The organism is Peribacillus sp. TE19612 (genome assembly GCF_056279465.1).
The window spans coordinates 230,686-287,944 of sequence record NZ_JBWCCL010000006.1 but is presented as its reverse complement, the minus strand read 5'-3'; the positions used below and the strand labels follow the sequence as shown (position 1 = coordinate 287,944).

At 41.3% G+C, this 57,259-nt stretch carries 62 protein-coding genes and 2 other annotated features (1 of these 64 cut by a window edge); of the genes, 49 read left to right on the top strand and 13 right to left on the bottom strand.

Going from position 1 to position 57,259, the window contains the following annotated elements; all coding sequences use genetic code 11:
• The first annotated feature begins 124 nt into the window (after nucleotides 1-124).
• The 9 genes from ACZ9AO_RS13350 (at nucleotide 125) to trpA (ending at nucleotide 8,580) form a co-directional block, all read left to right on the top strand.
• Nucleotides 125-1,084 (top strand): NAD(P)H-dependent flavin oxidoreductase, encoded by a 960-nt coding sequence (locus ACZ9AO_RS13350; protein ID WP_476109220.1) that lies wholly within the window; start codon nucleotides 125-127, stop codon nucleotides 1,082-1,084.
• 57 nt (nucleotides 1,085-1,141) lie between these two features.
• Nucleotides 1,142-1,417 carry a UPF0223 family protein gene (locus ACZ9AO_RS13345; RefSeq protein ID WP_048687073.1) on the top strand — a complete coding sequence of 92 codons (276 nt, stop codon included), beginning with the start codon at nucleotides 1,142-1,144 and terminating at the stop codon, nucleotides 1,415-1,417.
• Between the two features lie 69 nt (nucleotides 1,418-1,486).
• Nucleotides 1,487-1,717: a binding site (T-box leader), on the top strand.
• Nucleotides 1,718-1,752: 35 nt separating this feature from the next.
• Nucleotides 1,753-1,988: a binding site (T-box leader), on the top strand.
• 162 nt (nucleotides 1,989-2,150) lie between these two features.
• Complete coding sequence (gene trpE / locus ACZ9AO_RS13340; RefSeq protein ID WP_476109219.1) at nucleotides 2,151-3,545, top strand: anthranilate synthase component I; 1,395 nt, start codon at nucleotides 2,151-2,153, stop codon at nucleotides 3,543-3,545.
• Entirely contained in the window at nucleotides 3,542-4,147 is a 606-nt protein-coding gene (locus tag ACZ9AO_RS13335) for an anthranilate synthase component II (protein ID WP_048687070.1), read from the top strand. Before trpE ends, ACZ9AO_RS13335 begins: the two co-directional genes overlap by 4 nt.
• Before the next feature lie 27 nt (nucleotides 4,148-4,174).
• The gene (gene trpD, locus ACZ9AO_RS13330) at nucleotides 4,175-5,197 is read left to right on the top strand and encodes an anthranilate phosphoribosyltransferase (protein ID WP_476109218.1); all 1,023 of its coding nucleotides are present in this window, start codon (nucleotides 4,175-4,177) and stop codon (nucleotides 5,195-5,197) included.
• Nucleotides 5,197-5,973, top strand: coding sequence for an indole-3-glycerol phosphate synthase TrpC (trpC, locus tag ACZ9AO_RS13325; RefSeq protein ID WP_476109217.1), 777 nt, complete (start codon nucleotides 5,197-5,199; stop codon nucleotides 5,971-5,973). Before trpD ends, trpC begins: the two co-directional genes overlap by 1 nt.
• A 10-nt stretch (nucleotides 5,974-5,983) precedes the next feature.
• On the top strand, nucleotides 5,984-6,598 hold the full coding sequence (locus tag ACZ9AO_RS13320; protein WP_053534304.1) for a phosphoribosylanthranilate isomerase: 615 nt from the start codon (nucleotides 5,984-5,986) through the stop codon (nucleotides 6,596-6,598).
• Between the two features lie 4 nt (nucleotides 6,599-6,602).
• A complete protein-coding gene (gene trpB / locus ACZ9AO_RS13315; RefSeq protein WP_048687064.1) occupies nucleotides 6,603-7,808 on the top strand; it encodes a tryptophan synthase subunit beta in 1,206 nt (401 codons plus the stop codon).
• Nucleotides 7,801-8,580, top strand: coding sequence for a tryptophan synthase subunit alpha (gene trpA / locus ACZ9AO_RS13310; protein WP_095389971.1), 780 nt, complete (start codon nucleotides 7,801-7,803; stop codon nucleotides 8,578-8,580). Before trpB ends, trpA begins: the two co-directional genes overlap by 8 nt.
• Before the next feature lie 308 nt (nucleotides 8,581-8,888).
• Here trpA and ACZ9AO_RS13305 read toward each other — a convergent pair whose 3' ends face one another.
• On the bottom strand, nucleotides 8,889-9,509 hold the full coding sequence (locus ACZ9AO_RS13305) for a YktB family protein (protein ID WP_053534306.1): 621 nt from the start codon (nucleotides 9,507-9,509) through the stop codon (nucleotides 8,889-8,891).
• Between the two features lie 194 nt (nucleotides 9,510-9,703).
• Here ACZ9AO_RS13305 and ACZ9AO_RS13300 point away from each other — a divergent pair, with 194 nt between their 5' ends.
• Together ACZ9AO_RS13300 and ACZ9AO_RS13295 are read left to right on the top strand one after the other, a co-directional pair.
• The gene (locus ACZ9AO_RS13300; RefSeq protein WP_034314018.1) at nucleotides 9,704-9,901 is read left to right on the top strand and encodes a hypothetical protein; all 198 of its coding nucleotides are present in this window, start codon (nucleotides 9,704-9,706) and stop codon (nucleotides 9,899-9,901) included.
• A 394-nt stretch (nucleotides 9,902-10,295) separates the two neighbouring features.
• The gene (locus tag ACZ9AO_RS13295) at nucleotides 10,296-11,099 is read left to right on the top strand and encodes an inositol monophosphatase family protein (RefSeq protein WP_063596336.1); all 804 of its coding nucleotides are present in this window, start codon (nucleotides 10,296-10,298) and stop codon (nucleotides 11,097-11,099) included.
• An 88-nt stretch (nucleotides 11,100-11,187) separates the two neighbouring features.
• Here the strand turns inward: ACZ9AO_RS13295 and ACZ9AO_RS13290 are convergent, their stop codons facing one another.
• A complete protein-coding gene (locus ACZ9AO_RS13290; protein ID WP_034314013.1) occupies nucleotides 11,188-11,370 on the bottom strand; it encodes a YlaF family protein in 183 nt (60 codons plus the stop codon).
• Between the two features lie 124 nt (nucleotides 11,371-11,494).
• On the opposite strand from ACZ9AO_RS13290, the gene typA reads away from it, so the two are divergent.
• The 3 genes from typA to ACZ9AO_RS13275 are packed head-to-tail and all read left to right on the top strand — an operon-like array spanning nucleotide 11,495 to nucleotide 13,962.
• A complete protein-coding gene (gene typA, locus ACZ9AO_RS13285) occupies nucleotides 11,495-13,342 on the top strand; it encodes a translational GTPase TypA (protein ID WP_048684521.1) in 1,848 nt (615 codons plus the stop codon).
• A 22-nt stretch (nucleotides 13,343-13,364) separates the two neighbouring features.
• A complete protein-coding gene (locus tag ACZ9AO_RS13280) occupies nucleotides 13,365-13,673 on the top strand; it encodes a YlaH-like family protein (RefSeq protein WP_251538872.1) in 309 nt (102 codons plus the stop codon).
• A gap of 4 nt (nucleotides 13,674-13,677) precedes the next feature.
• Nucleotides 13,678-13,962, top strand: coding sequence for a hypothetical protein (locus ACZ9AO_RS13275; protein ID WP_251539074.1), 285 nt, complete (start codon nucleotides 13,678-13,680; stop codon nucleotides 13,960-13,962).
• Nucleotides 13,963-13,999: 37 nt separating this feature from the next.
• Here ACZ9AO_RS13275 and ACZ9AO_RS13270 read toward each other — a convergent pair whose 3' ends face one another.
• The 3 genes from ACZ9AO_RS13270 to ACZ9AO_RS13260 form a co-directional block, all read right to left on the bottom strand.
• Nucleotides 14,000-14,431 carry a hypothetical protein gene (locus ACZ9AO_RS13270; RefSeq protein ID WP_476109216.1) on the bottom strand — a complete coding sequence of 144 codons (432 nt, stop codon included), beginning with the start codon at nucleotides 14,429-14,431 and terminating at the stop codon, nucleotides 14,000-14,002.
• The gene (locus tag ACZ9AO_RS13265) at nucleotides 14,415-14,615 is read right to left on the bottom strand and encodes a YlaI family protein (protein WP_072272690.1); all 201 of its coding nucleotides are present in this window, start codon (nucleotides 14,613-14,615) and stop codon (nucleotides 14,415-14,417) included. Before ACZ9AO_RS13265 ends, ACZ9AO_RS13270 begins: the two co-directional genes overlap by 17 nt.
• 144 nt (nucleotides 14,616-14,759) lie before the next feature.
• On the bottom strand, nucleotides 14,760-15,359 hold the full coding sequence (locus ACZ9AO_RS13260; protein WP_072272691.1) for a YhcN/YlaJ family sporulation lipoprotein: 600 nt from the start codon (nucleotides 15,357-15,359) through the stop codon (nucleotides 14,760-14,762).
• Nucleotides 15,360-15,625: 266 nt separating this feature from the next.
• Between ACZ9AO_RS13260 and ACZ9AO_RS13255 the strand changes: the two genes are divergently transcribed.
• A complete protein-coding gene (locus ACZ9AO_RS13255; protein WP_048684523.1) occupies nucleotides 15,626-16,957 on the top strand; it encodes a PhoH family protein in 1,332 nt (443 codons plus the stop codon).
• Nucleotides 16,958-17,019: 62 nt separating this feature from the next.
• On the opposite strand, the gene ACZ9AO_RS13250 is transcribed toward ACZ9AO_RS13255, so the two are convergent.
• Entirely contained in the window at nucleotides 17,020-17,523 is a 504-nt protein-coding gene (locus tag ACZ9AO_RS13250; RefSeq protein ID WP_048684525.1) for a hypothetical protein, read from the bottom strand.
• Between the two features lie 221 nt (nucleotides 17,524-17,744).
• Here ACZ9AO_RS13250 and ACZ9AO_RS13245 point away from each other — a divergent pair, with 221 nt between their 5' ends.
• Complete coding sequence (locus tag ACZ9AO_RS13245; RefSeq protein ID WP_034313996.1) at nucleotides 17,745-18,026, top strand: Fpa/YlaN family protein; 282 nt, start codon at nucleotides 17,745-17,747, stop codon at nucleotides 18,024-18,026.
• A gap of 620 nt (nucleotides 18,027-18,646) precedes the next feature.
• Entirely contained in the window at nucleotides 18,647-22,084 is a 3,438-nt protein-coding gene (gene pyc, locus ACZ9AO_RS13240) for a pyruvate carboxylase (RefSeq protein WP_476109215.1), read from the top strand.
• Nucleotides 22,085-22,267: 183 nt separating this feature from the next.
• Here pyc and ACZ9AO_RS13235 read toward each other — a convergent pair whose 3' ends face one another.
• A complete protein-coding gene (locus ACZ9AO_RS13235) occupies nucleotides 22,268-23,254 on the bottom strand; it encodes a COX15/CtaA family protein (protein ID WP_034313992.1) in 987 nt (328 codons plus the stop codon).
• A gap of 601 nt (nucleotides 23,255-23,855) precedes the next feature.
• On the opposite strand from ACZ9AO_RS13235, the gene cyoE reads away from it, so the two are divergent.
• The 7 genes from cyoE to ACZ9AO_RS13200 all read left to right on the top strand — a co-directional run bounded on the left by cyoE (nucleotide 23,856) and on the right by ACZ9AO_RS13200 (nucleotide 30,712).
• Nucleotides 23,856-24,794 carry a heme o synthase gene (gene cyoE / locus ACZ9AO_RS13230; protein ID WP_034313989.1) on the top strand — a complete coding sequence of 313 codons (939 nt, stop codon included), beginning with the start codon at nucleotides 23,856-23,858 and terminating at the stop codon, nucleotides 24,792-24,794.
• A gap of 252 nt (nucleotides 24,795-25,046) precedes the next feature.
• Entirely contained in the window at nucleotides 25,047-26,129 is a 1,083-nt protein-coding gene (gene coxB / locus ACZ9AO_RS13225; protein ID WP_048684529.1) for a cytochrome c oxidase subunit II, read from the top strand.
• A 24-nt stretch (nucleotides 26,130-26,153) separates the two neighbouring features.
• A complete protein-coding gene (gene ctaD, locus ACZ9AO_RS13220) occupies nucleotides 26,154-28,025 on the top strand; it encodes a cytochrome c oxidase subunit I (protein WP_054396968.1) in 1,872 nt (623 codons plus the stop codon).
• Entirely contained in the window at nucleotides 28,025-28,654 is a 630-nt protein-coding gene (locus ACZ9AO_RS13215; RefSeq protein ID WP_251538878.1) for a cytochrome (ubi)quinol oxidase subunit III, read from the top strand. The genes ctaD and ACZ9AO_RS13215 overlap by 1 nt, the downstream gene beginning before the upstream one ends.
• A 3-nt stretch (nucleotides 28,655-28,657) precedes the next feature.
• Nucleotides 28,658-28,993 (top strand): cytochrome c oxidase subunit IVB, encoded by a 336-nt coding sequence (gene ctaF, locus ACZ9AO_RS13210; protein ID WP_048684534.1) that lies wholly within the window; start codon nucleotides 28,658-28,660, stop codon nucleotides 28,991-28,993.
• A gap of 138 nt (nucleotides 28,994-29,131) precedes the next feature.
• Nucleotides 29,132-30,043 carry a cytochrome c oxidase assembly factor CtaG gene (ctaG, locus tag ACZ9AO_RS13205; protein ID WP_309247788.1) on the top strand — a complete coding sequence of 304 codons (912 nt, stop codon included), beginning with the start codon at nucleotides 29,132-29,134 and terminating at the stop codon, nucleotides 30,041-30,043.
• Between the two features lie 207 nt (nucleotides 30,044-30,250).
• A complete protein-coding gene (locus ACZ9AO_RS13200) occupies nucleotides 30,251-30,712 on the top strand; it encodes a DUF420 domain-containing protein (protein ID WP_048684536.1) in 462 nt (153 codons plus the stop codon).
• Nucleotides 30,713-30,821: 109 nt separating this feature from the next.
• Here the strand turns inward: ACZ9AO_RS13200 and ACZ9AO_RS13195 are convergent, their stop codons facing one another.
• Complete coding sequence (locus tag ACZ9AO_RS13195; protein ID WP_034313973.1) at nucleotides 30,822-31,184, bottom strand: YugN family protein; 363 nt, start codon at nucleotides 31,182-31,184, stop codon at nucleotides 30,822-30,824.
• A gap of 345 nt (nucleotides 31,185-31,529) precedes the next feature.
• Here ACZ9AO_RS13195 and ACZ9AO_RS13190 point away from each other — a divergent pair, with 345 nt between their 5' ends.
• The 5 genes from ACZ9AO_RS13190 (at nucleotide 31,530) to ACZ9AO_RS13170 (ending at nucleotide 34,465) form a co-directional block, all read left to right on the top strand.
• Nucleotides 31,530-32,564 (top strand): CAP domain-containing protein, encoded by a 1,035-nt coding sequence (locus ACZ9AO_RS13190; RefSeq protein ID WP_476109214.1) that lies wholly within the window; start codon nucleotides 31,530-31,532, stop codon nucleotides 32,562-32,564.
• A 218-nt stretch (nucleotides 32,565-32,782) separates the two neighbouring features.
• Complete coding sequence (locus tag ACZ9AO_RS13185; protein WP_476109213.1) at nucleotides 32,783-33,214, top strand: YlbD family protein; 432 nt, start codon at nucleotides 32,783-32,785, stop codon at nucleotides 33,212-33,214.
• Nucleotides 33,215-33,226: 12 nt separating this feature from the next.
• Entirely contained in the window at nucleotides 33,227-33,469 is a 243-nt protein-coding gene (locus ACZ9AO_RS13180; RefSeq protein ID WP_034313959.1) for a YlbE-like family protein, read from the top strand.
• 60 nt (nucleotides 33,470-33,529) lie between these two features.
• On the top strand, nucleotides 33,530-33,955 hold the full coding sequence (locus tag ACZ9AO_RS13175; RefSeq protein WP_052137469.1) for a hypothetical protein: 426 nt from the start codon (nucleotides 33,530-33,532) through the stop codon (nucleotides 33,953-33,955).
• Nucleotides 33,956-34,015: 60 nt separating this feature from the next.
• Entirely contained in the window at nucleotides 34,016-34,465 is a 450-nt protein-coding gene (locus ACZ9AO_RS13170) for a YlbF/YmcA family competence regulator (protein WP_063596543.1), read from the top strand.
• Between the two features lie 173 nt (nucleotides 34,466-34,638).
• On the opposite strand, the gene ACZ9AO_RS13165 is transcribed toward ACZ9AO_RS13170, so the two are convergent.
• Nucleotides 34,639-34,962, bottom strand: a complete 324-nt coding sequence (locus ACZ9AO_RS13165) for a hypothetical protein (RefSeq protein WP_476109212.1) — start codon at nucleotides 34,960-34,962, stop codon at nucleotides 34,639-34,641.
• Between the two features lie 138 nt (nucleotides 34,963-35,100).
• Between ACZ9AO_RS13165 and ACZ9AO_RS13160 the strand changes: the two genes are divergently transcribed.
• Nucleotides 35,101-35,376, top strand: a complete 276-nt coding sequence (locus tag ACZ9AO_RS13160) for a YlbG family protein (RefSeq protein ID WP_048684554.1) — start codon at nucleotides 35,101-35,103, stop codon at nucleotides 35,374-35,376.
• Between the two features lie 54 nt (nucleotides 35,377-35,430).
• On the opposite strand, the gene ACZ9AO_RS13155 is transcribed toward ACZ9AO_RS13160, so the two are convergent.
• Nucleotides 35,431-35,820 (bottom strand): DUF7147 family protein, encoded by a 390-nt coding sequence (locus tag ACZ9AO_RS13155; protein ID WP_053534320.1) that lies wholly within the window; start codon nucleotides 35,818-35,820, stop codon nucleotides 35,431-35,433.
• Between the two features lie 471 nt (nucleotides 35,821-36,291).
• On the opposite strand from ACZ9AO_RS13155, the gene rsmD reads away from it, so the two are divergent.
• The gene (gene rsmD, locus ACZ9AO_RS13150) at nucleotides 36,292-36,867 is read left to right on the top strand and encodes a 16S rRNA (guanine(966)-N(2))-methyltransferase RsmD (protein ID WP_127778618.1); all 576 of its coding nucleotides are present in this window, start codon (nucleotides 36,292-36,294) and stop codon (nucleotides 36,865-36,867) included.
• Nucleotides 36,868-37,359, top strand: a complete 492-nt coding sequence (coaD, locus tag ACZ9AO_RS13145) for a pantetheine-phosphate adenylyltransferase (protein WP_034313942.1) — start codon at nucleotides 36,868-36,870, stop codon at nucleotides 37,357-37,359.
• 39 nt (nucleotides 37,360-37,398) lie between these two features.
• Here the strand turns inward: coaD and ylbJ are convergent, their stop codons facing one another.
• Nucleotides 37,399-38,616, bottom strand: coding sequence for a sporulation integral membrane protein YlbJ (gene ylbJ, locus ACZ9AO_RS13140; RefSeq protein ID WP_476109211.1), 1,218 nt, complete (start codon nucleotides 38,614-38,616; stop codon nucleotides 37,399-37,401).
• A 306-nt stretch (nucleotides 38,617-38,922) separates the two neighbouring features.
• Here ylbJ and ACZ9AO_RS13135 point away from each other — a divergent pair, with 306 nt between their 5' ends.
• Nucleotides 38,923-39,720, top strand: a complete 798-nt coding sequence (locus tag ACZ9AO_RS13135; protein WP_034313939.1) for a patatin-like phospholipase family protein — start codon at nucleotides 38,923-38,925, stop codon at nucleotides 39,718-39,720.
• Complete coding sequence (locus ACZ9AO_RS13130; RefSeq protein WP_048684565.1) at nucleotides 39,710-40,735, top strand: SepM family pheromone-processing serine protease; 1,026 nt, start codon at nucleotides 39,710-39,712, stop codon at nucleotides 40,733-40,735. Before ACZ9AO_RS13135 ends, ACZ9AO_RS13130 begins: the two co-directional genes overlap by 11 nt.
• 90 nt (nucleotides 40,736-40,825) lie before the next feature.
• Here the strand turns inward: ACZ9AO_RS13130 and ACZ9AO_RS13125 are convergent, their stop codons facing one another.
• Complete coding sequence (locus ACZ9AO_RS13125; protein WP_476109210.1) at nucleotides 40,826-42,031, bottom strand: nucleotidyltransferase; 1,206 nt, start codon at nucleotides 42,029-42,031, stop codon at nucleotides 40,826-40,828.
• Between the two features lie 219 nt (nucleotides 42,032-42,250).
• Between ACZ9AO_RS13125 and ACZ9AO_RS13120 the strand changes: the two genes are divergently transcribed.
• From ACZ9AO_RS13120 to ACZ9AO_RS13105, 4 genes are all read left to right on the top strand, one after another.
• On the top strand, nucleotides 42,251-42,772 hold the full coding sequence (locus ACZ9AO_RS13120; RefSeq protein ID WP_048684570.1) for a YceD family protein: 522 nt from the start codon (nucleotides 42,251-42,253) through the stop codon (nucleotides 42,770-42,772).
• Between the two features lie 65 nt (nucleotides 42,773-42,837).
• Entirely contained in the window at nucleotides 42,838-43,011 is a 174-nt protein-coding gene (gene rpmF / locus ACZ9AO_RS13115; RefSeq protein ID WP_034313929.1) for a 50S ribosomal protein L32, read from the top strand.
• Nucleotides 43,012-43,081: 70 nt separating this feature from the next.
• Complete coding sequence (locus ACZ9AO_RS13110; protein ID WP_311292665.1) at nucleotides 43,082-43,924, top strand: enoyl-CoA hydratase/isomerase family protein; 843 nt, start codon at nucleotides 43,082-43,084, stop codon at nucleotides 43,922-43,924.
• Between the two features lie 79 nt (nucleotides 43,925-44,003).
• Complete coding sequence (locus ACZ9AO_RS13105; protein ID WP_048684572.1) at nucleotides 44,004-44,624, top strand: RsfA family transcriptional regulator; 621 nt, start codon at nucleotides 44,004-44,006, stop codon at nucleotides 44,622-44,624.
• A 44-nt stretch (nucleotides 44,625-44,668) separates the two neighbouring features.
• Here the strand turns inward: ACZ9AO_RS13105 and ACZ9AO_RS13100 are convergent, their stop codons facing one another.
• Complete coding sequence (locus ACZ9AO_RS13100) at nucleotides 44,669-45,157, bottom strand: N-acetyltransferase (RefSeq protein WP_048684574.1); 489 nt, start codon at nucleotides 45,155-45,157, stop codon at nucleotides 44,669-44,671.
• A 469-nt stretch (nucleotides 45,158-45,626) separates the two neighbouring features.
• Between ACZ9AO_RS13100 and ACZ9AO_RS13095 the strand changes: the two genes are divergently transcribed.
• From ACZ9AO_RS13095 to mraY, 11 genes are all read left to right on the top strand, one after another.
• On the top strand, nucleotides 45,627-46,511 hold the full coding sequence (locus ACZ9AO_RS13095) for a 2-dehydropantoate 2-reductase (protein WP_476109209.1): 885 nt from the start codon (nucleotides 45,627-45,629) through the stop codon (nucleotides 46,509-46,511).
• A 4-nt stretch (nucleotides 46,512-46,515) separates the two neighbouring features.
• Nucleotides 46,516-46,908: a DUF3397 domain-containing protein gene (locus ACZ9AO_RS13090; protein ID WP_476109208.1), complete on the top strand. Its 393-nt coding sequence runs from the start codon at nucleotides 46,516-46,518 to the stop codon at nucleotides 46,906-46,908.
• A gap of 109 nt (nucleotides 46,909-47,017) precedes the next feature.
• Nucleotides 47,018-48,646, top strand: a complete 1,629-nt coding sequence (gene bshC, locus ACZ9AO_RS13085; RefSeq protein WP_476109207.1) for a bacillithiol biosynthesis cysteine-adding enzyme BshC — start codon at nucleotides 47,018-47,020, stop codon at nucleotides 48,644-48,646.
• 86 nt (nucleotides 48,647-48,732) lie between these two features.
• Entirely contained in the window at nucleotides 48,733-48,867 is a 135-nt protein-coding gene (locus ACZ9AO_RS13080) for a hypothetical protein (protein ID WP_286676029.1), read from the top strand.
• A gap of 121 nt (nucleotides 48,868-48,988) precedes the next feature.
• On the top strand, nucleotides 48,989-49,420 hold the full coding sequence (mraZ, locus tag ACZ9AO_RS13075) for a division/cell wall cluster transcriptional repressor MraZ (RefSeq protein WP_034313914.1): 432 nt from the start codon (nucleotides 48,989-48,991) through the stop codon (nucleotides 49,418-49,420).
• Between the two features lie 52 nt (nucleotides 49,421-49,472).
• Nucleotides 49,473-50,405, top strand: a complete 933-nt coding sequence (gene rsmH, locus ACZ9AO_RS13070) for a 16S rRNA (cytosine(1402)-N(4))-methyltransferase RsmH (RefSeq protein WP_034313911.1) — start codon at nucleotides 49,473-49,475, stop codon at nucleotides 50,403-50,405.
• A 32-nt stretch (nucleotides 50,406-50,437) separates the two neighbouring features.
• The gene (ftsL, locus tag ACZ9AO_RS13065) at nucleotides 50,438-50,794 is read left to right on the top strand and encodes a cell division protein FtsL (RefSeq protein ID WP_072272701.1); all 357 of its coding nucleotides are present in this window, start codon (nucleotides 50,438-50,440) and stop codon (nucleotides 50,792-50,794) included.
• Between the two features lie 2 nt (nucleotides 50,795-50,796).
• On the top strand, nucleotides 50,797-52,953 hold the full coding sequence (locus ACZ9AO_RS13060) for a penicillin-binding protein (protein WP_476109206.1): 2,157 nt from the start codon (nucleotides 50,797-50,799) through the stop codon (nucleotides 52,951-52,953).
• Nucleotides 52,954-53,065: 112 nt separating this feature from the next.
• Nucleotides 53,066-54,988, top strand: a complete 1,923-nt coding sequence (locus tag ACZ9AO_RS13055; protein WP_251538898.1) for a stage V sporulation protein D — start codon at nucleotides 53,066-53,068, stop codon at nucleotides 54,986-54,988.
• Between the two features lie 158 nt (nucleotides 54,989-55,146).
• Entirely contained in the window at nucleotides 55,147-56,619 is a 1,473-nt protein-coding gene (locus tag ACZ9AO_RS13050) for a UDP-N-acetylmuramoyl-L-alanyl-D-glutamate--2,6-diaminopimelate ligase (RefSeq protein WP_476109205.1), read from the top strand.
• 89 nt (nucleotides 56,620-56,708) lie between these two features.
• Nucleotides 56,709-57,259 carry the 5' portion of a phospho-N-acetylmuramoyl-pentapeptide-transferase gene (gene mraY / locus ACZ9AO_RS13045; protein WP_034313901.1) on the top strand. The gene runs 427 nt beyond the window's last position, so the window shows 551 of its 978 coding nt (coding positions 1-551); it begins with the start codon at nucleotides 56,709-56,711; the stop codon falls past the right edge of the window.

The window sequence follows — 57,259 nt, the reverse complement described above, 5'->3', positions numbered from 1 at the left end:
TCTTTTTTTATATTGTATGTGTGAGTTAAAAATTGAACGGGTAAACAATATTTGCCATAATGAAGCTAATGATTTGGATTCAGCTAAATAAACAAACCAGCAATTGAAAAGGGAGATGAGGAGTTTGAAGTGGGAAACGCGTGTGACCGATTTGTTAGGTATTCAATACCCAATTGTACAGGGGGGGTTGGCCCATTTAGCATATGCCGACCTGGCTGCGGCAGTGTCGAATGCAGGCGGGCTAGGGCAGGTGACGGCCATGTCCTTGGACACCCCGGAGCAGCTAATAGAAGAAATAAGAAAAACAAAATCATTGACGGATAAACCGTTTGGTGTGAACTTTGCGATCGGCCAGCATGGGAGGCCTTATGAACACATGCTTGAAGCAGCCTTGAAAGAGGGAATTGCTGCTGTTTCCGTAACCGGCGGCAACCCTGGCCCTTTTCTTGATTACGTTAAAGGCACTCAAGTGAAAAAACTGGTGCTTGTTGCTGCAAGAAGGCAAGCAATGAAGGCTGAACAGCTTGGTGCAGATGCAGTGATGGTAGTTGGTCAGGAGGGCGGAGGACATTTAGGGCGTGATGATATTGGAACCTCCGTGTTAATTCCTCAAGTTGTGGACTCCGTTAAAATTCCAGTCATCGCGTCTGGTGGTTTTGGAGATGGACGCGGTTTGATGGCAGCATTGGGGCTTGGTGCCGAAGGAATCGAGATGGGGACACGTTTCATAGCTGTCAAGGAGTGTGTTCATGCACATGAATTATATAAAAATGCCTTGGTTTCCGGCACGGAAAATGATACCGTTATCATCAAGCGGTCCATTGGTGCACCAGCCAGGGTAATTGCAAACAGCTGGACCGATAAGATTCTTGATATTGAAAAAGAAAACGGCGGATATGAACAATTGAAGGATTACATAAGTGGAAAAGCGAATCAGCGTTATATTCATGACGGTGTCGAAGGTGAAGGCTTTGCCTGGGCTGGACAAGTGATGGGGCTGATTCATGATGTGCCATCGACTGCTGAACTATTCAGTCGGATTATCGACCAGGCGGAAGCAATTCGTTCAAAATGGGCAGACTGATGATGCATGGTCCGCCGGACAACATGAAAAACTATCTAGAAGGAGCGTGTTTAGGATATGGATTATCAATATCCAATGGATCTTGATTGGTCTACTGACGAAATCGTAGATGTGATTAAATTCTTTGAAGCAGTAGAAAAGGCTTATGAAAATAAGATACAAAAGGAAGAATTCATGAAGGCTTACCGAAGATTCAAGGAAATAGTCCCCGGTAAGGCGGATGAAAAAAAGTATACGGATGAGTTCGAGTCAGTCAGCACCTATTCAGCCTATCTTGTCATTAAGAAGGCAAAAGGAATCGATGACGGGGAATGGATAAAAATGAAACATTAAAAATATAATTTTTCGAAAACTCCATTGACTTACTGAAAAGATTGTTTTAACATAATAATCAAGAAAAAGATAAAGGCAGTGACGAAGAAGAGTACCTTAATGATGTTCTGCAGAGAGCCAGTGGTTGCTGAAAACTGGTGAACGAAATTAAGCGAATGGACTTCCGAGCCCCAAACCGAAACGGATGAACGGAGTAGGCTTTGGCGATTATCTCATCGTTAATGGAGATAGGCATGTTAATGCCGTAAAGTGAGCTAATTTAGCTAATTAAGGTGGTACCACGGGTTCCTCGTCCTTTGGATGAGGGCCCTTTTTGCGTTTTTTTGAAAATGATAATTAAATCTATGAATGAGAGTAGTAATCTTTTTAGATGCGTCACAGAGAGCCGGAATAGGTGGAAACCGGTACGATATAAGAAGATGAATGGACTTATGAGTGGTTTCTTGAAGATAAGTAGGGAAACTCGGCTGCCACCGTTAAAGGGTAATCGCAAGAATTCAATTCTTGCTTGAGAGGGAAAAATGATGCATTTTTCCAACTTGAGGTGGCACCGCGGTATACCGTCCTCTGCAGACACATATTTGTGTTTGCAGGGGATTTTTTTATTGGAATTTCAATATATATACCTTTTAAAGAAAATATCCAGAGGAAATGAAGACCTGGTCATTTGGCCAAAAGGGTTTTCCCTCCGGGGGATTATAAGAGCGCATAAGAATCGGGAGGGAATCAAGAGATGAATAATTTGGATGAAAAAAAAATACTCCGTTTCAAAATGGATACAATTGAAGGGGATATCCATACACCCATTGCCATATTTCAGAAATTAGATGGTGACCAGAAGTTTTTATTGGAAAGTTCGAACTCGCATCATGACAACGGCCGCTACTCATATCTAGGTTCAAAACCTTATTTGGAGGTGACATCACTTGCTGACCGAGTAAATGTGAAAGACACTGAAACAGGTGATCAAATCGTTAAGGACATCAATATCATCGAGTTTCTAAAAAAAGAATTATTAGTGGAAATAGAAGAGGTTCCCACACATCTTCCGCCATTTTACGGTGGTGCAATCGGATATATGGGCTATGATATCATTCGTCTTTATGAAAATATAGGTCCGGTTCCACCTGATTCTTTGCAAATGCCTGATGCTCATTTTCTTTTTTATAAAGAACTGTATATATTCGATCATGTTCTGCAGAAGATCCATCTATTGACTGCTGAAGAAGATAGTGGAAAAAGTTTATTGGGAATGAAGGACAAAATCAATCAGGCAAGCAAGCCGTCAAAGGAAATATCGTCGGAATATTTGGAATTCAACTCGAATTTCAGTCAGGATGAATTCGAGAAAATGGTCCTTGAAGCTAAATCGGCGATCATAGCTGGTGAAGTGTTCCAAGTTGTTTTATCACAAAGGTTTAAAGCGGACTTCGATGGGGAGCCTTTCGATGCATACCGTCGTTTGCGATTAGCCAACCCCTCTCCTTATATGTTTTATATAGAATTTGGTGACTATACAATCATTGGGTCTTCTCCAGAAAGTTTAATCAGTGTTTCATCAGGAATGGTTCATGTTAATCCCATTGCCGGCACACGGCCGAGAGGGAAAACGGATGAAGAAGATAAGGGCTTCGAAAAAAGCCTTCTGATGGATGAAAAGGAACTTGCCGAGCATAAGATGCTTGTTGATTTAGGTAGAAATGATCTTGGCAGGGTTTGCGAAATCGGTTCAATCCACCTTACCGAGGAAATGGAAATTCAAAGATATCAGCATGTCATGCATATTGCTTCGAAGGTTAGCGGAAAGCTTAGGGAAGGGTACACGAGTTTAGATGCACTGACGGTCTGCCTTCCTGCCGGAACAGTTTCAGGTGCTCCTAAAATCAGGGCAATGGAGCTGATCAATGAACTGGAAAATTGTAAACGCGGGATGTATTCAGGCTCGATAGGCTACATAGGTTTTGGAGGGGATCTTGATATGGCTTTAGCCATTCGGACGATGATCATCAAAGATGGCAAGGCCTATGTACAGGCAGGGGCTGGAATCGTATATGATTCAGATCCAAAAACGGAATATGAAGAAACACAAAATAAAGCACGCGCTTTAATGGAGGTTCACACTATATGATTTTATTAATTGATAACTATGACTCGTTCACTTACAACCTTTATCAATATTTAGGTGAAGTGGAAAAAGAAATCGTAGTAAAAAGGAATGACGAAATCACCCTTGCGGAAATTGAGGAACTGAATCCAATGGCAATCGTCATTTCCCCGGGACCCGGCAGGCCCGAAGATGCTGGAATCAGTATGGAGATCATCCGCAATTTTTATGAGAAGGTTCCGCTATTAGGCATTTGTTTGGGGCATCAGGCCATTGGGGCGGTTTTTGGAGCGAATGTTGTTGGGGCGAAACAAATTATGCATGGGAAAACATCGGTAATCGAACACGATGGAACAGGTGTTTTTGCCAAACAGGACTTACAATTCCCGGTAATGCGTTACCATTCCCTTGTGGTTGAAAGGGGGAGTTTGCCAGAAGAACTGACTGTGACGGCAGTGGCACTGGATGATGGGGAAATCATGGCCCTTAAACATCAGGAATTCCCTCTCTACGGTTTACAGTTCCACCCTGAATCAATAGGGACGAAAATCGGCAAGGAATTATTACATCAATTTTATGAGATTGCCGGTACCTTTCAATCAGAGAAGGAACAATCCATTCTATAAAACAAAAAACGACTGGGGGAGTTAGCGGTGAAGGAGTATTTAGCGAAGTTAGCAGAGCGTCAAACATTGACGGAAGAAGAGATGTGCAGAGCAGCCCAATCGTTATTTTCTAAAGATATCTCCGAAAGCGAGATGGCAGCATTCATCATTGCCTTAAAAGCCAAAGGGGAAACGGCAGGTGAAATAGCAAGCCTTGTCAGAGTCATGAGAAAAGAAGCAAGAAGTGTACAAACAAGCTCCCTTAATGTAATGGATAATTGCGGAACGGGAGGAGATGGGTCACAAAGCTTCAATATAAGCACAGCATCGGCCTTCGTGCTTGCTGGGGCCGGTGTCAAGGTTGCCAAACATGGAAATCGCAGCATTTCAAGCAAAACGGGAAGTGCGGATGTATTGGAAGCATTAGGCGTTAATTTGTACTTGGAGCCTGACATGTTAAAGGAACTGTTGGAGGAAAATGGGATCACATTCTTATTTGCCCCATCTGTTCATCCTAATATTGCAAGGATAATGAAAGTGAGAAAAGAACTGAAAATCCCGACGATATTTAATCTTATCGGTCCTCTGACAAATCCAGTCCAACTCGACACGCAATTAATGGGAATCAATCGACGCGATATGCTCGAGCTTTTTGCGGAAGTCCTGCATAAATTGGGCAGGAAACGCGCCGTCGTGATAAATGGTGCCGGGTTCATGGATGAAGCGAGCCTGCAGGGTGAAAACTCACTCGTCCTTTTGGAACAAGGAGATATTATCCCATTTACGCTTCATCCTGAAGAAGTGGATCTGCCTGTTTACGGAAATGATGCCATCCGTGGCGGTGACGCCAAACAAAATGCCGATATCATGCTTAGGCTTCTCAAAGGGGAAAAAGGTGCATATCGTGATACCGTTTTATTGAATGCCGGATTGGGATTATACGCACATGGTACGGCAGCGACGATCAAAAAAGGAATCTCCATGGCCAAAGAAAGCATTGATAGCGGATCGGCTCTTGCAAAGTTAGAAAATCTGATTGCTTATGGCAATAGAAATAAGGTGGTCATGTAATGGAAAATATCTTAACGAAAATCATCGAACAGAAAAAGGTGGAAGTCGCAAAATTAAAAGAAAGGGGCTTAGATGATTCGGTCATGATCAACATAGTCAGACCATCTTTGGTGGAAAATTTGAAAACGGCTAAATCGATGGCGGTCATCGCGGAAATAAAACGGGCTTCCCCTTCAAAAGGGGACATTAAAATCAATGTAAATCCGATCGAGCAGGCCCTTTCATATGAAAGTGGCGGAGCTGCAGCGATATCCGTATTGACGGATGAGGTTTTCTTTAAAGGATCAATTGCAGATTTGAGAAACGTAAGCGAGTCCATACGAATTCCCAGGTTGTGCAAAGATTTCATCATCGATGAAATCCAAATCGATCGGGCCCATCAAGCAGGTGCGACTATCATTCTATTGATTGTGGCAGCACTTTCTAAAGAACGCCTTCATGAATTATATCAATATGCAAAAAAGAAAGGACTTGAAGTATTGACGGAAATCCATGATGAAGCCGAACTGGAACGTGCTCTAGAGCTGAATGCAGAGCTCATAGGGATTAACAATCGGAATTTAAAGACCTTCAAAGTGGATTTGGCTGTAACGGAACGACTGGCGAAGTTAATTGATCCCAAACGACATATCATTATCAGTGAAAGTGGGATCAAAACAAAAGAAGACGTAATGCGTGTGAAGGATGCTGGTGCAAAAGCGGTTTTGGTCGGGGAGACACTCATGACTGCATCAAATCTTCCGCACAAGATGGCCGAACTGCAAATGAGTATATAAGGAGATTAATATGTTAGTGAAAATCTGTGGGATAAAGACTTTGGCAGCTGCTCAGACTGCTGTTAGTTCCGGAGCAGACTTCATTGGTTTCATTTTTGCCGAGAGCAGCAGGAAGGTTGAGCCGGAGATAGTAGGAGATTTCGGAGCGAATCTAGCTGGTCATGTTAAAAAGGTCGGAGTGTTTGCCAATCAAACTGAACAAGAAGTGATAAAAAGTGCTGAAATTGCGGGATTGGATTATATTCAGCTTCATGGTAACGAGTCTGCCAGCTTTGCCCGCAGAATGCCCCTGCCGGTGATCAAGGCCTTTGCCATCCATTCAGAGAAAGACCTTGAAAACCTGCATGAATACCCAGCGGATTATCTATTGGTCGATCTTCCTAAGAGCGCATCCGGCAAGGGATTGACTTTGGATTGGGATATGATTCGAAAAGCTGATCTGCCACTGGAGAAGGTAATTCTAGCCGGTGGGCTGACTCCGGAAAATGTCGGAAAAGCGATTAATGCCGTTTCACCATTCGCAGTTGACGTAGCAAGTGGTGTTGAAACAAACGGATTAAAAGATGCTGTAAAAATGAAAGCATTTATCAATGAGGCAAAAAATACAGCCGGAAAAGAGGAATGAATAGATGAATACTTATACACAGCCTGATAAAACTGGACATTTTGGAGCATATGGAGGCCGCTTCGTTCCAGAAACTTTAATGGCGGCGATTACGGAGCTTGAAGAAGTATATGAACAATCTAAAAATGATCCAGAATTCCAAAGGCAGCTAAGTTATTACCTGAAACAATATATCGGTCGGGAAACCCCTCTTTATTTTGCGGAGAATTTAACGAGACTGGCTGGCGGTGCAGACATTTATCTGAAGCGCGAAGACTTGAATCATACTGGAGCCCACAAAATAAATAATACGATCGGCCAGGCTTTGCTGACTCAGAAAATGGGCAAGAAAAAAGTGATTGCCGAAACGGGTGCAGGACAGCACGGGGTTGCAACGGCGACTGTGTGTGCTTTGCTGAAGTTGGAATGCATCATCTTTATGGGGGAAGAAGATATCAGGAGACAGAAATTGAATGTATTCAGGATGGAGCTTTTGGGAGCCAAAGTCATATCTGTATCACAAGGAAGCGGGACACTGAAGGATGCAGTAAATGAAGCGTTACGATATTGGGTGGCTAATGTGGATGACACCCATTATATAATGGGATCAGTTCTTGGTCCGCACCCATTCCCCGTTATTGTCCGTGATTTTCAAAGCGTGATAGGGAATGAAACAAAACGTCAATATTCTGAGGCGGTTCATTCCCTGCCGGATGCAGTAGTTGCATGCATAGGCGGAGGAAGTAATGCAATGGGGATGTTTTATCCCTTCATTGAGGACGAAACGGTAAAGTTATACGGAGTGGAAGCGGCAGGGCATGGGCTTAATACACCGTTACATGCTTCAAGTTTGACGAAAGGGAAACCTGGGGTGCTCCACGGGGCATTCATGTATGTTTTGCAGAACGAGGACGGTCAGATCCAGGAGGCGCATTCTATTTCGGCAGGGCTGGATTATCCAGGGGTAGGGCCTGAACATAGTTACTTAAAAGATACGAATCGGGTGGAATATACTTCAGTAACCGATGATGAAGCCTTGGAAGCCCTAGCGATGCTTTCAAGGGAGGAGGGGATCATCCCTGCTTTAGAAAGTTCACATGCCATTTCCTATGGTTTAAAGCTTGCTAAAGAAATGGAGAAAGGAACAGGACTGGTGATTTGCCTGTCCGGCCGTGGTGATAAAGATGTTGAAACGGTCCAATCATTGATGGGGGGTAGTGAACATGAATAAATTAACAAATGCGCTTGAAGAATGTCAAACAAAGCAGGAAAAAGCATTCATACCATATATCATGGCAGGTGATGGAGGTCTTGATCGGTTAAAGAGTCAGCTTCTTTTCCTTGAAAACAGCGGGGCGACTGCCGTTGAACTAGGTATACCTTTCTCTGACCCTGTCGCTGATGGACCCGTTATTCAACAAGCTGGAATCCGTTCTTTGAAAAATGGAACAACTTTAAAAGATGTTCTGAAAAAAGTAATGGAAATCAAAAATGATGTGAACATCCCAATTATTTTAATGGGATATACGAATTCAATCCTGGCATATGGACTTAAAGAGTTTACGACTGACTGTCTTCAAGCAGGAATTTCCGGGTGCATCATCCCCGATTTACCGATTGAAGAAGAAGCCATCTTTTCATCAATCAAAACTGCAGGGATCGTTCTTATCCGACTTGTGACACTCACGTCTCCGCAAGAGCGCATCACTGAGATTACCGCAGGGGCGGAGGGCTTCATCTACGCAGTTACAGTCAAAGGCATCACAGGTGCCCGTGACGCCTTCGGAGAAGAACTTGGAGGCTATTTAAAGAAGGTAAAAGAGATAAGTCCGGTTCCCGTTCTTGCCGGGTTCGGCATATCGACTCCAGAACATGTCCGTGATGCCATACAATACTGCGATGGAGTCATTGTCGGCAGCAAGATCATCGAATGCTTCGAGACAGGCAAGGAAGACCGAATTAGAGACTTGATTCAAGCAAGCAAAGGCTTGGTGCAAAAATAGGGATGGAGAGACTCCCAGGCTGCCCTTAGTTTATAGGCAAAAAGGAGTTCTATCTTAAAACATAGTTGATTGGGGCGGGAGTACGAGACTCTGGCGGAAAAGCGTGTCCAGGAGACCCCGCAGGTGCAAAAGCGCTGGATCGCCCGTGGAAAGCGAGTGCCTGGAGGCAACGGTCAAATTTTAAAAAACCTAAAAAAACAGTAGACAAACCCAATGATTATCGAGTTTGTCTACAGTCTGAGGAGAGCTTTAAGGCTCTCCTTTTATATTATCCAGTTTTTGTTGGATCCGAATAGGAATCAATGTGTTTAATTTAATTGATATAAGGGTAAAAGATGTTCAAACGCATCTTGAATGGTTTCAATGAAATCATCATCTTTTAACTTAATAGCGTCATCACGGGAAATTTTTATACCGCATAGGATTTCGGCTTTCTTTACAGTTTGCAAACGGGTGAACATTGAATTCAAATCATCTACTCCAAGACCATCGTGAGGGATGACATCAGGTTTTGTATGGTCCATTGACCATACATAATGGGAGGGAATGCTATTCACCAATCGGTCTGCCTGCTGCTCCAGATGCTTTCCGATTTCCATTTTATTAGGGGCTTCGTAAATGACGGCATACCAGATGAACATATGCGTTTCCCATAACCCGATTTGGAAATGCGGCATCATTTTATAACCTCTGCTATTGGCAGCAAAAGCAACCCATGTATCATTAGGGGGATTCACTGTCCGTCTAGCATGCTTTGCAACGTGAGGGTGCATTTCATCGCCGGTCATAACTGAGAGTTTTTGAGAAAAGTGCTCTCCCAGGGCTTGTAATTTAGGCTGGATCCGTTCTTTTAAAGCATCCATGCGTGGTTCCAATCCATCAATTTTAAAAACATCGAAATCATCTGCTGTAAAACTTTCTATATTCATTTTCATCTCTCCTACCGTAATATCTGCACATATTGTAGCATAAGTAAAAGTAAAATTTAAAAAATACGATTCGGGTTGGCAATGAAAAATTCCTTATAGGTTTAAGCACAAATTAGTTGCTATTTGAGGTAGGAAGTCATATGATAATATAAATTCAGAAAATTACGTTAATTAACGAAGGGAGAATGTTAATTATGAAACAAGTCATGAACCAAGCATTAAAAGCTAAAGAAGTTGAAAGACATAGAGCTGCAGTGTTAAGAATGGAAATGGACTATGAATTAGCAACCCTTTTTGAAGCAATCGGTGAAGAGAATGACCAAAAGAGGTCACAATGCAAGCAAAGACTAGAACGCATCCGCTTGGAATTGTTGAAACTGAAAGCCTTGTAAATGATTGGCTTCAGAGACCTTGAAGGAGAATGAATTAAGGAAATGAATCAATTTCAATACAAGGAATTTTATTATAGATGAACGGACACTTTATTTTATTAAAAAATAATGTGTCCGTTTTTCATTAAATGTCCAATATATATAAGGTGGAATATCATTTTGTATCGAGTCCCTTTAATAAGGAAGGGGGACGTCAAGTAAGGGAGAATATTCTTGCTGGCTAAATCATGATTACGATTAATGGATGGGCAGTCAAGGAACCTTCTTTCCTCATCAGTTAAAAAAATGGAAAATTTAAGATGTTAAAAGCTTGAAGGCAAGCTATATTTGCTTTAATCTTTAAAAGAGGATCATTTTAATGTAGTTTCTGATCATAAAGGACGGGGATATTATAATGGCATCGGTCAAGGAAATGGATACATATGCGAAGTTATGGATGAAAGAAGCCGGTACTAGGCTAAGGGCGTCCTTCAAAACCAAATTGAATATTGAAATGAAAACGAATCCGAATGATTTGGTAACTAATATGGATAAGGGGATAGAAAAGTTTTTTTGCGAAAAAATTGGCGAAGTTTTTCCAGAACACCGCATTTTTGGTGAAGAGGGAATGGGCAATGATATTAAAGACCTAAAAGGTACGGTGTGGATCATCGATCCAATTGATGGAACTTTGAATTTCATTCATCAACAGAGGAATTTTGCGATTTCCCTTGGGGTATATGTGGATGGCATCGGAAAGATTGGCATGGTTTATGATGTCTTTAGTGATGAATTATATCATGCGATTAAGGGACAAGGAGCATTTCTGAATGATCAAAGGCTCCCATCTCTTGAAGAGGCATCGGTAAGCAAAGCGATCATTTCCATTAATGCAAGCTGGGTAACGGAAAACCGGAGGATCGACCCGAGTCTTTTGGCACCGCTGGTCCGGGATGCAAGAGGAACACGTTCTTATGGCTCGGCAGCGTTGGAGCTGGCATTCGTGGCCGCTGGAAGGATTGATGCATACATAACCATGAGACTCATGCCTTGGGACTTTGCTGGGGGAGTTTTACTGGTCGAGGAAGTGGGCGGGGAAGTTAGTAATATTAAAGGTGACAAATTGGATTTTTTAAAAGGCGACTCACTTTTCGTATCAAAACCAGGGCTACACAAAGAAGTATTTGACAAATACTTATCAGGAAACTCCAGCCGTTAGTATCAAGGACTGATTGCGGCCATGATAAATGTCTCGGATAGAAATAATTAACAAAAAAAACTCGCTGTCTGTCAGCGAGTTTTTTATATTATAACTTCCCGGCTTCACGTAATTTCTTCTTCTGGGTGAAACCGAACCCCATGATTCCGCAAAGAATAACGATTGCAGCTAATATTCCAATCAAGCTTTTTTCAGCAATGAAGATGCCAATGGAGCCAATGCTGGATGTTGCCAATACCGCTAATATTAAGAAATTCCATTTAATGTTCATTAATATCACCCCTAATATATCTATTGTACATAATTTCTGTATTTGTTTCTAGTATGTTTGTGATATAATATGTAAGTTAATACTAGTGATACGTTTTACACAAACTTTTTTAGGAGTGAATTTTTTGAAATTAAGAGAAAATATTCGTAATATAGCCATCATTGCTCACGTTGACCATGGTAAAACGACGTTAGTGGATCAGTTGCTAAAGCAATCTGGTACTTTCCGTGAAAATGAACATGTGGAAGAACGTGCGATGGATTCTAATGCGATTGAAAAAGAACGCGGAATTACGATTCTTGCGAAAAATACAGCAGTTCAATACCAAGATACAAGAATCAATATTTTGGATACACCTGGTCATGCCGACTTTGGTGGTGAAGTGGAACGGATCATGAAAATGGTTGATGGCGTTCTACTTGTTGTTGATGCATATGAAGGCTGTATGCCGCAAACTCGCTTCGTGTTGAAAAAAGCATTGGAACAAAAGATCACGCCAATCGTTGTCGTGAACAAAATCGATAAAGATTCTGCACGTCCAAATGAAGTGGTCGATGAAGTAATTGACTTATTCATCGAACTAGGAGCTGAAGAAGAACAATTAGACTTCCCAGTTGTCTTCACTTCAGGTATCGCTGGTACTGCTAGCTTGGATTCAGATCCTGCTAAACAAGAAGAAGACATGACCCCACTTTTCGAAACAATCGTCGAAACGATCCCTGCACCAATTGATAACTCAGATGAACCGCTTCAATTCCAAGTGGCTTTACTTGACTATAATGATTATGTAGGTCGTATTGGCGTTGGCCGTGTATTCCGCGGTAAAATGCATGTAGGTCAACAAGTTTCATTAATGAAACTTGATGGGAAGGTTAAACAATTCCGTGTAACGAAAATCTTTGGTTATATTGGCTTGAAGAAAGTTGAAATCCAAGAAGCCGTTGCCGGTGATTTAATTGCCGTTTCTGGTATGGAGGATATTAACGTAGGGGAAACGGTTTGTCCGACCGAGCATCCTGAAGCTCTACCTATCCTGCGTATTGACGAGCCAACATTACAAATGACTTTCCTTGTAAATAACAGCCCATTCGCAGGCCGTGAAGGTAAATTCGTTACAGCTCGTAAAATTGAAGAGCGTTTGAGAAACCAATTGCAGACTGATGTCAGCTTAAGAGTCGAAAATACTGATTCTCCGGATGTCTGGATTGTTTCAGGTCGTGGGGAGCTTCACCTTTCCATCCTGATCGAAAACATGAGACGTGAAGGTTATGAACTGCAAGTTTCTAAACCGGAAGTTATCGTTCGTTTGATTGATGGCGTCCGTTGTGAGCCGGTTGAACGTGTACAAATCGACGTACCTGAGGAGCACACTGGTTCGATCATGGAATCAATGGGAGCCCGTAAAGGTGAATTATTGGATATGATCAACAGCGGAAGCGGTCAAGTTCGTTTACTGTTCACGATCCCAGCTCGCGGACTTATTGGCTATTCAACTGAGTTCTTAACGATTACACGCGGATATGGTATCATGAACCATTCATTTGACAGCTATCAACCAATGGCACAAGGTCAAGTCGGCGGAAGACGCCAAGGTGTACTTGTATCCATGGAATCAGGAAAAACTACACAATACGGTATTATGCAAGTAGAAGACCGCGGTGTTATTTTCGTTGAGCCAGGTACGGATATTTATGAAGGCATGATCGTCGGGGAACATAACCGTGATAGCGATTTGACTGTTAATATCGTTAAAGCGAAACAAATGACAAATATGCGTTCAGCAAATAAAGACCAAACTTCTTCCATGAAAAAACCAAGAATCATGTCCCTTGAAGAAGCTCTGGAATATTTGAACGATGACGAGTACTGTGAAGTAACTCCGGATTCAATCCGCCTTCGTAAAAAAATTCTAGATAAAAACGAGCGTGAAAGAGCAGCTAAAAGAAAAAAAGTTGCTGTTGAAGAAAAATAAATAGCAAGAGGAGGAGAAAAGATTGGAAATCCAAGAGCGATTATCATTTTTTGCAGCATTGTACAGAGTGGATGAAAATCCTGAAGCAGGAATGTGGTATTTATATTTGACGGTCTTTGGATTATGCATCCTTGTCTATCAGTTAGGTTTTGCCAAAAAGTTACCATTGCTAAAAAATGTGGTCATTTATGTGGTAATGGCACTTGGATGTACCCTTCTTTCTTTCTTTGCGGTGTTTCTCCCTATGGGGGAGGCATTAGTCATCGCTTCGCTTGTTCTGGGGATCTATAGGATCCGTCTTCATAATTCGAGAAAAGAAGAACAGGCTTAAGATGATGAAATCATTACAGGATGCTTTATACAATTGGTTAACGATCAAAGTTGTCTGTGATGCAAGGCCTGATGATTCAGCTGCACGCGATACAGAAATGTTTTTCATGCAGATGCTGAAAGACGATCATCAGGTGATAGTCGATTCGGTTACAAAAACAGAACCTTTTTATTTCGTCGAGTACCTTTTGGGAGATGAAATGAAGAGGCAGCGTTATCCGATTGAATTGATTGATATCATGTTGGACCAAATTCAGTTAGAGCCAGAAAAGTATAAGAATATCGAGTAATGATAAAAAGAACCGTGCGATTTACGCACGGTTCTTTTTATATTGCTTTAGGGAGGGAAAGTCCGTAAAAAAGATGTAAGATTGTCCACAAAAAGAAAGCTGTCAAATCAGAAGGAAGGGCAACTTCTGTTTTTGACAGCGCCGATAGTGGGAAGTAAAGCATGATGGCGGGCATGATCGTGATAAAAGCAAGTGCGTATTTGTTCCATTTCCTGAAAGCTTTCAAAGGATGTAGAATATAAACGTAACTATACGTAATTGCCAGTGAGAAAAGGAGATGGAAAAAGAATAATGATTCCTCACTCCAGGAAACGGCTCCAATTAGGGGGAGGAAATCCACATTCAATAAAAGCTTATACACTTGTTTACCGGATAGCATTTCGACCCACTTCATTATCCATCCAAGCAGAAGTCCATTGATCAGGCCAATCAGAGTAACTTTGTGGAAAGTTCTACCATTCATCTTCATTTTTGATCGTCCGGTAAAGACGGAAGTTACCGGTGGCAATCCGTTCGTTCGTACGCTCTTCAATGCGTTGGTTGCATGTATTGCACATATAGGTATGTATAGGACGGTTGCGAAGTTTCTTTGCTTCCGGGCTATCGTCGGGAATAGATTCAATTTGATCGCATATTACACATTTAACCTTCATATTAGTTGAACCTCACTTCAATTTGAATATGCTTTTAAGTATACCAATAATTTTATGGTAAAACGAGGATAAAGTGAAACTAACAGTTGAAGTTGATTGTTGGGTATGAAAAAGACCCGAAGATTCATTTCGGGTCGGGTAAATTCATTCTTTAAAGTGATTGGATTGATCATTTTGCTCTTTATCGAGTTCTTTTCTTTCCGTATCATCATCAAGTTTATTTTTTTCCTTTTCGATGTTCTTAGATGGCGTTGGGGTTAAAATATCACCAGGAACCTCCGGGATGACTCGACTTGTGATGTCAGCGAGTTCATTTAGTATCCCGGTTACCGGTTTGCCGTCTTTAATATCTTTGGCCACCTCCCTGATCCGCTCATTTAAATCCGGGTCAGCGACGATGATGGCATTTGCACCGTCAGGATCATGTTTTAAAGTTTCTCCGACGGAGTACTTTATCGTTCCAACCTGTGAACGCTCAATATCTTGGTCGATATCTATTCCGACGATGGCGTATTTGCCAAGTACGACTGCGGTGGCATCGTTCACCTCTGGAATGGACTTAGCCAAACCGGTGAGTCTCTCCGCTGTTTGCTGACCTGTATTCCTGTCTGCTTCCTTAATGGTCGTATTATTGACTTTCGTTATATTGTTTTGCGCATTATTTTCAGACACTTCATTTTTATTATCCATTGTGCAACCTGACATCAATAGAACAGCAGCGAGCGACAATATGATTTTTTGCAATGTAAAACCTCCTTAATGTTTTCCTTTGGTTCCAGCCTGTCCATCGCTACCTAGTCTGATGCATCTGAGTATAAAATGCAGCCAAACATGGAGAAATCAATGGTGGGGATTGCATTCTTTGCTGGAAGTTTTCTTTATAGTCTGTAAATGTTCTTCTATCTTTATGCAAAGGAACATATATTTTATCAACAGTCTCGTCCGCTACATAACTGCTGAGTGTAGTAAATGGTAAGACATATCCTATAGAGCAGGCAGGAGGCGTCATATTGGGGAAAAAAATATATGTTTTAGATACGAATGTCCTGTTGCAGGATCCGTATTCGATTTATTCATTCGAAGATAATGAAGTTGTCATTCCAGCAGTCGTATTAGAAGAATTGGATTCAAAAAAAAGATATATGGATGAAATCGGAAGGAATGCCAGGCAAGTATCGAAATTGATCGATAGCTTTCGTGAAAAAGGAAAGCTGCATCAGAGCATTCCGCTTCATAATGGCGGCAGCATAAGGATTGAACTCAACCACCGTTCATTTCACAAACTTCAGGAAATATTTGTTGAGAAAACGAATGATAACAGGATATTGGCAGTCGCGAAAAATTTATCTTTGGAAGAAGAGACGAAGGAAGATGGAAAAACGGTCATTTTGGTTAGCAAAGATACTCTCGTCAGGGTTAAAGCTGACGCCATCGGTCTAGAGGCAGAGGACTTTTTAAATGATCGCGTTGTAGAACTGGATCATATATACGCTGGGCACAAAGAAGTGTATGTATCGATTGATAACCTGAATAAGTTTTATGAAAAAAGTTTTCTTTCACTGGAAGAACTGACAAAAGATGCATATTATCCAAATCAATTCCTGTTGATGAAGGACACGCTGGGCAGTTCAGCTTCGGCGATTGGGATAGTGGATGAGAACTGCAGGACCGTTAAGAAATTGATGTATGAAGGGGAGCATATTTGGGGAATTAAACCGAGAAATGTCCAGCAGACCATGGCCCTTGATTTGTTGCTTCGTTCGGATATCCAGCTTGTGACGCTCATTGGTAAGGCGGGGACAGGCAAGACTTTATTGGCATTGGCTACAGGGTTGATGCAAACTGAAGATTTGTCACAATATAAGAAACTTTTGGTTGCCAGGCCCATTGTTCCGGTCGGTAAAGATATTGGTTATCTGCCAGGGGAAAAAGAAGAAAAATTAAGACCATGGATGCAGCCTATTTTTGATAATCTCCAATTTCTGTTCAATACGAAAAAACCTGGGGAATTGGATGCGATTTTAGCAGGAATGAGTTCGATCGAAGTTGAAGCCCTCACCTATATCAGGGGAAGGAGCATACCGGATCAGTTCATCATCATCGATGAAGCGCAGAACTTAACGAAACATGAGGTCAAGACAATCTTGACGAGGGTAGGCGAACGGAGCAAAATTGTCTTAATGGGGGACCCAGAGCAAATAGATCATCCTTATTTAGATGAATATAATAATGGTTTGACCTATGTTGTGGAAAAATTCAAGACCGAGCGTATTGCCGGCCATGTTAAATTGATAAAAGGGGAAAGATCGGGATTGGCACAACTGGCAGCTACACTTTTATAATGCAATCGGCAAGGGATTTCCCTTGCCGATTGCCAAAGTTTTTGGCAAGAATGAACGAAGTCTTATTTAACGGTGAAAGACCGTACATTTTTTATCGGTTCATTGATGTTGGAAGCGTCTCCGAAATAAATTTCCAGAGGGCCGCCCTCGGATATTTTAAGTGGCTTTCCATCCTTGGAAAAGCCCAGGAAAAATTCAAGTGCCGTTTCCAACGGGAATGTAAGCTCCTCATCATCGGTTGTAACGATGACTTCGGTCACCCCATTTTCAGGTTCGGCGTTTTTTAAAAAAGGTTCAAAAGGGATGCCGAAAGTCCCTTCCAGCAGTCTTTGCTTCTCGAACTTTCGTTCCGTTTTTATAGTGGGTGGCATTATTGCGCCTTCCTGTATTTCTTTTTGCCAATGCTTGGAGGCGGCAATCGTATATTCTTCTAATTCATTGACTTGGACTCTTTCAGCGTGGAAATATGTATCGATTTCAACTTTACGGTCATCAAAAATCCATACTCCAGGATCTAGCGTAATTGGATATTTCACTTTTCCATTTATAAATACGATGGGTTCCAAATATCTCATTCCTTTCTGTTGCTCTTTAATGATTATAATCAATTATAATTGAAATGTCACATCTTCAAGATGGTGAACAAATTCCATGGCTGGGTATATTCATTTGAGAGGGGATCGTGATATCTCAATGGCAAATTGTTTGTCAATGTCCTTGCTTTTTCATAAAACTAAAGGTAGAATTTAGAGATAAGATTTAATCGCTCTGAGCGGGGGGATTTAACATGGCATCTGATATGCTTGTCAATCATCGAGAAAAAGCTTATGCTTTATTAAAAGCAGATGCTGACAAGATTCTAAAACTGATAAAAGTTCAAATGGAAAATCTCACTATGCCTCAATGTCCTTTATATGAAGAGGTACTTGATACGCAAATGTTCGGCCTATCACGAGAAATCGATTTTGCCGTACGCTTAGGTTTGGTAGAGGAGACCGAGGGTAAATCCCTTTTGGAAACCCTTGAACAGGAATTGTCAGTTTTGCATGAAGCATCGTTAAAAAAATAATAGATAAAACATACTAACTCAAACAAATCTCGATGATTGTTTGAGTTTTTTATTTATATACACAATTAATGAATAATGTTATACTATTTTTAATAGTGACATACTAATTAATTCACAGAAGCTCAATTTGAGTTTTCTTATTCTTTTGAATTTTCGATCTAAGTTCAATGGTCATCTTCCATTTTTAAAAATTCCCAATCATGCATTAAACATGTGGGATTTTCCGGTCATATGACTTTGATCAATAATGGATCGATAGTACGGGAGTCAGATCTAATTCCCTGTTTTTTTATACGAATATATGTAATTTTTTATTTTTTTATTGTATTCAGTTAATTTTAGTATTATTGTTATATTAATTGAATGTTAAATCAAATTGATAATATATTATTATAGCTAAATTTTAATTAGTTAATGGTATAGGGCTCTTTTTAGTCTTTATCGGATGTGAAAAACGAAAATATAAAATATATCGAAATAATTACATCAGCGATAAAATGAGCTTAAACAGATTGGACTCCTTATTTGGGAAATCAATTCATGAATAAAAAGTGGTGGAAATCTTTCACGCTTTTTTTCTATATATTCAATAAAAATACATATTGATTAGGGTGGTAGCAATGGGGAAACGTATAGAAAAAGTACTTGCGGCAAATCGCGGGGAAATAGCGATAAGGATTTTTCGGGCTTGTACGGAATTAGACATTCACACAGTTGCAATCTATTCAAAGGAAGATTATGGTTCTTATCACAGATATAAAGCGGATGAGGCATATTTGGTCGGGGAAGGCAAAAAGCCGATTGATGCATACCTGGATATTGAAGGCATAATCGCGATTGCCAAAATGAGTGGCGTCGATGCGATTCATCCCGGTTATGGTTTCCTTTCAGAAAATATTGAATTTGCGAAACGTTGTGAGGAAGAGGGCATAATCTTCATCGGACCAGAATCAAGGCACCTAGATATGTTTGGTGACAAAGTAAAAGCTAGAACACAAGCTGAACTGGCGGATATTCCGGTTATCCCTGGTAGCGATGGACCGGTGACCAGTGTTGAAGAAGTCAAGGAATTTGGTGAACAATACGGTTTTCCAATTATTATAAAAGCCTCATTAGGCGGCGGCGGACGCGGAATGCGCATTGTCGGAAAAATCGAAGAAGTTGAAGAGGCTTATGATCGCGCAAAATCAGAAGCTAAAGCAGCTTTTGGTAATGATGAAGTCTATGTAGAGAGATTCATACAAAATCCGAAGCATATCGAAGTTCAGATTTTGGCTGATACTCATGGGAATATCGTCCATTTATATGAGCGTGACTGTTCCGTTCAGAGACGGCATCAAAAAGTTGTGGAAGTGGCACCTTCCGTTTCCCTTTCCGAAGATTTAAGGCAAAGGATTTGTGAAGCAGCAGTCAAGTTGGCTAAAAATATTGATTATGTAAACGCTGGTACGGTCGAGTTCCTTGTCGCAAATGGCGAATTTTACTTTATTGAAGTCAATCCACGGGTGCAGGTTGAGCATACGATCACTGAAATGATTACGGGCATTGATATCGTTCAATCTCAAATCATGGTGGCTGAAGGGCATGAGCTCCATGGCAAGAAGATCGGGATTCCCGAACAAGCAGGCATTAAAACTCATGGATATGCGATTCAATCAAGGGTGACGACCGAGGATCCATTGAATAATTTCATGCCTGATACCGGGAAAATGATGGTGTATCGTTCCGGTGGGGGATTCGGTGTCCGTCTGGACGCAGGGAATGGGTTCCAAGGTGCGGTCATCACACCATATTATGATTCCCTTCTCGTTAAACTTTCTACTCATGCGCTTTCATTTGAGCAGGCAGCTTCCAAAATGGTTCGTAACCTTAAGGAATTCAGGATTCGTGGTATTAAAACAAATATCCCCTTCCTTGAAAATGTTGTAAAACATGAAAAATTCATAAATGGGGAATATGATACATCATTCATTGATTCAACACCGGAATTGTTTAGCTTCCCAATTAGAAAAGACCGTGGGACAAAAATGCTTTCATATATAGGAAATGTGACCGTGAATGGATTCCCGGGAGTCGAGAAAAAGAAAAAACCTGTTTTTGATCCAGCACCAATTCCGAATGTTGGTGGCCTGCCGCTTATCTCGGGTACAAAAAATATACTTGAGGAGCAAGGAGCAGAGGGACTGGTCAATTGGATCAAAGAACAGAAAGAGGTATTGATCACCGATACGACTTTCCGTGATGCACATCAATCTTTACTTGCGACGAGAATTAGGTCGAAAGATATCCTTGATATTGCAGAACCTACAGCAAAACTGCTTCCTGGTTTATTTTCAATGGAAATGTGGGGCGGGGCAACTTTCGATGTCGCATATCGTTTCTTGAAAGAAGATCCGTGGGACAGGCTGTTAAGTTTCAGGAAAAAAGCACCGAATGTCCTATTACAAATGCTTTTAAGGGCTTCAAATGCAGTTGGTTATAAAAATTATCCTGATAATGTCATTCGTGAATTCGTAGAGAAATCAGCGGATGCAGGCGTTGATGTTTTCCGTATCTTCGATAGTTTAAACTGGGTTAAAGGGATGGAATTGGCTATTGATGCAGTCCGTCAATCCGGCAAAATTGCAGAAGCTGCAATTTGTTATACAGGGGACTTGAACGATCCATCACGCAGCAAGTATAATATCGACTACTATAAAAATATGGCGGTGGAATTGGAACAAGCCGGTGCCCATATTTTAGCGATCAAGGATATGGCCGGCCTCTTGAAGCCTGATGCTGCTTACCGCCTTGTCTCGGAACTGAAAGAATCGACATCCCTTCCGATTCATCTGCATACCCATGATACAAGCGGAAATGGCATTTACATGTATTCTAAAGCGATTGAAGCCGGTGTGGATATCGTTGATACGGCGATTGGTTCTTTAGCTGGACTGACTTCGCAGCCAAGTGTACAAACACTTCATTATGCATTGGAGGGTTCAAGCAGACAGCCTAAGTTGGAAGTCGATTCACTAGAGCGTTTAGGAGAATACTGGGGTGAGGTCAGGAAATTCTATCATGACTTCGAAAGCGGAATGAATGCACCTCATACCGAGGTTTACAAACACGAAATGCCGGGCGGCCAATATAGTAATCTGCAGCAGCAAGCCAAAGCAGTTGGGCTGGGAGACCGCTGGCATGAAGTGAAAGAGATGTATCAGCGCGTCAATGTAATGTTCGGCGATATCGTTAAAGTGACTCCTTCATCCAAAGTTGTTGGGGACATGGCTTTATTCATGGTACAAAATAACCTGTCTGAAGAGGATGTTCTGACAAAAGGTAAATCCATCGATTTCCCTGATTCAGTCATAGAGTTATTCGAAGGCTATCTAGGTCAGCCAGTTGGGGGATTCCCTAAAGAGCTTCAGGAAGTTATCCTGAAAGGGAAGAAACCTATAACGGTAAGACCGGGTGAGTTATTGGAAGAAGTGGACTTTGCAGCACTTAAAGAAGAATTATTCAAGGAATTGGGACGGGCAGTCACTGATTTCGATGTGCTTGCATATGCCTTATATCCAAAAGTATTCCTGGACTACAATAAAACGATTGAGTTGTTTGGAGATGTTTCCAACCTCGATACCGCAACTTTCTTATATGGTATGAGGCTAGGGGAAGAAATCGAAGTTGAAATCGAAAAGGGTAAAACGCTTATCGTAAAATTGGTTTCAATCGGCCAGCCATTGGCTGATGGAACACGGGTTGTGTATTTTGAGTTGAATGGTCAATCACGTGAAGTGATCATCAAGGATGAAAACATTAAATCTTCCGTTGTATCAAAAGTAAAAGCTGATTCAAAAAATAAAGAACAAATCGGTGCGACAATGCCAGGTACGGTAATTCGTGTAGTGGTCGAGAAAGGAGATCAGGTCAAGCAGGGTGATCACCTGATCATTACGGAAGCGATGAAAATGGAAACCACCGTGCAAGCACCATTCTCCGGGACCATCAAAGATATTTATGTAAAAGATGGGGAAGCGATCAGTACTGGAGACTTATTGATAGAAATAACTAAGTAATATCGCTGACTGTGACCTTCTGAATGATTTAGGGTATATGGGGTATGCTTGAGGTTTCAAGCTGCCCTACACCCTCTTTCAAGGCAATCCACGGTCATCTTAAGACAAAACAAAAACCACCATTCCCTGGGGAATGGTGGTTTTTGTTTTGTCCTATTATATTATTGATTGAACAATCAGAAATTAACGGGCGGGAACTGTTGGTGTTATATCCTTTTCATCCTGTCCTTTGACTGTGTGCGTGGAGTTTCTTTTTTGCTTGGCCAGTGCATTTTTTTTGCTTCTTGATGTCAATAGCATCAAATAGCTCATTACACCAAAAAAGCAGGCAATGAATAATGCGTGTGTCAATGCGATATATAAGTTTTGCCTTGAGAAAATGATGAAGGCTCCAGCGGTAACCTGTAAAAATACGAGAATGAATGCAGCCATCCAACCGCCATATAACACTTTTTGATTTTTGTAATGTTTTTTTGCGATATAAGCCACATATGATACCCAAATGAAAATGGCGCCTGCGATTGCACGGTGTCCCATCTGAATCCATTCATATAGGTTAGAGGGGAGTGCAAGACTGTCATTTACACATAAAGGCCAATCCTTACAGATAAGACTTGATTCTGTATGCCTTACAAGAGCACCTGTATATACGACTACGAGACAAAAAATCAATACTCCAATGATATGGAATTTCATTCGTTTGTCAACTATAAGTTTTTCCGCTTCGAACTTCTTGTCTACTTCAAAAATCAACAATGTCAGTAAAAAGACGGCAGCAAAGGAAATAAGCGATATGCCGAAATGAAGGGCAAGGACAAAATCGGATTGTGACCAAATGACGGCAGCGGCCCCGATTAACCCTTGTAGTAACAGAAAACCAAAAGAAAGGACGGATAAGAAACGTGCTTCACGGATATGGCCGATTTTTTTCCAAGACATATACGATAAAATTAAAACCAAGAATCCTCCAGCACCTGAAACGAGACGATGGGAAAGTTCAATGACCAATTCAATTGTGATTTTGTCCGGGATCAATTGGCCATTGCACAATGGCCAGGACCTGCCGCATCCCATGCCGGAATCCGTCTTCGTGACTAAAGCTCCGCCAAGTAAGATGAAAAGCATTACAATCGTTGTTAAAACAGCAAACCATTTAAGAGACGATTTCACTAGTAGTCCCACCTTTTTCTCTGTAGCAAATTAGGATTGTTCCATAAAATTAATAATAGCATAAGATTTTTCATAATATTTGTCGAACTTCCTCGATATTACACAAAATAGAATGATTTTACAAGTTCAGTTAATATTATAACTATTAATTAAAATGCCTGAAATAGTTGAAAGTTACAAAAGACTTTGATAGAAATAAAGGGAGTGTAAACCTTCAAGTAGGAGCAAAATAGGGATAGAGCCTAGGGGATGATGAAAATAGCATACTATTCATGTTCTTGATGAACATCTTACAGGAGCAGTAAATTATTGAGACACAAATTGGTCAAAAAATATCCGAAAAATTTTCACAAAAGCTTCCAAAAATGTGTTTTAATATATTGAAGAAATGATTTTACTAAATTTTACTGTTATTAAGCATGATATTAAGAATGATAGCTCTCGATGGATTCCATTGACGACAGTCATTGGTAAATAATTTACTTTTTGTTTACGCTTCCTTGGTTACAAATATCAAAAAGTATGAAATAATGTTCTATAGCATATGTAAGTATTTTTTTGCATTTGCGTCTGTGCTGAATGATTTAAAGGAGGAAAACAAATGTCAGAAACAAGGGGTTTGTCAGAAGCTGTCATGGAGGACAGTAAAGCCGCCCTTCAATCGGATATACCTGAAACAACAGCTTGGAAGGATTTTCTCGCACTTATAAAAGTGGGGATCGTCAATTCAAATATAATTACAGCTTTTACCGGCGTGTGGTTAGCTCTTCATTTTTCGGGGCTTAGCTTTTTAAGCAATCTAGATGTAGTGTTTTATACACTTGCAGGTTCGGCGCTCATAATGGCGGGATCTTGCAGTTTCAATAATTATTATGACCGTGATATCGATCATTTAATGGAAAGAACGAAAAACCGCCCAACGGTAACTGGGAAAGTACAGCCTTCAAAGGTATTGGCGTTAAGTTTCGGCTTAATTGCTGCAGGGCTGATTTTACTTGCATTGACTAATATGACAACTGCCATACTGGGTGCATTCGGCGTCTTCGCCTATGTTGTTTTATATACTATGGTTTTCAAACGTAGATTTGTCTCGAATACGATAATAGGCAGTATATCCGGAGCTGTGCCTCCGCTTATCGGGTGGGCTGCGGTCGACCCGGGCCTTGATAAGATCGCCTGGGTCCTGTTCGCGATCATGTTCTTGTGGCAGCCGCCTCATTTTTATGCACTTGCAATGAGGCGTGTCGAAGAATATCGAGCAGCTGGAGTACCTATGCTTCCGGTCGTAAAAGGATTCAAGGCTGCAAAAAGGTCGATTATGCTATGGATCATCTGTTTAATGTTCATTCCTTTCTTTTTAACTCCATTAGGAACACCGCTAGTTATTCTTGCTGCATTATTGAGCACAGGTTGGCTTATTTTGGGAATTAAGGGGTATAAAAAGAAAGACGATGTTAAATGGGCAACATCCATGTTTGTATATTCTTTAAATTATATGACCATTTTATTTGTAGCGATGGTTATTGTCACACTGATCTAGTTTTGGTTTAAATAAACTGGCGGCCTGTTCTTTTACAGGCTCCAGTTTACTGATAAATAAAGCACTGACCGCCATTCATACATATTAACGGAACCAACAGGGGCATACATAAGAGCGGTTACATGAATCAACTTATAATTCCTTAGATTAGGGATTCTTTCTTTTTAGAAATTGACATAGAGAGAATATTCGCAATTGCGCCCATTTTTATTTTTGTGAGAAAATTTTGACGAAAGAGGGGTTTCTGAAGCTATGAAAAAAAGGCTGCACAAATGGCGCCTAATTGCTCTGCTGGGTATTGTAGGACTTGTCCTTTCGGGCTGCGGCGAACCATTTCTATCCGCGCTGAAGCCAGCTGGCGATGTTGCGCAATCTCAGTATGACTTACTGATATTGAGTACACTAATCATGGTACTGGTTATTATTGTTGTGATTATTTTGTTCGTTGTAGTTTTACTACGCTTCCGTCGGAAGGAAGGCGACGAAACAATACCGAAACAAATTGAGGGAAGTCATAAACTCGAAATTATCTGGACTGTTATTCCTATCCTTCTTTTAATTGTTCTGGCTGTTCCAACCGTCGTCACGACTTTTGACTTAGCCGACACAAAGGCAATGGATAAGAAAGATAAGGATGGAAAAACGAAGGATGCGCTTGTCGTGAATGTTAGGGCAAACCTTTATTGGTGGGAGTTTGAATATCCAGACCTTGGCGTTGTAACAAGTCAGGATTTGGTTGTCCCGACAGATCGAAAAGTGTACTTCAATCTAACTGCTTCAGATGTTAAGCACTCATTCTGGGTACCGTCCGTCGGAGGAAAGATGGATACAAATACAGAAGGGGTCAATCAGTTTTTCTTAGAATTCGACGGTGAAAAGGCAGAAGATTCTAACAACTTATTCTACGGAAAATGTGCTGAACTTTGCGGTCCTTCACATGCTTTGATGGATTTTAAGGTCATAACGAAGTCTAAAAGCGATTTTGAAGCATGGACTAAAGATATGAAAGCCTCGAAGGAACCTGTCGTTGAAGGTGATCTAGCCAAACAGGGTGAAGATGTCTTTAATCAAAGTTGTATAGGCTGCCATGCGGTGACACCAAATGACAGCAGGCCTGAAGCTGCTCGTCAGGCCCCAAATCTGGCTACATTCGGTGAGCGTGAAAAAGTAGCTGGCGTATTGGATCATACGGAAGAGAATGTGAAGAAATGGATCAAGGATCCTGAGAAGTATAAACCGGGCAACACGATGACCGGTACTTACGGTGAACTTTCGGATTCAGATATTAATGCACTGGCGGCTTATCTATTAGAGCTTAAGGTGGAAGACAAATAGAACATTGATTAAGGAGGTTAAATCGTGAGTACGTACGCTAATAAAAAAGGATTTGGCGCTACGCTTTGGGATTATCTGACGACGGTAGACCATAAGAAAATCGCCATTTTATATCTTATCTCTGGCGGGTTATTCTTTGTAATCGGCGGTTTGGAAGCGATGTTTATCCGTATCCAGCTTGCAATCCCAAATAATGACTTCGTAAGTGCCGGATTTTATAATGAAATATTGACCATGCACGGTACGACTATGATATTTTTGGCAGCCATGCCGTTGGTGTTTGCTGTAATGAATGCGGTCGTACCCTTACAGATAGGGGCACGTGATGTTGCGTTCCCATTTTTGAATTCGTTAGGTTTTTGGCTGTTTTTCTTTGGAGGAGTCTTTCTGAATCTTTCATGGTTTTTAGGAGGGGCTCCTGATGCGGGCTGGACATCATATGCATCACTTTCCCTGCACTCCGAAGGCCATGGTATTGATTTTTACGTCCTGGGATTGCAGATATCGGGATTGGGAACATTAATTGCGGGGATCAATTTCCTTGTAACCATTATTAATATGCGTACGCCTGGTATGACATATATGCGTATGCCGCTGTTTACATGGTCAACTTTCGTTGTTTCCGCATTGATATTATTCGCTTTTCCTCCGCTTACGGTAGGATTGGTGTTAATGATGTTCGATAGGATGTTCGGATCGAATTTCTTTGATGTAGCAGCGGGCGGAAATACGATCATTTGGGAGCATTTATTCTGGATATTCGGTCACCCGGAGGTATATATCCTGATCCTTCCTGCTTTCGGTATTTTTTCCGAGATTTTCGCTACCTTCTCTAGAAAAAGATTATTCGGATATTCATCGATGGTATTTGCAACCGTTTTAATCGGTTTCTTAGGTTTCATGGTTTGGGCGCATCACATGTTTACCACTGGTTTAGGTCCTATCGCGAATGCAATCTTTGCCGTGGCCACCATGGCTATCGCAGTACCGACAGGTATTAAGATATTCAACTGGATCTTTACGATGTGGGGAGGAAGCGTCAAGTTCACGGTACCGATGCTTTATGCTGTTGCCTTTATCCCTACATTTACCATGGGTGGCGTGACAGGTATCATGCTCGCGTCAGCACCTGCTGATTATCAATACCATGATAGTTATTTCGTTGTTGCCCATTTCCACTATGTAATCGTCGGTGGGGTTGTATTGGGCTTACTGGCTGGAATCAATTTCTATTGGCCGAAAATGTTTGGAACGATGTTAAGCGAGAAATTGGGACAAATCACATTTTGGACGTTCTTGATCGGTTTCCATTTAACATTCTTCATCCAACATTTCTTAGGTCTAATGGGGATGCCTCGTCGCGTATTTACATTCTTGGACGATCAAGGCCTCAATACAGGTAATATGATCAGTACAGTCGGTGCCTTCCTAATGGCATTTGGGGTATTGGTTATGGTCATCAATATCATCATTACATCTGTTAAGAATGAGAAAGTCGGCAATGATCCATGGGGAGACGGCCGTACGCTTGAATGGGCCATTCCATCACCACCGCCGTTTTATAATTTCAAACAACTTCCGCTTGTCCGCGGATTGGATCCTTACTGGGTTGAAAAAATGGAAGGGAAAAAGGAAATGACTCCTGCAGAACCACTGGGGGATATCCATATGCCGAATTCATCTATACTTCCTTTAACGATTGCCTTGGGTTTATTTGTTGCCGCATTCGGAGCTTTATATAATATGGATGATAAGACATGGACCCTGCCTATAATGATTGTTGGACTTTTGATCACATTCGCTTCAATGTTTATCCGTTCCGTTAAAGACGATCATGGATACCACATTCATAAAGAAGAACTTATGGACGATAAAGACAAGGGAGGTAAGGCATAATGCAAACAGATGAAAGATTCACGGATGCCACTTGGCCTGCTTCTCCCGAGAAAGCGACTTTAGAAGGTAAAAATAAGTATTTGGGATTCTGGTTGTTTCTTGGTGGAGAGACGGTACTATTCGCCTCACTTTTTGCAACTTACCTTGCATTGAAGGATAAAGTTCCGAATGGTGAAGCAGCCTTAGCTAAAGACTTGTTCGAATTACCACTTACATTTGTAGCAACCATGCTGTTATTGACCAGCTCATTAACCAGTGTGTATGCGATGTACCATATGAAAAATAACCATTTTAAACAAATGCAAGCATGGCTTGTAATTACGGTTGCACTTGGTTTTGCTTTTCTAGGTCTTGAGATTTATGAATTTAATCACTATGTTCATGAATTCCATCATACCTTTACGAGCAGTGCATTCGGCTCCGCGTTCTATACGTTAGTTGGTTTTCATGGAGGACACGTTGCTTTCGGTTTGGTTTGGATCATATCTCTAATGATTCGGAATGCAAGAAGGGGCTTGAATTTATATAACGCTCCTAAATTTTATGTTGCGAGTCTATATTGGCATTTCATTGACGTAGTCTGGGTGTTTATCTTTACTGTCGTATACTTAATGGGAATGGTGGGATAACTGATGGCGAATGAACAATCAAATTCAGCGAACCCGAATGTCGATTTAAAATATCGCCGTAAGAAAAATGCTGAAGAGATGAAACACCAAGTGATATCATTTACACTTATGATTTTCTTTACATTACTTGCTTTTGCTGCTGTAGGAATTGAGGGTTTTTCACATTGGTTCATTAAACCAGTCATTTTGCTGCTGGCAGTTGTACAAGTGATTTTCCAATTGTATTATTTCATGCATATGAAGCATAAAGGTCATGGCACCATTGCATTGTTCTTATTTTCCGGGCTTGCAGTCGGCTTGATAACGGTCCTTGTGTTCACAACGATTGTTTGGTTATAGACCATAAAGAAAATCGGCTATTGAATGATAGCCGGTTTTCTTTATGTGATGAGCTAGAAAATGAATCCAAGTTTATCTATATTTGTTACCAGGTTTCATTTTAGATATAATGAAAGTAAGAAAAAGTTCATGAACGAGGTGATTTTTTTGTCTATTGATATTTTCGGATTTCGTGCTTTATGGAGTCCTTATTATTTTGCCGTCCTCGTACTTATAACCGTTGGCTATTTTTGGCTGGTGACAAAAAAAAGGGAAAAGTTTTCGGGCAGTTCATCGCTTTCCGTTAAACAGGCTACTTATTTTTTGATAGCCATGTTCCTTCTATATGTTGTAAAAGGATCGCCACTGGACTTATTGAGCCATATCATGTTCAGTGCCCATATGTTTCAAATGGCACTGCTTTATCTCGTGATTCCGCCTTTATTTATCATTGCGGTTCCAGATTGGCTTATAAGAACTTTCATAAATTCAAGGGGAGTGAAGACGTTATTTCAATTTTTCACGAAACCTCTTGTCGCCCTTTTACTATTTAATGTTCTTTTCTCTCTGTACCATATCCCGTTAGTATTCGACTTTATCAAAACTGGTATGTGGTTTCATGCCGGATACACGGTCCTTTTATTTACGACTGCCGTTTTGATGTGGTTCCCGCTTGTCAATCAACTGCCGGAACGTGAAAGTCTATCAGGTGTGAAAAAAGTAGCTTATATTTTCGGCAGTGGCATTCTAATGACCCCTGCTTGCGCTTTAATCATTTTTGCTAATGATCCGATGTATGATACATTTACGAATGCGGAATCTTGGGCGAGTGCCATGGAACTTTGCGTTCCTGCTTCAGCACTGTCGGGCTTAACGCTCAGTGGCCCGGAAATGTTCAATGGACTGCCGTTGCTTGAGGATCAACAGCTTGGTGGGGTTCTGATGAAGGTGATTCAAGAAATCGTTTTAGGCTATGTATTAGGTGTCATTTTCTTTGCTTGGTTCAAAAAGGAGAATGGCGGCCAAAGTGATATCGATCCGATACCTTCGGATTTTCAGACTGTAGAATAATTGTACGATAAAAGACTTGTCTTGGGGCGGACAAGTCTTTTATCTGCCTTTGCCTGATTTTCGAATTAAAGCAAATTGCCAGTGATTTGACTTGGCTATTCTGTAAAAGTGAGCATTCTGTTAATAATCCTTGATTTTATTGAATTTTACGATTGCCTCTTATAAAATAGTAGTTGATTAATAAATATAGAGAGGACTACACTTCATATGTCTTTACCAATCCTTCCAACGATAAGTACAGCCTTCATTGTATTAAGTGCCATCACTGTTGCAATAGGCTGGTATCAAATTAAACAACGCAAAATCGAGACCCATAAAAAAACCATGATGGCAGCTGCGATTTTTGCGGTGATCTTTTTCACTATATATCTTTCTCGGACGGTCTTCATTGGTAGTACGTCATTTGGCGGACCCGATGACATAAAAATTTATTATACGATTTTTTTGATTTTCCATATAACACTTGCAACAACTGGAGCTGTTTTGGGGATCATCATGCTTACCACTGGGTTTAAAGGTAAATTCGCGATTCATAAGAAAATCGGGCCGGCGACCAGCATCATTTGGTTTTTCACTGGGATTACTGGAGTAGCTGTTTACATCCTGCTTTATGTGATTTATCATGGCGGCGAAACAACATCTTTAATAAAGGCGATCCTAGGATTTTAAAATGACAAAAAGCCTGGTGCAAAAAAAGCATCAGGCTTTTGTATTGGATACAAAAAAGAGAGCATCACACATGATCCTCTCTCTTTGACCCACTTTTCGCTAACGGCTTTTACAGGCCGTTGAATTGTGTAAGTTCTTCTTTGATTTGAGCGAGGATTTTTTCACTTTGTTTAACTAGTGATGCAGGGAAATCCTCTCCTTCACCATATTCAACTCCGTGTGGATAATAGTGTTTTCCTAATAGAGGAACCATTAATTTGATGACGGCCCTGTGAGCGCCAACATCGCCCTCTGTAGCATAGCCAAGTATTCTCAGGTAAAACGTGCCTTCTTTTAATTCGAACTTACGATCGTAACTGACTCTTTCGTAATCCCATTGTTCTGCTCGTATTAAACCATATTGCGGCATTAGGTCATCTAGTCGGTTTAAGTCGGCTGTGATGTTTTCGATTCCAAAGCTTTCAAATTTCACGAGTAGTACCTCCTATGTTTACTATTGAGAATTAAAATGACATACCGGGAAAATATTATGTACATGAATATATTAAAAATCTCCAAGTATGTTTATAATATACCATTTTATCCTATATTTTATAATAGTACGAAATGGTTGAAGTTGCAATGAACTCAACCATGGTATTTCAATCATTCACAAAAGTTCCATTTTTTAAATAAATTTAATGAAGGGGCAGTCTATCGTAAATTAGAAAATTATGATTGAACAGTGATATAATCAGGAAAGAAAGGTTTTTGCATTGGATACATAAATTAGATAGAGAGAGGGAGTGTTCCTCTGCGCAGTTTAGGTAAGGTGTTGGTGTTAATCATTATTTTTTTCGTAATCGGTATTTATCTTAATATCGGCGATGAAGATGAAGGGAACCCTCTTATTGATGGTAACAAAGGTGTTAACCCCAATGGACATATAAATGAAAGAAGCACTTCCTCTGAAAAGGAAGGGGTTACTGAAGTGACAGAAGGTCTGGCAGTAACGATCGGGAAAAATGCAAAAGAGATAGAAAGGGAATACGGTAAGCCGGATCGAATTGATTTGTCTGCCTATGGATATGAATGGTGGGTTTATAAAAAGGACTATAATAATTATTTCCAATTAGCCGTTGAAAATGAAAAAGTGGTATCTGCTTACGGAATCGGTGATGAGGTCAATGTCGCTCCTTTTAAAATTGGACAATCGATTGATGCCATCTATTCCAGTTTATATGTGGAACCTACTGTTGATATTGAAGTTGGTCACAGTTCCTATCGTTTTGAATTGTCGGAGGAAGATATGAACATGAGGCCGTTAATTGATTTAGGGAATATTAATGTTCAGCTTTATTTGGATAAATTCACGGGGACTGTTTCAAGCATCCGATTTTTGAATGATTCCGCCCTATTGAAACAAAAGCCATATGAGTTGACCTATCATGGTGAACTTGTGACAGTTAAGGACCTTTCAGATGAGGACATGGCGAAAGTGGAAGATGGAAATGAGCAGCAAATATTCGATATTACGAATATCATGCGCAGCAGATTTGATTTGAAGCCTTTAGAATGGGATGCCGCTACTGCGGAGGTTGCTTACCTTCATAGCCAGGAAATGAAGGACACCCCTGAAGGAACCCATGTTTCTGAAACAAAGGGGGATTTGGAAAATCGTCTTGATGCAGGTCATGTGAAATACAGGGCGGCCGGTGAAAATATAGCAGCCAATTATGTGGATGCAGCTGCAGTCATGGAAGGTTGGCTAAATAGCAAAGGGCATCGGGATGCGATGCTGAGCGAGGAATTTACAGGTCTGGGCGTCGGGGTATATAAAAAGTATTACACCCAGAATTTCATAAAGAGATAAAAAAATGGACCCGGTTTGGGTCCGTTTTCTTGTTGTGGATCATATTTTTAAATTGAAAAAGGTCCCAACCATTTGGATCGTTTGCTAAAGGAGGTTTTTACATAACGAACTTGGATTCCGCTGTCACGCCCCATTGCATTTGAAAAGGAATTTATGCACTTTTTATCTACCTTTAGCATATGGTGAAATAGGCGATGTCTAAGTGTGAGGTGAGAGTAATGGCAAAAAGAAAGCGGCCCTCCGTGGATGGATTTCGGGAGTTTGTAAAGGAACATCCTCATTTAGTGAATGAAGTGAGAAGCAAACAAGCAACATGGCAGGAACTTTTTGAAGAGTGGTATTTACTCGGAGAAGATCATCCACGCTGGCAGGCTGACGGCAGTGTGGGTGAGCCCAAAGAGAATACAGGATCTCCATCACTGCCGGTTGAAAAGGGAGACCAAAGCACTGAGTTGATCGGTTCGTTAATGAGTGCCGTTAAAAACATGGATATGGGGCAGATTCAACAATATATTACGAATGCCAATCAGGCCATCGGTGCAATCCAAGGAGTGCTATCTGCTTTCCAAGGGAATAAATCAGGTGATACCAGTCCTCCCCCAAAAGAAAAAGAGCAGAGAGCTAACCCTTTTTTATTCACCAAAGATTAAGGAGGGTTTTTCATGCGCCAGAATATATATGAATTCATTCAAACAAACGAAGATATGCGAAATTATTTGAGGGTTCAGCCTGCATGGTACAAAAGATTAATGCGTAATCCACATGAAGTGGATGTGTTTGAAACCGAAGCTAAATATTATTTTGAGAAGTCGATTCCACATCGGGTCTCTAAATTTTCGGAAAGCGTTCAGGTTGCCTCAATGATGCTTCATATGTTTCAAGCGATGAATGCTCCAAGTGAATGAAGAAAATAAGAGTAAATTACTCCTTTTGGCGAACAATAAAGGCAAAAGGGGGACGATGGAATGAGAAAGTTGATATTGGCTCTAACAGTGTTGATGGCAGCGACGGGTTGTGGCAAGAAAATACCTGAACCTGAAAACTCAGGAGTAGCCATACAAGGTGTTTCTACACTAGAGGCTGCCACCACTGTATCGAGCATCCAAAACTCAGATGAGGACTTTCGGGTAAAAACATTTGTAAAAGGCAACTCCGTCTATGTTGAGTGCTACTTAAAAAACTATGGTTTTTCTGAATCAAATCCTGAACAATTGGCGACTGTGTCCGTATTTATTGATAATCAAAAGAAAGTCGATATGAAAACGGCAGCATTTATCGTAAAGGATGTCCCGAATGGCATGCATAAAATAAAGCTGGAGATTTTGAATGGTGCAGGTGAAAAAACAGGGCTGCAAAAAGAGATTGAGGTACATATCACTTCCTCGATTTAATCAAACCATTAGCATCTAAAAGGGAGAAATGGTAAAATGGTTGTGGAGGTGAGCTTGTTAATGCTTGCTACTATGGAAATCATCGACATTTTACATCAGGCTGATGGATTAGCTGAAATGATCCTTCATTCTGAAATAGGGGAAGAATACCTCCTTAGTTTATATAAATTACAAAACGACAAAGAGGCCCAGCGGATAATTTCAAAGTTTACTTCGCTTAAGGATCTATTTGAAGATGTTCAAAGGTTCGGTAAATATCATCCGGATTATAAACGCATCAATTTAGAAACGAGGCAAGCTAAACGAGACATGGATATGCATCCTGCCGTTGCAAGGTTTAAGCGGGCGGAGACCGAGTTGCAATCCGTTCTTGATGAAATAAGCGGAAGAATTGGCCGAGCTGTTTCTGAACAGGTCAAAACCCCGGCTGGGAATCCATTTTTTGTTTCATCCGGCGGATGTTCAACGGGAAGCTGCGGAACCGGGGGAAGTTGCGGGTGCTCTGCTTAAGGTAATGGCCAGATTGGGAACATTCAGGGCCGGTATATAACATGCAGCCATCGAAATTCGATATTAATACGGAGTTCGGTGGCTGTGTCATGTTTGGAACCTCGCCGAGACATGGTCATGAACCGATGCATGTTCTTTCATTGTACATATTCCGGATACGTGGCAAAAAGCGATTAACCGCGATATAAAATACAATCCGGACAAAGGTTGCCGCAGCAAAACATCTTTTTCTGCGGCACATAAAAACGATGCCGGAATACATATAAATGTTCTTCCTGCCGTACGAAAATGGTTTCACAATGAAGCTGCTTGCCACGCATTGAAAGGCTTGCGGCTGTTTTTATTAAGAGAGAAAGCTTACCATCATCATTTGGTGCCGGATGATAATGGATATATATAAAGGGGATTCCTGTGAACTTTTTTATCGAAGCTTGGGTAATTTCATCATTATCTAATAGATGATCAATAAATTGATGCCAAATTTGGTTTAAATCCATCGTTTGTTTGGCTCCCTTCACAGTGTATATATTCATAATAGTGAGAGAATTTTGTTTATAATCTTTTTTTCTTGGTTGAAAGTAAAGATTCTGCTATGCTACACTTAGTTAAAACCTTTATAAAAGGGAGTTATTGATATGCTTGGAGCGAGACAGGGAATCATCGTCTATTTACATACATTGAAACAAGCCAAAATGCTTAGGAAATTTGGAAATATCCATTATGTTTCAAAAAAGTTGAAATATGTCGTGCTTTATACGAATATGGATGAAGTGGAACCACTGGTGGAAAAACTGAATAATTATTCGTTCGTTAAAAAGGTGGACCTTTCTTACAAGCCTTTTTTGAAGGTGGAGTTCGAAAACTCCAAACCGGATAAAGCGAAAGAATATGATTATAAAATGGGAATTTGAAAAAAGCTGACTCATGCGGAGTCAGCTTTTTCATTTTCAGGGCAGCAACATCTTTCAACCTAATGGCGGCAGATATCTATTCATTCGCAAAATGCCGATTAAGTGCTGGTAGTACAACTCGATTTCTGCAAAGAGCACCGAAGGTTTCACGTCGATTTCAATAATTGGCCTATCCAGTTCCTCAGCCAAGTTCTCAAAAAGCTCATAGCGTTTGTTTTTGGTGGCATGTGGGTTAGGAATACCTTCACGGCAAATGTAAAGCGGCTGGAATTTCCCGGGATCTGTGGGCTCCATGACGATGACCAATGACGTTACCTTTTTATCATTTATAGTAGTATGCATGGCCAAGAGCCTTGCAACTCGATGTTTCTGATTGCGGCCTACTTCCAGCAACTCATATATATCGGAATATCCTTGTCCAATTTCAATAAAACGTTGAATCAATTAAACCTCTCCTAACTAACTTATTATTCATTACTTTATCATTATCCCTCATAAAAGAGAAGGACAACTTCATTGACGAATGATGATAAAGGAAATTAGAAATAAGTGGTTTATCAATAAAAAAAAGCCCTGCAAAAATATGCAGGGTCCTTCTATGTCTAACTAAGGACCAGAAGGCAAAGGGAGAGGAGAAACCGGAGGAAGAACTTATGGGGAAACGTAAGCCTTCTCCGCGGTTGGCAACAACACCTAAAAAGGAATGTTGTTATTCACATTATTGCCAAAAACCACTTTATTATTCAACATGTAAAAGATTTATAAAAAGAATGGATATCTACTATCCATGGTACGAAATGTTATGTTCTTTTCATCATGGAAATGAAGCCAAATGGGTTTAAATATTGGCTAGCTTTTTCTAATATGTTAGGATAGGAAAGTAACAGAAATTTGTCATAAAATGTGGTGAGAATGATGAGGGTCGTTTCCGGAATTTGCAAAGGAAGACCACTTAAGGCTGTACCGGGTACAGGAACCCGGCCGACTACTGATAAAGTCAAGGAATCCATTTTCAACATGATTGGTCCTTATTTCGAAGGAGGGCTGGTCCTCGACTTGTTTGCCGGAAGCGGTGGACTGGGAATTGAAGCGTTAAGCAGAGGCATGGAAAAAGCCATATTTGTCGACCGGGATTTTAAAGCAAATCAAACGGTTAAGGCTAATTTGGAACTATGCAAGTTTTCAGACCGTGCAGAAGTTTATAAAAATGATTCAGAACGTGCATTAAAGGCTTTGGTGAAAAGGGAAATGACTTTTGATTTGATTTTTCTTGATCCACCTTATAAGAAACAAAAGCTAGTTGAGATTCTTGAAGAAATACATAAATACCGATTGCTGAACGATATGGGATACATTGTTTGTGAGCATGGCCATGATGTTACTTTGCCAGAAAAAGTTGGTGACTTTACCGTTAAGAGAAAAGAAGTTTATGGCGTCATTGCTGTTACGATTTATCAATGGGGAAACGTACACGAACAGGGGGAACTATGAATGTCCAAAATAGCGATTTGTCCGGGGAGTTTTGATCCAATAACATTTGGTCATCTTGATATCATTCAAAGGGGAGCAAATGTTTTTGATGAGGTATATGTGGTCATCGTGAACAATTCAGCGAAAAACTCCCTTTTTACAGTGGAGGAGAGGCTGGAACTGATTACTGAAGCGACTGCCCATATGCCGAATGTAAAAGTGGATTTCTATCAGGGATTGACGGTCGACTATGCTGAAAGCGTTTCCGCGAATGCCATCATCAGGGGATTGAGGGCGACTTCCGACTTTGAATATGAAATGCAGGGAACTTCGATGAACCGATTCCTTAACAATAAAATAGAGTCATTCTTTATCATGACGAAAAATCAATATTCTTTCTTGAGTTCGAGTATCGTGAAAGAGGTAGCGAAGTATGGCGGGGATATTTCCGAACTAGTGCCAAGTGTCGTCCAGAAAGCTCTGGCCAAAAAATACGAGGAACTGAAAGGATAGAAAAAAGAGCATTGCCAACGCGCAATGCTCTTTTTTGGTTTACGAAAGGCCTTTGAATAACCTTTTGGTAAATATGATGATGTATAGGATCAAAAACACGAGTGTTAGAATGGGACCTATTTCAAGCATGCTTTGATATAGGGAATTCACGTGTTCACCGGATCCGCTGACCGGGAATGCGTTTATCGGGCTGCCGCTGTACATTTTGCCTTTATAGAATGGTTCCCAAAGCAGGACGGTGATAATGGATGCAAGAAGGCCATGTGCAATCCTAGCCAGAAAAAAGGGAGTGAAACGAATGTCCGTTGCGGCAATGATGCTGGCAACTTGCGCTTGAATGCTGAACCCGTTGAAAGCTAAGATGAAACTTGTCATCACGGTTTGCTGAAAGAGAGTCGCCTCTTCGACCGTGCTGGTTAATTTTGAACCAAGAGTCATTTCAAACATACCTGATATGAAGGGAAGGCTTAAGGAATCCGGGAAATTAAAAATATGTAGAATTCCTCCGACCCCAGATGCTAGCAATCCGGTGATGTTCATATGAAATAAAAGCTTGTTCACCACAGAAAAGAGAATGATGAACCCCCCGATCATCAATAGGGTTTGGATGGATGAGAGTACTGCATCTCCAAGTAAACTGCCAAATGGTCTTGTTTCTTTTATTCTGGTTTGATGCATTTGACTAAAGGCTTGTCTTATGGAGGGGAGCTTGGTCAGTACTTTTGCATGGGATTTTTCTTCTTTCCAACGGTAAAAACGCATGATGATGCCTACACAAATATTTCCTAGGTAGTGGGAAAGTGCAAGGATGATCCCTAAATGAGGGTTGTGGAAAAAACCAACGGCAACGGCAACGAATAGGAACAATGGATTGGATGAATTAGTAAAACAAACGAGTCTTTCAGCTTCAATGCGGGTCAATTGTTCTTCCTGACGAAGCCTTACAGTGAATTTCGCCCCGGCTGGAAACCCTGATGCAAGTCCCATCGCCCAAACGAAACCGCCCACTCCTGGTACACGGAATAAGGGACGCATAAATGGTTCGAGCAAGACACCAATGAACCTGACAACCCCAAAACTGATTAATAACTCCGAGAAAATCAAGAAAGGCAGAAGCGAAGGGAAAACAATTGTCCACCAAATATTCAGTCCGCCTTTGGAAGCTTCAAAGGATTCTTGGGGGAAGATGATCAAGCCAACTGCCATCATCGTGACGGAGGTAGCTAACAGTACTGTTTTAGATTTTGATTTTAGCAAAATTCAGCCTCCTCTTGAAGGTTACTAAATAAGGGCAGTTCGTTTCGTATATAATAAAATATGAACTTCTTTTTCTTGAAAGTAAGCGCATGATGGAATAAGGATTGTACCGACATGTAAAGAGGGATGATCCGCACAATGGAATTTCCGCGCAGCCCTTCACTTACATTGGCTGCATGGAATATATCTGCCATGCTTGTTTCACTGTCAATATAAATAATATGCTTCTATAAATCCGTTTAAGACCATAACTTTGAATGAGTGTTATTTCAATATTTTGAACTAGTTAAAGCGGGAGGGATATCTTTGTCGAAACCAAAGGTCGGGCTTGCACTTGGGTCAGGAGGAGCTAGGGGGTTTGCACATATTGGCGTGATAAAGGTATTGCAGCAAGAAGGCATTCCGATAGATATGATTGCTGGAAGCAGCATGGGAGCAATGGTTGCAGCCTTTTATGGAGCGGGGTCCGATATCGAGAGGCTGTATAAGTTGTCCCGTGCATTTAAGCGGAAGTATTATTTGGACTTCACCATACCTAAGATGGGCTTCATTTCGGGTAAGCGGACAAAGGATTTAATCAGGGTATTTACATATGGCAAGAAATTTGAAGAACTTGATATTCCTGTGGCGGTGGTAGCCACTGATATAAAAACGGGGGAAAAAGTCATTTTTCAGGAAGGTCCCATCGCACCGGCTGTAAGGGCAAGCATCTCCATTCCCGGGATTTTCATTCCCGAAAGAATCGGAAACAGACTGCTTGTTGATGGCGGCGTAGTTGACAGGGTTCCTGTTTCAGTTGTGAAGGATATGGGAGCAGACATCATAATTGGTGTGGATGTAGCCCACGTGAAACAGGATATGGAGATAAACTCCATATATGACGTCATCATGCAAAGCCTCGATATCTTGCAAATGGAGCTGGTTAAAAGCAGGGAGTTTGCTTCAGACGTCATGATACGCCCCAGGGTTGAGAAATACAGCTCGAAATCATTTACAAACGTACAGGAAATAATTAGTATTGGAGAAGAAGCAGCAAGAGGTAAGATAGATCAAATTAAGCAGAGCATTGTTACTTGGAAGGAGTCCTTTGAAGATGAGCCGTAAAACGTATGTACGCACTTTCCTGGTGGTGGCTATACTTCTCATAGCATCAGCCCTTTATTCCCTACCTTTTTATGTATCGAAACCAGGAATGGCTAAAGAATTGGAGCCAATCATTGAGGTATCCGGAGGAGATGAAGCAAAAGGAAGCTTTATGTTAACCACTGTAAGGATGGGCCGGGCGAATATATATTCCTACATGATGGCGAAGTGGAGCAAATATCAGGAGCTTTATCCGGAAACCTCCATCAGAAGCGAAGATGAAACAGATGAAGAATATAATATCAGGCAGCTCCATTTAATGGATGGTTCTAAAAATAATGCCATTAAGATCGCATATGAAAAAGCAGGGAAAGAAGTCGAATACGAGTACCTGGGTGTATATGTTTTGGACGTGCTAAAAGGAATGCCGGCAGCAAAAGAACTGAAAGCGGGCGATCAAATCATTCAAGTTGATGATGTTAAATTCAAGTCTGCACAGGAATTCATGGACTATATTAACGAAAAGAAGGCTGGAGATGAAGTTAAAATAGTTTATAAGCGGGAAGAGACGGAGAAAACGGCCGTTCTTTCGTTGCAGCCTTTTAAAAATGACCCAAATAGGGTAGGAATCGGCATTTCGCTTGATGACAATCGAAGAGTGACCACAAAACCGGCGATTGCCATAGATTCAGAACATATAGGCGGTCCTTCGGCTGGTTTAATGTTTTCGTTGGAAATTTATAATCAATTAACGAAAGGCGACCTTACAAATGGATATGACATAGCGGGTACAGGGACGATGTCTGATGATGGGACAGTCGGTCCAATTGGCGGAATTCAACAGAAAATTGTTGCAGCCGATAAGTCTGGAGCCGAAATATTCTTTGCCCCGAATGAAAACGGAGCAGCGGGTTCGAATTATGAAGATGCACTCATTGCAGCAAAGGATATTGACACTGACATGAAGATCGTGCCGGTTGACAACTTTGAAGATGCAGTAGCCTATTTAACGAAGCTAAATGGAAAAGAAAAATGAAAAAAAGCGCAGGCAGTCATCTACTGTTTGCGCTTTTTTCATTTTTCTTTTTACACTTAAGGATGAAACGGACCAAGCTTGAATCCTTCTTCATTTGAAAATGACGGGAGATTCATATTCACGTTTCATCAATGCAGCTTGATGCGGCTCGGGCAAGCCCAGTGCATACACCTGTGCCGCTCGCAAGTCCATATCGATGTCCTGCTTCCGATAGGACGAAAGTTTAGAGATGAGAGGGAGGGGCAAGCCTTTTTTTACAGAACGAAGATATTCTTGTCCCCGGCCATTCATGCCAAGAAGTCTGATATAGGCCGGTTGGTCATTATGAATCACCTGTTCCTTGAATGTATGCGTCAATATATGGACACACATCCGCTGCAGCCGTGTCCATGTGTAGCGTTTTGTCTTCAGCGCTGCCATGAATCCAGAAAAGCTCGAAGATTGGTTGGCCATCTCCTTCATTCGGTGCTCTATGCCTTCCTCAACTTCGTATATTCCTGCCAATTCGGTTAAAGAGGAGGAAAGGATACGGTATTTCAACATGGACCAATACATTTCCCAGTCATGCAAGGCATGGTAGTGCGTTAAATATTGCTCAAGGCCACTCATCGTCGCTTGAGGAATGTAACTGGAAACAGAATGTAATTCCTGGTGTTCATGGATGGCTTTACGTATCCCCGTTGCGCTGGCAATAGGGTCTTTGGACAACTTTGTTTCATGGTACCCGGCAGCGACCCTTTGAATCGTATAAGGGCGAATGGAATAGCCGTTTGAAAGGGCAGCACTTACATATTCCTTTCCAAGGATATTATTCGGCTTCGTCAAATCCAATGCCGCATCACCATGGATGATCGAACGATAAGCCTGGGCAGCACTTGCCGGATAACTATTACCGGCATCCATGGCCGATTTGATTGCGGCATCGAATGCAGCGGAATTTTCCGAAAGGATTCTGTGGGCGATGATGAATGGTTCAATTTTGCCATCCTCGCTTCCGAAGCAAAAGGAGTCACAGCCAAGGGATTCCAAAAGAGCAATAGATCCTTTTGCAAATATTTCAGCCTTCTGTGTCGCGAAAGCATATGGCAGCTCAATGACAAGATCAATACCGCCATTCAAGGCCATTTCAGCGCGTGTCCACTTGCTGACGATAGCGGGCTCGCCACGCTGTAAGAAGGGCCCGCTCATAACAGCGACAACAACATCTACACCTGTTTTTTCTCTACTTTCTCTTGCATGTAAAACATGTCCATTGTGAAAAGGGTTATATTCGACTACTAAACCGCAAGCTTTCATTCGTTCACCTCAGAGAAAAACTTTGTATTTTATCAACTTAGTGCTAAAATAGTATTTCAAGTAAAATTACTATAAGTAATCGTCTGGATTTTTTGTTAGAAATGATTCATAAAACTTAGACAATCAGTTAGGATGACTACATTATAGTGTAAAGAAAAAATATTGACAAACTTATAATTGAAAGCTATAATTATTTTTGTTGCCTTGAGGTGATTTCATTTGAAATGGACGATTAGTCAACTTCAAAAAATTCGGGACAAAGATTTACGGTTTGATGAACTGGTGGATGTCTTGGACATTAGAGAAAGAGACCCGCAAATTCGCGATGTTTCTCCGATCAGAGTAGCAGGAAGAGCTGATATCAGCTCGACCGAGATTACTTTTCACTTGCATCTTTCAGGTGAATTAACATTACCTTGCTCCCGTACACTGGTAGACGTTAAATATCCGATTGATATTGATACAAAGGAAACCTTTCTTTTAAAGGCAGATGGCACAGATTTCTACGGAGATGATGTCACTGTTGTGGAAGGCGACGTTGTAGACCTAATACCGGTAATTAAAGAAAATTTATTGCTAGAAATTCCGATGCAGGTTTTTTGTGAGGATGTCGATTCGAATGAAGCTGCTCCTCAATCTGGGAAAGACTGGGCTGTTATTTCCGAAGAGGAAAATGAGCATAAGGTTGATCCGAGATTTGCAAAGCTTGCCGACTTTTTTGACAACAATAAAGAATCTTGATTGGAACGAAAAATCGTTAATCCGATTTTTCCAGCTTTTTTATATTTTTTAAGGAGGTGGGAATAATGGCTGTACCTTTTAGAAGAACGTCGAAAACTGTAAAAAGAAAACGTCGTACGCACTTCAAGCTTCAAGTACCTGGTATGGTAGAATGCCCGAGCTGTGGTGGAATGACTCTTTCACATCACGTTTGTAAAGAATGTGGAACATATAAAGGAAAAGAAGTTGTCGCAAAATAATTTCTTGACCTACTTGAGAGCTTAGCTCTCTTGATGCAACACGCTAATCAAAGCGCAGGGATTTTTCTCTGTGCTTTTTTTACAAATATATTTGGCAGAATATTTCGAATCATTCGCGTTTGCCGATGATTTTGGAGAAGGTGTTTACATGGATCAGGTGATTGAAGTTGAAATGGATAAACGCGGTTTCATGAAGCTCCTATTTAATAGACCGGAGAAAAGGAATGCCGTGAATTATCAGCTGATGGACGAACTTGAGTCGATATTGTCGGAAGCTGCAAGCGATGATGAAGTTAAGTTGCTGGTCCTGACCGGCGCGGGCTCTGAGGCGTTCTGTTCAGGCGGGGATCTAAGGGAATTTCAGGATTTGCATACAGAAGAAGAGGCCTTTTCTATGTTATCGAAAATGGGTGAAATTCTGTATAAACTAGCAGTTTTCCCAAAACCGACAATAGCGCTAATCAATGGAAGTGCTTTCGGCGGCGGATGCGAAATAGCGACAGCTTGTGATTTCAGGTTAGCAAAGAGGGAAGCTAGGTTAGGGTTTGTACAAGGTACTCTAGGAATAACGACTGGCTGGGGCGGAGCTTCGCTTTTACTTGAAAAAATACCAGAGCAAAAAGCGCTAAAGCTATTATTGGATGCAAAAATACATAAAGCTGAGGAAGCGAAGGAACTTGGTTTCGTAGATGAGGTAGTCGGAGAAGGTACGGATGGATGGGAATGGTTTGCGGAAGATTTTCTTCGCCATGAGACAGGGGTATTGATGGCCTATAAACGATTGCTGGTCCATAAATGGCAGGATAGCGGGCTTAAAGGAAGAATGGATGCGGAAATCCGGGAATGTTCCAAACTGTGGGCGAGTGATGAGCACCATGCTGCAGTCGAGCGTTTTCTAAATAAGAAAAAATAAATATTACACGCTCTATATATCTTCTATCTTTCCTAGCATGTGCATATTATGAATTAAAACTTACTAAGGAGGTAGAGAGATGACGATTGCGAGACAAGATGCATGGACTCATGATGAGGATCTGTTGTTGGCTGAAGTGGTACTGAGGCATATACGGGAAGGCAGTACACAATTAAAGGCGTTTGAAGAAGTGGGGAAACAGTTATCAAGGACATCTGCTGCTTGTGGGTTCCGTTGGAATTCCTTTGTTAGGAAGCAATATAAATCAGGGATAGAGCTGGCGAAAAAACAAAGGAAAGAACAGGTAGTCAATAATCCTGAAGTGGAAAGGGATTCGATTGCAGCGGTCGAAAATGTCACGATTGAAGAAATAACGCCCGAGCATGAAGATAAAGAATCTATTACCCTTCAGGAAGTTATATTATATTTAACCAAAATGGATGAATTCTTTCAGCTTGATAATAAGGAAAAAGAACGGATTTCTGAGCGTTCCCTATTTCTTGAACGGGAAAATGTCCGATTACTGGAAGAGAATGTCCTGCTTAAGGAAAACCTGAAAGCTGTTGAGGAAGATTATCGTGCGTTAATGCAGATCATGGAGCGCGCAAGAAAACTTAGTGTCCAGGAGGACGAAAAGGCGAATCCGAAGGTGAGTTTTCAAATGGATAAGAATGGTAATTTGGAAAGGGTCAATAAATAAAAAATGCGGGTGGGAAAATCCGCCCGCATTTTCTTGATGCTTCCTTATTCTTGTGTATCTATTTCTTTCTTATCTTGTATGTCAAATGGGCTCCAAATCAGCGGGTTTTCTCCGAGGTCCCTGTCCAAGTCATAGGAAACAGCAGAAAAACCCATCTTTTTCCAAAAGTCTTGTGAATGGACTCTTGGGTTGGTTTTGATAGGCATGTTCAGGCTTTTGGCGAATTCGACCAAAGCTCTTCCATAACCTTTTTTCTGATAGTTAGGCAGGACTTCAAGTTTCCAAAGAACAAGGAAATCCCTGGAATTGTCAAAATACTGGTCGAATTTAGCGCTTCTTTTATACAGGCTCATGCGAGCTACAAGTTTATCGCCATAAAAGATTCCGTAAAAAGGTGATTGGCTGTCATTTTCGATGATGTTACCCTCTAAATCATCTAGCATGGACAGTTCCTGTATCCCATATTCTTTGAATTTTTTGAATTCCTCAAGCGTTTTAAAATTTACAAGTAATCGTTCAACCTTGTATTCCATAAAAAAGCTCCCCCTTAATTCTGATAAACCTCTTCCGATAGTACCCTTTGAAAGTCATCCCACTGATCTTTTCCATGTGGAATTTCAACTTAGGTTAAATCTAGTATGACATCATCGACTTATCCTAGCTGACTAAATGCTTATAGCCTTATATCCCCCGCCCTTTTCCCTTCAATTTCTCTTGGGGTGAGTTTGGAGTTATCTTTTGTTCCTGTAAAGTCTTCAAAATGGCTAAGCTTTTCGTATCTAATATACCATTAAATTAACACTTAAAGAAGAAAATATATCTTCAATTGCGTATTAATCATTCTTTCCATTGGTATTTTATGACGAGCCATCGTTAATGGCAGTTCCATTGTTTCATTCAATCAGATTGGCTGCGTTTTCCAACGATGGGAAAATTGGTGCAGGCTAAAAAAGATAATGTGATAAAATAGTAAATATATTTAAAAAAGTAAGGAAGGTTATTATGAGAATTGGAATCATTGGCGGAGGGGCCATAGGGCTGCTGTTTGCGTCCCATTTAAGTGAAAAACATAATGTGACTCTCTATACTCATACTGCGGATCAGGCGTCCATCATCCAACGTGATGGAATCCGTCTTATTGCGGATGGTGAAAGCCGACTGCTGACGGGCATCATTTCCAAAGGGCTGGATGAAGGGATATCGGATGTGGATCTTCTAATAGTGGCCGTCAAGCAATATCACCTGCCGCAAATAATGCCTAGGATCAAAGGTATTCAGGTTCCATTGCTATTCTTGCAGAATGGCTATGGGCATATTTCTTATTTAAAGCAGCTTCAATCCCCGACCATATATGTGGGGGTAGTGGAGCATGGAGCATTGAAACATGACGGGAATACCGTGGAGCATACTGGGCTTGGCATTACAAGGATCGCTTCCTTTAGAGGGGAACTTGGGCAACTATCGCTCGTGAATGAAAGGATCGATCATTTTCCTTTTACGACGAGTGAAGATTTTCACTCGATGCTGATGGATAAACTTGTCGTCAATGCGGTGATAAATCCATTAACGGCGATACTTGGTGTGGAAAATGGCGGTTTAATCACTAACTCTTTTCACTACCAATTATTTCAAGATCTTTTTGGGGAAATCTCCGGTATTTTGGAAGTTCAAAATAAGGATGAGTCATTTGAACATGTGAAATCCGTTTGTATGGCAACTGCTGAAAATCGATCGTCCATGCTAAAAGATTTAGAAAATGGCCGTAAAACGGAAATTGATGCCATTTTGGGTCATATCCTCTCGGAGGCAAAGAGTAAAGGGAAAAGTGATTGCCTGACGTCTTCTCTATATAAGATGGTCAAAGGAAAAGAGTCTCAGGGGGGATGAGGATGTGCCGTACGTAGTTTCAAGCCTTGCCGCGATATTTATTACCTTGCCTTTCGTAGGGTATATACTTTTTTTTATAGGTGCCAAACAATTCACTGGAAACCATCGGCGCTCCGTTCAATTTGCAATGGACATGAGTACGCTGCTGTTCGTATTATCCGTCCATTATTTGATCATTACGATTTGGAATATGCAAATTCTTTGGGTGATCATGCTCATCATGATCATCAACGCATTCGTGGTGGTTCTTGTCCATTACAAGGTAAAAGAAGAAATCATTTTCCATAAGGTATTAAAGGGTTTTTGGAGAGTGAACTTCGCCTTATTTTTCGTGGCTTACCTTCTATTGTTTTCCATTGGAATAATTACAAGTATTACGAAGATATTGACTACATAACATAGAACATCGCATCAATTTTCTGCTGCTGGGCAACTTCTTTTGTTTTCTTAAACCGGAATGTTATACTCTAAAAAGAATTGTAGTTGCAGAGAAAGGGAGAACAGAAATGGAGATGAAAGATCTCGCGTTACCATCTTTAAACCGTTTTGCATCGGACTATTTACAAAACCGTTTTGAAACGGAGGATTATTTTCACTATGACTTGTCTAAGCCTGACATTTATCTCAATAGATATGAAGAATTGATGAACCGCTCTTTTTCACGTGATGAATTGTCGGATTACATACAACAATACATGTCTCGTCTTTCATTCAGTGAGGCAGTTAAGGGTAATATTGAAAGGTTGCGCAGGAATGATTCCGTGGTTGTGATTGGAGGACAGCAGGCAGGGTTATTATCAGGGCCGCTATATACCATTCATAAAGTGATATCGATCATTAAGCTTGCGGAAGAACAGGAAAAAAAACTGGGGCAGCCAGTCATTCCGGTTTTTTGGATAGCTGGAGAAGATCATGATTTGGCTGAAGTCAATCATGTTTATGTTATGAAAAACGGAAAACCCGATAAAAAAACCTACCCTTCCTACCAGCCATATAAAACAATGGTTTCTGATGTGGAACTGGAAACGGAAAAGGCAGAGAAGTGGCTTGAGGAAATCATTGAAACATATGGAGAAACGGAATTTACGAACAAACTACTGATTGATATGAAGGAAACCATTAAGAAATCGAATACTTTCGTCGATTTCTTCGCCGAGCTGATTCATGAATGGTTCAAAGAATATGGCCTTTTACTAGTCGATGCCGGAGATCCGGATTTAAGGCGAATCGAGAAGGCATACTTTGAATCGATGGTCAATGAAAGTGGACGGATTGCTGAAGTGGTCGAGGAACAGCAATCATTCATGCATGCAAAAGGGTATGCAAAAATGATTGAAATGGATAAACAGGCCGCTAATTTATTTTATTATGATCCAGAAAAAAAAGATCGATGTTTACTCGAACGTGTAGAAGGCGGTTTCAGCGGAAAAAACGGTGAGGTATCATTTACCGGAGATGAACTCTTGCAGATAGCCAGAAATCATCCAGAACGATTAAGCAACAATGTCATTACACGCCCGCTCATGCAGGAAATGCTTTTCCCTGTATTGGCTTTCGTTTCTGGGCCAGGGGAAATAGCCTATTGGGCAGAATTAAAAAAGGTGTTTGAGTTGTTTTCCATGAAGATGCCGCCAATCATTCCTAGGTTAAACATCACGCTGGTGGAGCGGAGTATCCAAAGCGACCTTGAAGAAATGGAACTCAGTTTGGAAACTGTTCTGACTGAAGGGACCGCTAATGCTGTGGAAAGTTACCTTGATTACGTTAAAGATGAGACGATTGACACCCTGTTCGGGACGCTGAAATCACAGCTTGAAGAGAACCATGAAAAGCTATTTGTCCACGCTGTCTCTTTGGATAGAGGACTCGAGCCAATGTTGAACAAGAACATTGAATTCATTCAAAAGCAATTGAATTTCATGTATGGCAAAATCGGTGACCGTACAAAGGAACGACATTCGGTCATCTTGAAAAAATATGATCGGATAGCAAATTCGCTGTACCCTCTCGAATCACCCCAGGAGAGGATTTGGAATGTGTTTTATTACTTGAATCAATATGGGCCAGAGCTCGTAAGGGATATGATGAAACTGGACTATCGCTTCAATAATCAGCATAAATTGATTTTCATTTAGAAAAACCATCCGTTTTGGGGAAAAGTGGCGGATAGATCATTTTGAATACGGTTGCCACAAACCAATCCTGATGGAGGGATTGAAATGTGAAAAAAAGACAGGTGCTAAAGCCTGTCTTTTTTCTGTTTCCTGAGTACTTGTCAGGCGGGGCTTCGACAGTAATAGTGGGCCTGCGTCTTAGTTTGAGTGCATTCGAGGGAAATGCACGTTTCTTTGAATAATTTGGCTAAATAAACTTAATAAGAAAAGAAGGTAATTTTTACTTGGAAGGAGAAAGTAAAAACAAGTGGAGAAAGGTGGGGGAATGTGGTACATTGAGATTAGAATGTGGGGGTATTGGGTATGTTCATGGGAGAGTACCATCATAACATCGATATAAAGGGCCGTTTGATAGTCCCGGTGAAATTCAGGGAAAATCTCGGGGAGCAATTTGTCCTTACCCGCGGACTCGATCAATGTTTATTTGGTTACCCTATGGAAGAGTGGAAGCTGCTAGAAGAAAAGCTGAAAGCCCTGCCTTTAACAAAAAAAGATGCCCGAGCCTTTACCCGTTTTTTCTTTTCTGCAGCTACAGAATGCGAAATTGATAAACAAGGGCGAATTAATATCCCCACGCCGCTTACTTCATATGGCCAATTGGAAAAAGAATGTGTAATTCTTGGTGTTACCAATCGTATTGAGATTTGGAGCAAATCCCTTTGGGAAAACTATTTTTCAGCTTCGGAGGATTCTTTCGCTGAGATAGCAGAAAATATGATTGGCTTTGATATTTAAGGCTGCCCTCAGAAATAGAGTCACTCAATAACCGATTGGAAGGATGTCTAGCATGTTTCAACATACAACAGTGTTATTAAAAGAGACGGTTGATGGATTGAACATCAAACCTGATGGAATTTATGTGGATTGTACTTTAGGAGGAGCCGGTCACAGCGAATACTTACTTTCACAGCTCTCTGACAAGGGCAGGCTTTATGCTTTTGATCAGGACGAAACGGCGATTCGGAATGCTAAGGAAAAATTGGAAAGCTATGGCGAACGTATTGTTCTTGTTCCTAATAATTTTAAATACTTAAAAGAAGAGTTGAATGCCCGGGGAATCGAGAAAGTGGACGGGATCCTTTATGATTTAGGTGTGTCATCCCCACAATTGGATACACCGGAGCGTGGTTTCAGCTATAACCATGATGCACCTTTGGATATGAGGATGGACCAAAGTGCTGCCATTTCTGCCTATGATGTCGTGAATACCTGGTCATTCCATGATTTGCTGAGAATTTTCTTCCAATATGGAGAAGAAAAGTTTTCGAAACAAATTGCCAGGAAAATTGAAGCGGCACGTGAAATAAAACCGATTGAAACGACGTTCGAACTTGTGGAATTAATTAAGGATGGGATACCGGCCCCGGCAAGACGTAAAGGCGGGCACCCTGCGAAACGAGTGTTCCAAGCAATAAGGATCGCTGTGAATGACGAACTTGGTGTCTTTGAAGATTCCCTGGAGCAGGCCATTTCGCTTTTGGATAAAGAGGGAAGAATATCTGTTATTACATTCCATTCGCTCGAAGATAGAATTTGTAAAACGGTATTTAAAAAGGCCAGTAGCATGCCGGATCTTCCGCCTGGACTTCCAGTTATCCCGGATGAATTCAAGCCAACGATGAAAATAATTACGAGAAAACCGATTTTACCTTCAGAAGAAGAATTGGAAGGGAATAATCGTTCCCGGTCGGCTAAGCTAAGAATCGCCGAAAAGCAATGATTACAGAAAAAAATCAGTGAGGGGGAACATGAATGAGTTCCATAGCCAAAAAAGTACAAGAACAGCAATATGAAGACCAACAGCAGCAACAGACACAGCAAACAGTGGTCATCCGTAAAGCGAAGATATCCATTGGTGAAGTTTTCTTACTATGTGCCCTTGCTATCATGGTCACCTTCATGGGAGTGAAAATAGTCTCTAATCAAGCGGCCATCTATGAAACGAATAAAGAGATCCAGCTAGTGGAAACATCGATTGAAGAACAGGGTAAAGTGAATGATGATTTGAAAGTGCAGGTTGCTGAACTTAGTACATACGAGAGAATTTGGAAAAAAGCTGCAGCGCTAGGGTTCAAGTTAAATGAGAATAATGTGAAGGGTGTGCAGTGATAATGCAGAAACAAAAAAATATGAAGCATGGGGCAGCCGGATTATTCTTCTTATTCGGCCTGCTCTTTTTTGTTTTAGTCTGCCGCTTTTTGTATATTCAGGTGACGGGTACAGCTGGCGGGGAGGTACTGGCTTCGAAAATCGACAAGAAATATGAAAAAAAACAGGTCATAGAAGCAAAAAGGGGAAGCATACTCGATACAAAAGGTGAAGTCATCGCCGAAGATACTTCCTCCTATATCTTAAGGGCAGTACTTAGTGAAAAGGAGCCGGAGCATGTCAAGAATCCGGAGAAGACCGCGAATGAGCTTGCTAAATATATCGACATGGATGAACAGGACATCTATGAAAGACTTACGAAAAAAGGGGCATACCAAGTGGAGTTTGGCAGTGCCGGCAAGGATTTGACTCAGGTCGTCAAGCAGAAAATAGAAAAATTGGAACTGCCGGGAATTACATTCGGAAGGACGAATAAACGTTTTTATCCGAATGGGATTTTCGCCTCCCATCTGATTGGCTATGTAGAAAAGGATGAAGAAACGGGAGAAATGGCTGGTAAGTTCGGCATCGAAAGGTACCTCAATAAAGAATTGCAGGAAACGGATGGGAAGCTGACATATGACAGTGACTCGTGGGGTTTCCTCTTACCGGATAAGAAGGAAAAAGTCGTTGCTCCTGATAATGGCAATGATGTCATGCTTACGATCGACAAGAAAATACAAACGTTTCTGGAAGACTCGATGAGCAAAGTGCAGGAAAAATACGATCCCGAACAAATCATAGCGATTGTCTCCAATCCCAAAACGGGGGAGATTGTGGCGATGGGGCAAAGGCCCACCTTCCATCCGACAACGAAAGTCGGCCTAACGGATACATGGCGTAACCTGGCTATTGAAGAAACCTTCGAACCGGGTTCAACCATGAAAACCTTCACCCTTGCCGCGGCTGTTGAGGAAGGGGTCTTTAATCCGAATGAAAGCTTTGTTGCAGGAACCTATAAAGCCGGATCGGGGAAAATCGGGGATCATAGCGGAATCGAAAGAGGAAAGAGCATGACCTTTCTGGAAGGGGTACAACGTTCCTCGAACGTCGCTTTTGCCACACTTGCAATGGATAAAATAGGAGCCGATACGTTCCGTGAGTATTTGACTAAGTTCGGATTTGATAAAAAAACGGGAATTGACCTGCCAAACGAGATAACCGGAAAAATTCAATACAAGTATAAGCTTGAAAAAGTGACTACCTCCTTTGGACAGGGTTCGACCGTTACACCGATTCAACAAATCCAAGCTGCATCCGCAATAGCCAATGACGGAAAAATGATGCGGCCGTACGTGATAAAAAGCATTTCCGATCAGGATACCGGAAAAATTTTGAAAACGACTAAGCCGAAAGTGACAGGGCAACCGATTTCGGCAGAAACTGCAAAACAAGTACGTGATTATTTGGAAACGGTAATTACCGCGAAAAAAGGAACTGGGAAAAAATATGCCATTGATGGATATCAAGTAGCGGGGAAAACCGGTACTGCACAAATTGCGGGTCCGACAGGTAGATATTTAGAAGGGAAAAATAACTATGTGTTCTCCTTTTTAGGAATGGCTCCAAAAGATGATCCGCAGTTGGTCATGTATGTGGCGGTCAAGCAGCCCAAGTTAGGTGTATCTTATGTTGGGGCTGATCCATTGTCAGAGATATTTAATCCTGTCATGCAAAATAGCCTGCAATATCTAAACATAAAACCCTCTGAAGTTAAAAAACAAAAAGCAAATAAAATCAAAGACTATACGAATCAAACCGAGAGTTCAGCTGTTACAGAACTGAAGGAACTTGGTTATGATGTAAGTACGATCGGAAGTGGACGTAAAGTGCTCGACCAATCCCCGAAAGCGGGGAGTGTACTCTTACAGGGTGAAAAGATAATCCTCAGGACGGACGGCGAAATGAAAGTTCCTGACATGAAGGGATGGTCCTTGCGCGATGTCATGAAATTGGCTAAGGTTGCAAAACTGGATCTGAAAACCGAAGGTACGGGATACGTGAGTAAACAGAGTCTTGAGGCCGGGAAAAAGGTTAATGAAGGGGAAACCTTCAATATTGAATTATCCCAGCCAGATGGGGCTGGTGAAGATATACCGACAAAAGAGAAAACAGAGTGAAGACAAAGAGGGGATCCAATTGGATCCCCTCTTTATTTCTTTCAAATTTTCTAGTCTAGCATCGAGTAGACAAGCATATATTGAAGCATGTATGAAATGGAGGTGCCTGTTTTTGCGTGTTTCGAATGTTACTGTCCGAAAACGGCTGGCAATCGCATTGGCGATCGGAATCGTTGTTTTTTTTATCATTGATATCCGATTGGGAATTGTACAGTTTTATCTAGGGGATAAGTTGACGGGGCTGGCAAAAGATTCCTGGAGCAGGAATATTCCTTTTGAAGCCAAACGAGGAGAAATCCTTGATCGGAATGGTGTCGAGCTGGCAACGAATATATCTGCGCCAACAGTGTATGTCATCCCAAGACAGATTGAGAATCCTGGGGAGACGGCGGAACAGCTTGCTTCAATATTGGATATGACAAAGGAAAAGGCTTATCAATGGTTAACGAAACAGGCGATGAGCGTCAGAATTCCGGAAGGCAGAAAGATATCTCACGAAAAGGCGAAGGAAATTAAGGCATTAGGGATAAAGGGTGTATATATCGCTGAAGATTCAAAGCGCCATTACCCATTTGGTGAATACCTTTCACATGTTCTTGGCTTTACAGGCTCTGACAATCAAGGGTTGATGGGTATTGAATTGTCTTATGATAAGGAACTAAGCGGGGAAAAAGGATTCGTTAAATTTTACTCCGATGCGAAAGGGAAAAGGCTTGAGAATATGGCCGATGACTATAAGCCCCCTGTTGATGGTGATAACTTGAAGCTGACCATCGATAGCAAAATCCAAACAATTGTGGAGAGGGAGCTCGATAATGCGGAGGCGACATATGATCCCGATGGTATAATTGCCATTGCAATGGACCCGAACACAGGGGAAATATTGGCAATGTCCAGCAGGCCAACCTTCGACCCTGCCAATTTTCAAAATGTCCCCTCAGAAGTGTATAATCGTAATTTACCAGTTTGGAGTATATATGAACCAGGATCGACTTTTAAGATCATCACGCTTGCTGCGGCGCTTGAGGAAGGGAAGGTCGACTTACAAAAGGAACATTTTTATGATTCCGGACATGTGGAAGTGTCAGGATCAACGCTGCATTGCTGGAAAAGCGGAGGACATGGGGATCAAACTTTTCTTGAAGTGGTCGAGAACTCATGTAACCCGGGTTTTGTAGAATTAGGGAACCGGCTTGGTAAAGACAAGCTGTTTAAATATATAAATGATTTCGGTTTTGGGCAAAAGACGGGAATTGATTTAACCGGAGAAGGAAAAGGAATCATGTTCAACATGGATCGAGTGGGTCCGGTAGAGCAGGCAACTACTGCGTTTGGACAAGGTGTAGCCGTAACGCCCATTCAGCAGGTGACAGCGGTATCGGCGGCCGTGAATGGCGGGACTTTGTATACACCATATATCGCGAAGGAACTCGTGAATCCAAAAAATGGGGAAGTGCTGATGCGAAAGACCCCTCAGGCGAAGAAAAAGGTGATTTCTGAAGCAACCTCTAAGAAAGTCCGGGAAGCGCTTGAATCCGTTGTCGCCCAAGGAAGCGGTAAAGGAGCATTCGTGGAGTCGTACCGCGTCGGCGGGAAAACGGGTACAGCCCAAAAAGCTGAAAATGGCAGATACCTTGAAAATAATTATATTCTCTCATTCATTGGTGTCGCTCCAGCGGATGATCCGCAAATCGTCGTGTATATAGCTGTGGATAATCCGAAAGGAACGGTACAATTCGGCGGGGTCGTTGCCGCACCGATCGTTGGGAATATCATGGAGGATTCACTTAGGGCCATGGGCATCAAGCCAAGGAAGAACCAGATTGAGAAGGAAACGGTCTGGACGGATCCCGTCATGGTCGAGGTACCCGACGTCGTGGGTCTCAGCAAAAAAGAGTTGCAAACCCAGCTCATCGACCTTAAGCTTGATATTGCCGGAAATGGGGATAAAGTCATAAATCAAGCCCCAGATCCAGGTGTTAAAGTAAAACAAGGCTCTACAATAAGAATTTATCTTGGCGAAAATACAGAATAAGTATAATATAATATATGAATAGTTAAAGCGGCTGAAGAATCATCAGCCGCTTTGTTTACGGAGTCGGGATAACCCCGTATAATTGAAATTGGTTTCTCGACAAGCCAAGGCTAATCACATATAATGAATCCTCAAATTAAGTTGAGAGGGATGGAAAAATGAAGCTTCACAAATTACTATCTTATTTACACTCCTTATTTACGTATGAAGGAGAAAATCCTGAAATCACCTCCATTGAAAATGATAACCGAAAAGTCATAGACGGAAGTTTATTTGTTTGTATAAAAGGTTATACAGTCGATGGTCATGATTTTGCCGAACTTGCTGTAGAGCATGGAGCTGCAGCAGTCATTGCCGAAAGGCCGCTTGACCTCGATGTTCCCGTGATCGTAGTCAGGGATTCGAGCAGGGCGATGGCAGTTCTTGCCGATGCATTTTATGGCCATCCGACTCAAAAGATGCGCTTGATCGGAATTACAGGAACGAATGGAAAGACGACGACCAGTCACTTATTGGAAAAGATTTTCGAGGATCGACATGAAAAAACAGGCTTGATTGGCACGATGTATACAAAAATTGCCGATACGGTATATGAAACCAAGAATACGACGCCAGATAGCGTTACATTGCAGAAGGCTTTTCATGAAATGGCCGAAGCATCCGTCTCCACGGCCATTATGGAAGTTTCATCGCATGCACTTGAGCTTGGGCGCGTCCATGGCTGTGATTATGATATTGCCGTCTTTACGAATCTCACACAGGATCATTTGGATTTTCATAAAACCATGGACAGATACAGGCAGGCAAAATCCTTATTTTTCTCACAGCTTGGCAATGCTTACATAGAAAATCGCCCTAAATATGCTGTGCTTAATGCTGATGATGAGGCAACAGCCGATTTCATAAAAGCGACTGCTGCTACAGTCGTTACATACGGCATAGACAATGAAGCGGATATCAGGGCCAAGGATATAAAAATTGATGCAAATGGCACATCGTTCACCTTGACAGCAGGTAAAGAAGAGCGATACATTCAGCTGAAGCTAATTGGTAAATTCAGTGTTTATAATGTACTCTCTGCCATCTCTGCTGCTTTGTGCGCCGGTAACGATCTGGATGAGACCATTAGATCCATCCAGGATATAAAAGGTGTTGCAGGCCGTTTTGAGCTCATTTCAGCGAATCAGGACTTCCCGGTCATTGTTGACTATGCCCATACTCCGGACAGTTTGGAAAATGTTCTAAAGACTGTTGGTGAGTTTGCTAGAAAGAAAATTTACGTGATAGTGGGCTGCGGCGGGGACCGAGACAAGACAAAGCGTCCAATCATGGCGCAAATTGCATGCAGCTTGGCGACTGACCCGATCTTCACTTCGGATAATCCACGCAGTGAAGATGCTGCCCAGATCCTCCGCGATATGGAAGCTGGTGTAGCAGGCAAAGAATATACGGTTATTGAAGACCGCAGGCAGGCGATAGCTTACGCAGTTTCCAAGGCGGAAGAGGGCGACGTTATATTAATTGCTGGAAAAGGCCATGAAACCTATCAATTGGTCGGTGACGAAGTGCTTCACTTCGATGACCGTGAGGAAGCGGAAAAGGCGATTCAAAGTCGTTTGGGTTCAGTTTGAACCAAGGCTGAAATTGCCCTGCAACAAATAGGAAAAGACATCAAGCAGAATTTTATATTTGAATTGTGTTAGGAATGAGGGAATAAGGAATGTTGGAACAAGTGATTTTTTATACGATTTTGGTGGCGTTTTTAGTAACCGTTCTTCTTTCGCCGATTTTCATCCCGTTTTTAAGAAGATTGAAATTCGGGCAAAGTATTAGGGAAGAAGGCCCGCAATCGCATTTGAAGAAAACGGGAACACCCACCATGGGCGGTTTGGTCATATTATTATCTGTTACCATCGCTACACTGGTCATGACTTTGAAATTTTCGGCACCTTCAACCGAAACGTATTTATTATTATTCGTTACTTTAGGTTTTGGTTTATTAGGTTTCCTTGATGATTTCATCAAAGTGGTCATGAAGCGTAACCTGGGACTGACTTCAAAGCAAAAACTGCTTGGACAAATTGTGATTTCGGTCATCTTTTACTTCGTCTTCAAGCAGACAGACCGTTTTAATCCTGAATTGACGATTCCAGGCACTGACTTTGCTTTTGATTTTGGCTGGTTTTATCTGTTCATCGTTATATTCTGGCTGGTAGGCTTTTCAAATGCCGTCAATTTGACGGATGGGCTTGATGGACTTGTCTCAGGGAC

Excerpts from the sequence above, each read along its gene's own strand:
- ACZ9AO_RS13345 (WP_048687073.1), top strand. The coding sequence starts at position 1,142 with ATGGATTATCAATATCCAATGGATCTTGATTGGTCTACTGACGAAATC.
- trpE (WP_476109219.1), top strand. The coding sequence starts at position 2,151 with ATGAATAATTTGGATGAAAAAAAAATACTCCGTTTCAAAATGGATACA.
- ACZ9AO_RS13335 (WP_048687070.1), top strand. The coding sequence starts at position 3,542 with ATGATTTTATTAATTGATAACTATGACTCGTTCACTTACAACCTTTAT.
- trpC (WP_476109217.1), top strand. The coding sequence starts at position 5,197 with ATGGAAAATATCTTAACGAAAATCATCGAACAGAAAAAGGTGGAAGTC.
- ACZ9AO_RS13320 (WP_053534304.1), top strand. The coding sequence starts at position 5,984 with ATGTTAGTGAAAATCTGTGGGATAAAGACTTTGGCAGCTGCTCAGACT.
- trpB (WP_048687064.1), top strand. The coding sequence starts at position 6,603 with ATGAATACTTATACACAGCCTGATAAAACTGGACATTTTGGAGCATAT.
- trpA (WP_095389971.1), top strand. The coding sequence starts at position 7,801 with ATGAATAAATTAACAAATGCGCTTGAAGAATGTCAAACAAAGCAGGAA.
- ACZ9AO_RS13305 (WP_053534306.1), bottom strand. The coding sequence starts at position 9,509 with ATGAATATAGAAAGTTTTACAGCAGATGATTTCGATGTTTTTAAAATT.
- ACZ9AO_RS13300 (WP_034314018.1), top strand. The coding sequence starts at position 9,704 with ATGAAACAAGTCATGAACCAAGCATTAAAAGCTAAAGAAGTTGAAAGA.
- ACZ9AO_RS13295 (WP_063596336.1), top strand. The coding sequence starts at position 10,296 with ATGGCATCGGTCAAGGAAATGGATACATATGCGAAGTTATGGATGAAA.
- ACZ9AO_RS13290 (WP_034314013.1), bottom strand. The coding sequence starts at position 11,370 with ATGAACATTAAATGGAATTTCTTAATATTAGCGGTATTGGCAACATCC.
- ACZ9AO_RS13275 (WP_251539074.1), top strand. The coding sequence starts at position 13,678 with ATGAAATCATTACAGGATGCTTTATACAATTGGTTAACGATCAAAGTT.
- ACZ9AO_RS13270 (WP_476109216.1), bottom strand. The coding sequence starts at position 14,431 with ATGAAGATGAATGGTAGAACTTTCCACAAAGTTACTCTGATTGGCCTG.
- ACZ9AO_RS13265 (WP_072272690.1), bottom strand. The coding sequence starts at position 14,615 with ATGAAGGTTAAATGTGTAATATGCGATCAAATTGAATCTATTCCCGAC.
- ACZ9AO_RS13245 (WP_034313996.1), top strand. The coding sequence starts at position 17,745 with ATGGCATCTGATATGCTTGTCAATCATCGAGAAAAAGCTTATGCTTTA.
- pyc (WP_476109215.1), top strand. The coding sequence starts at position 18,647 with ATGGGGAAACGTATAGAAAAAGTACTTGCGGCAAATCGCGGGGAAATA.
- cyoE (WP_034313989.1), top strand. The coding sequence starts at position 23,856 with ATGTCAGAAACAAGGGGTTTGTCAGAAGCTGTCATGGAGGACAGTAAA.
- coxB (WP_048684529.1), top strand. The coding sequence starts at position 25,047 with ATGAAAAAAAGGCTGCACAAATGGCGCCTAATTGCTCTGCTGGGTATT.
- ACZ9AO_RS13215 (WP_251538878.1), top strand. The coding sequence starts at position 28,025 with ATGCAAACAGATGAAAGATTCACGGATGCCACTTGGCCTGCTTCTCCC.
- ctaF (WP_048684534.1), top strand. The coding sequence starts at position 28,658 with ATGGCGAATGAACAATCAAATTCAGCGAACCCGAATGTCGATTTAAAA.
- ACZ9AO_RS13200 (WP_048684536.1), top strand. The coding sequence starts at position 30,251 with ATGTCTTTACCAATCCTTCCAACGATAAGTACAGCCTTCATTGTATTA.
- ACZ9AO_RS13185 (WP_476109213.1), top strand. The coding sequence starts at position 32,783 with ATGGCAAAAAGAAAGCGGCCCTCCGTGGATGGATTTCGGGAGTTTGTA.
- ACZ9AO_RS13180 (WP_034313959.1), top strand. The coding sequence starts at position 33,227 with ATGCGCCAGAATATATATGAATTCATTCAAACAAACGAAGATATGCGA.
- ACZ9AO_RS13175 (WP_052137469.1), top strand. The coding sequence starts at position 33,530 with ATGAGAAAGTTGATATTGGCTCTAACAGTGTTGATGGCAGCGACGGGT.
- ACZ9AO_RS13170 (WP_063596543.1), top strand. The coding sequence starts at position 34,016 with ATGCTTGCTACTATGGAAATCATCGACATTTTACATCAGGCTGATGGA.
- ACZ9AO_RS13165 (WP_476109212.1), bottom strand. The coding sequence starts at position 34,962 with ATGGATTTAAACCAAATTTGGCATCAATTTATTGATCATCTATTAGAT.
- ACZ9AO_RS13160 (WP_048684554.1), top strand. The coding sequence starts at position 35,101 with ATGCTTGGAGCGAGACAGGGAATCATCGTCTATTTACATACATTGAAA.
- rsmD (WP_127778618.1), top strand. The coding sequence starts at position 36,292 with ATGAGGGTCGTTTCCGGAATTTGCAAAGGAAGACCACTTAAGGCTGTA.
- coaD (WP_034313942.1), top strand. The coding sequence starts at position 36,868 with ATGTCCAAAATAGCGATTTGTCCGGGGAGTTTTGATCCAATAACATTT.
- ACZ9AO_RS13130 (WP_048684565.1), top strand. The coding sequence starts at position 39,710 with ATGAGCCGTAAAACGTATGTACGCACTTTCCTGGTGGTGGCTATACTT.
- ACZ9AO_RS13125 (WP_476109210.1), bottom strand. The coding sequence starts at position 42,031 with ATGAAAGCTTGCGGTTTAGTAGTCGAATATAACCCTTTTCACAATGGA.
- rpmF (WP_034313929.1), top strand. The coding sequence starts at position 42,838 with ATGGCTGTACCTTTTAGAAGAACGTCGAAAACTGTAAAAAGAAAACGT.
- ACZ9AO_RS13105 (WP_048684572.1), top strand. The coding sequence starts at position 44,004 with ATGACGATTGCGAGACAAGATGCATGGACTCATGATGAGGATCTGTTG.
- ACZ9AO_RS13100 (WP_048684574.1), bottom strand. The coding sequence starts at position 45,157 with ATGGAATACAAGGTTGAACGATTACTTGTAAATTTTAAAACGCTTGAG.
- ACZ9AO_RS13095 (WP_476109209.1), top strand. The coding sequence starts at position 45,627 with ATGAGAATTGGAATCATTGGCGGAGGGGCCATAGGGCTGCTGTTTGCG.
- bshC (WP_476109207.1), top strand. The coding sequence starts at position 47,018 with ATGGAGATGAAAGATCTCGCGTTACCATCTTTAAACCGTTTTGCATCG.
- mraZ (WP_034313914.1), top strand. The coding sequence starts at position 48,989 with ATGTTCATGGGAGAGTACCATCATAACATCGATATAAAGGGCCGTTTG.
- rsmH (WP_034313911.1), top strand. The coding sequence starts at position 49,473 with ATGTTTCAACATACAACAGTGTTATTAAAAGAGACGGTTGATGGATTG.
- ftsL (WP_072272701.1), top strand. The coding sequence starts at position 50,438 with ATGAGTTCCATAGCCAAAAAAGTACAAGAACAGCAATATGAAGACCAA.
- ACZ9AO_RS13060 (WP_476109206.1), top strand. The coding sequence starts at position 50,797 with ATGCAGAAACAAAAAAATATGAAGCATGGGGCAGCCGGATTATTCTTC.
- ACZ9AO_RS13050 (WP_476109205.1), top strand. The coding sequence starts at position 55,147 with ATGAAGCTTCACAAATTACTATCTTATTTACACTCCTTATTTACGTAT.